This window comes from Butyricicoccus faecihominis (genome assembly GCF_024462775.1).
In the GTDB taxonomy this organism is placed as follows: Bacteria; Bacillota; Clostridia; order Oscillospirales; family Butyricicoccaceae; genus Agathobaculum; species Agathobaculum faecihominis_A.
Genome location: NZ_JANGCE010000002.1, coordinates 1 through 57,671, shown reverse-complemented (window position 1 = coordinate 57,671; position 57,671 = coordinate 1). Strand labels below are relative to the sequence as shown.

At 54.3% G+C, this 57,671-nt stretch carries 52 protein-coding genes, 2 tRNA genes and 1 pseudogene (1 of these 55 running past the window's edge); 36 read left to right on the top strand and 19 right to left on the bottom strand.

All coding sequences use genetic code 11. The features are described from left to right. From NE562_RS01925 to NE562_RS01890, 8 genes are all read right to left on the bottom strand, one after another. On the bottom strand, positions 1–861 hold the 5' portion of the coding sequence (locus tag NE562_RS01925) for an aldo/keto reductase (protein ID WP_280960703.1). The gene continues 672 nt to the left of window position 1, outside the view; the window shows 861 of its 1,533 coding nt (coding positions 1–861); its start codon is at positions 859–861; its stop codon lies beyond the left edge, outside the window. Further along, on the bottom strand, positions 858–1,544 hold the full coding sequence (locus NE562_RS01920; protein ID WP_280960702.1) for a DUF4405 domain-containing protein: 687 nt from the start codon (positions 1,542–1,544) through the stop codon (positions 858–860). Before NE562_RS01920 ends, NE562_RS01925 begins: the two co-directional genes overlap by 4 nt. Next, a complete protein-coding gene (locus NE562_RS01915) occupies positions 1,545–2,132 on the bottom strand; it encodes a flavodoxin (RefSeq protein WP_280960701.1) in 588 nt (195 codons plus the stop codon). Positions 2,133–2,305: 173 nt separating this feature from the next. Further along, positions 2,306–2,536, bottom strand: coding sequence for a flavodoxin (locus NE562_RS01910; protein ID WP_419195981.1), 231 nt, complete (start codon positions 2,534–2,536; stop codon positions 2,306–2,308). Between the two features lie 65 nt (positions 2,537–2,601). After that, on the bottom strand, positions 2,602–3,357 hold the full coding sequence (locus NE562_RS01905) for an NADPH-dependent oxidoreductase (RefSeq protein WP_280960700.1): 756 nt from the start codon (positions 3,355–3,357) through the stop codon (positions 2,602–2,604). Positions 3,358–3,370: 13 nt separating this feature from the next. Beyond that, complete coding sequence (locus NE562_RS01900; protein ID WP_280960699.1) at positions 3,371–3,847, bottom strand: flavodoxin; 477 nt, start codon at positions 3,845–3,847, stop codon at positions 3,371–3,373. A gap of 17 nt (positions 3,848–3,864) precedes the next feature. Then, positions 3,865–5,043 carry an iron-containing alcohol dehydrogenase gene (locus tag NE562_RS01895; protein ID WP_280960698.1) on the bottom strand — a complete coding sequence of 393 codons (1,179 nt, stop codon included), beginning with the start codon at positions 5,041–5,043 and terminating at the stop codon, positions 3,865–3,867. Further along, on the bottom strand, positions 5,044–5,286 hold the full coding sequence (locus tag NE562_RS01890; protein WP_280960697.1) for a hypothetical protein: 243 nt from the start codon (positions 5,284–5,286) through the stop codon (positions 5,044–5,046). A gap of 125 nt (positions 5,287–5,411) precedes the next feature. On the opposite strand from NE562_RS01890, the gene NE562_RS01885 reads away from it, so the two are divergent. Continuing rightward, on the top strand, positions 5,412–6,305 hold the full coding sequence (locus NE562_RS01885; RefSeq protein ID WP_280960696.1) for a LysR family transcriptional regulator: 894 nt from the start codon (positions 5,412–5,414) through the stop codon (positions 6,303–6,305). Between the two features lie 226 nt (positions 6,306–6,531). Here NE562_RS01885 and NE562_RS01880 read toward each other — a convergent pair. Further along, positions 6,532–6,607 (bottom strand) — tRNA-Pro (locus tag NE562_RS01880). A gap of 279 nt (positions 6,608–6,886) precedes the next feature. Between NE562_RS01880 and NE562_RS01875 the strand changes: the two genes are divergently transcribed. Next, positions 6,887–10,477: a response regulator gene (locus tag NE562_RS01875; RefSeq protein ID WP_280960695.1), complete on the top strand. Its 3,591-nt coding sequence runs from the start codon at positions 6,887–6,889 to the stop codon at positions 10,475–10,477. Positions 10,478–10,728: 251 nt separating this feature from the next. Here the strand turns inward: NE562_RS01875 and NE562_RS01870 are convergent, their stop codons facing one another. Then, positions 10,729–11,574 carry an AraC family transcriptional regulator gene (locus NE562_RS01870; protein ID WP_280960694.1) on the bottom strand — a complete coding sequence of 282 codons (846 nt, stop codon included), beginning with the start codon at positions 11,572–11,574 and terminating at the stop codon, positions 10,729–10,731. A gap of 417 nt (positions 11,575–11,991) precedes the next feature. Here NE562_RS01870 and NE562_RS01865 point away from each other — a divergent pair, with 417 nt between their 5' ends. From NE562_RS01865 to rpiB, 20 genes and pseudogenes are all read left to right on the top strand, one after another. Then, positions 11,992–13,008, top strand: a complete 1,017-nt coding sequence (locus NE562_RS01865) for a Gfo/Idh/MocA family oxidoreductase (protein ID WP_280960693.1) — start codon at positions 11,992–11,994, stop codon at positions 13,006–13,008. A gap of 3 nt (positions 13,009–13,011) precedes the next feature. Further along, positions 13,012–14,025 carry a 5-dehydro-2-deoxygluconokinase gene (gene iolC, locus NE562_RS01860; protein WP_280960692.1) on the top strand — a complete coding sequence of 338 codons (1,014 nt, stop codon included), beginning with the start codon at positions 13,012–13,014 and terminating at the stop codon, positions 14,023–14,025. Between the two features lie 16 nt (positions 14,026–14,041). After that, positions 14,042–14,917, top strand: coding sequence for a class II fructose-bisphosphate aldolase (locus NE562_RS01855; protein ID WP_280960691.1), 876 nt, complete (start codon positions 14,042–14,044; stop codon positions 14,915–14,917). A 19-nt stretch (positions 14,918–14,936) separates the two neighbouring features. Beyond that, positions 14,937–16,799 carry a 3D-(3,5/4)-trihydroxycyclohexane-1,2-dione acylhydrolase (decyclizing) gene (gene iolD, locus NE562_RS01850; RefSeq protein ID WP_280960690.1) on the top strand — a complete coding sequence of 621 codons (1,863 nt, stop codon included), beginning with the start codon at positions 14,937–14,939 and terminating at the stop codon, positions 16,797–16,799. 25 nt (positions 16,800–16,824) lie between these two features. Continuing rightward, positions 16,825–17,724, top strand: coding sequence for a myo-inosose-2 dehydratase (iolE, locus tag NE562_RS01845; RefSeq protein ID WP_280960689.1), 900 nt, complete (start codon positions 16,825–16,827; stop codon positions 17,722–17,724). 34 nt (positions 17,725–17,758) lie between these two features. After that, the gene (locus NE562_RS01840) at positions 17,759–18,562 is read left to right on the top strand and encodes a 5-deoxy-glucuronate isomerase (protein ID WP_280960688.1); all 804 of its coding nucleotides are present in this window, start codon (positions 17,759–17,761) and stop codon (positions 18,560–18,562) included. A gap of 83 nt (positions 18,563–18,645) precedes the next feature. Further along, positions 18,646–19,416: a 5-deoxy-glucuronate isomerase gene (locus NE562_RS01835; protein ID WP_280960687.1), complete on the top strand. Its 771-nt coding sequence runs from the start codon at positions 18,646–18,648 to the stop codon at positions 19,414–19,416. 58 nt (positions 19,417–19,474) lie between these two features. Next, the gene (locus NE562_RS01830; protein ID WP_280960686.1) at positions 19,475–20,578 is read left to right on the top strand and encodes a glycerol dehydrogenase; all 1,104 of its coding nucleotides are present in this window, start codon (positions 19,475–19,477) and stop codon (positions 20,576–20,578) included. A gap of 345 nt (positions 20,579–20,923) precedes the next feature. Next, positions 20,924–21,961 carry a sugar ABC transporter substrate-binding protein gene (locus NE562_RS01825; protein ID WP_280960685.1) on the top strand — a complete coding sequence of 346 codons (1,038 nt, stop codon included), beginning with the start codon at positions 20,924–20,926 and terminating at the stop codon, positions 21,959–21,961. Positions 21,962–22,071: 110 nt separating this feature from the next. Further along, positions 22,072–23,577, top strand: coding sequence for a sugar ABC transporter ATP-binding protein (locus NE562_RS01820; protein ID WP_280960684.1), 1,506 nt, complete (start codon positions 22,072–22,074; stop codon positions 23,575–23,577). Further along, positions 23,570–24,562 carry an ABC transporter permease gene (locus tag NE562_RS01815; RefSeq protein WP_280960683.1) on the top strand — a complete coding sequence of 331 codons (993 nt, stop codon included), beginning with the start codon at positions 23,570–23,572 and terminating at the stop codon, positions 24,560–24,562. Before NE562_RS01820 ends, NE562_RS01815 begins: the two co-directional genes overlap by 8 nt. 87 nt (positions 24,563–24,649) lie before the next feature. After that, entirely contained in the window at positions 24,650–25,423 is a 774-nt protein-coding gene (locus tag NE562_RS01810; protein WP_280960682.1) for a DeoR/GlpR family DNA-binding transcription regulator, read from the top strand. 599 nt (positions 25,424–26,022) lie between these two features. Continuing rightward, positions 26,023–26,937 carry a glycyl-radical enzyme activating protein gene (locus NE562_RS01805; protein ID WP_280960681.1) on the top strand — a complete coding sequence of 305 codons (915 nt, stop codon included), beginning with the start codon at positions 26,023–26,025 and terminating at the stop codon, positions 26,935–26,937. A 99-nt stretch (positions 26,938–27,036) separates the two neighbouring features. Continuing rightward, on the top strand, positions 27,037–27,915 hold the full coding sequence (locus tag NE562_RS01800) for an AraC family transcriptional regulator (protein ID WP_280960680.1): 879 nt from the start codon (positions 27,037–27,039) through the stop codon (positions 27,913–27,915). Beyond that, positions 27,912–30,230 carry a pyruvate formate lyase family protein gene (locus NE562_RS01795; protein ID WP_280960679.1) on the top strand — a complete coding sequence of 773 codons (2,319 nt, stop codon included), beginning with the start codon at positions 27,912–27,914 and terminating at the stop codon, positions 30,228–30,230. Before NE562_RS01800 ends, NE562_RS01795 begins: the two co-directional genes overlap by 4 nt. Before the next feature lie 65 nt (positions 30,231–30,295). Further along, on the top strand, positions 30,296–31,303 hold the full coding sequence (locus tag NE562_RS01790) for a sugar ABC transporter substrate-binding protein (protein WP_280960678.1): 1,008 nt from the start codon (positions 30,296–30,298) through the stop codon (positions 31,301–31,303). Positions 31,304–31,344: 41 nt separating this feature from the next. Beyond that, positions 31,345–32,859 (top strand): sugar ABC transporter ATP-binding protein, encoded by a 1,515-nt coding sequence (locus NE562_RS01785; protein ID WP_280960677.1) that lies wholly within the window; start codon positions 31,345–31,347, stop codon positions 32,857–32,859. Then, positions 32,856–33,821: an ABC transporter permease gene (locus tag NE562_RS01780; protein WP_280960676.1), complete on the top strand. Its 966-nt coding sequence runs from the start codon at positions 32,856–32,858 to the stop codon at positions 33,819–33,821. Before NE562_RS01785 ends, NE562_RS01780 begins: the two co-directional genes overlap by 4 nt. A gap of 13 nt (positions 33,822–33,834) precedes the next feature. After that, complete coding sequence (locus NE562_RS01775) at positions 33,835–35,271, top strand: aldehyde dehydrogenase family protein (protein WP_280960675.1); 1,437 nt, start codon at positions 33,835–33,837, stop codon at positions 35,269–35,271. A gap of 88 nt (positions 35,272–35,359) precedes the next feature. Further along, positions 35,360–35,791 (top strand): annotated as a pseudogene (gene rpiB, locus NE562_RS01770) (ribose 5-phosphate isomerase B); the annotation flags it as partial. A gap of 183 nt (positions 35,792–35,974) precedes the next feature. Here rpiB and NE562_RS01765 read toward each other — a convergent pair. Beyond that, entirely contained in the window at positions 35,975–36,286 is a 312-nt protein-coding gene (locus tag NE562_RS01765; RefSeq protein ID WP_280960674.1) for a hypothetical protein, read from the bottom strand. Between the two features lie 157 nt (positions 36,287–36,443). Continuing rightward, a complete protein-coding gene (locus NE562_RS01760) occupies positions 36,444–36,767 on the bottom strand; it encodes a helix-turn-helix transcriptional regulator (protein WP_280960673.1) in 324 nt (107 codons plus the stop codon). A 404-nt stretch (positions 36,768–37,171) separates the two neighbouring features. On the opposite strand from NE562_RS01760, the gene NE562_RS01755 reads away from it, so the two are divergent. Then, on the top strand, positions 37,172–37,564 hold the full coding sequence (locus NE562_RS01755) for a sigma factor-like helix-turn-helix DNA-binding protein (RefSeq protein WP_280960672.1): 393 nt from the start codon (positions 37,172–37,174) through the stop codon (positions 37,562–37,564). Between the two features lie 20 nt (positions 37,565–37,584). After that, positions 37,585–38,430, top strand: coding sequence for a hypothetical protein (locus NE562_RS01750; protein WP_280960671.1), 846 nt, complete (start codon positions 37,585–37,587; stop codon positions 38,428–38,430). Between the two features lie 195 nt (positions 38,431–38,625). Here the strand turns inward: NE562_RS01750 and NE562_RS01745 are convergent. Beyond that, positions 38,626–38,701 (bottom strand) — tRNA-Ala (locus NE562_RS01745). Positions 38,702–38,854: 153 nt separating this feature from the next. Here NE562_RS01745 and NE562_RS01740 point away from each other — a divergent pair. Further along, positions 38,855–40,246, top strand: coding sequence for a glycine--tRNA ligase (locus NE562_RS01740; RefSeq protein WP_280960670.1), 1,392 nt, complete (start codon positions 38,855–38,857; stop codon positions 40,244–40,246). A gap of 75 nt (positions 40,247–40,321) precedes the next feature. On the opposite strand, the gene NE562_RS01735 is transcribed toward NE562_RS01740, so the two are convergent. Together NE562_RS01735 and NE562_RS01730 are read right to left on the bottom strand one after the other, a co-directional pair. Beyond that, positions 40,322–41,926 carry a response regulator gene (locus tag NE562_RS01735; protein WP_280960669.1) on the bottom strand — a complete coding sequence of 535 codons (1,605 nt, stop codon included), beginning with the start codon at positions 41,924–41,926 and terminating at the stop codon, positions 40,322–40,324. Further along, positions 41,904–43,676: a sensor histidine kinase gene (locus NE562_RS01730; RefSeq protein ID WP_280960668.1), complete on the bottom strand. Its 1,773-nt coding sequence runs from the start codon at positions 43,674–43,676 to the stop codon at positions 41,904–41,906. Before NE562_RS01730 ends, NE562_RS01735 begins: the two co-directional genes overlap by 23 nt. Before the next feature lie 500 nt (positions 43,677–44,176). Here NE562_RS01730 and NE562_RS01725 point away from each other — a divergent pair, with 500 nt between their 5' ends. From NE562_RS01725 to NE562_RS01680, 10 genes are all read left to right on the top strand, one after another. Beyond that, complete coding sequence (locus NE562_RS01725; protein ID WP_280960667.1) at positions 44,177–45,499, top strand: ABC transporter substrate-binding protein; 1,323 nt, start codon at positions 44,177–44,179, stop codon at positions 45,497–45,499. Positions 45,500–45,594: 95 nt separating this feature from the next. Beyond that, a complete protein-coding gene (locus tag NE562_RS01720) occupies positions 45,595–46,467 on the top strand; it encodes a carbohydrate ABC transporter permease (RefSeq protein WP_280960666.1) in 873 nt (290 codons plus the stop codon). A 56-nt stretch (positions 46,468–46,523) separates the two neighbouring features. Continuing rightward, on the top strand, positions 46,524–47,327 hold the full coding sequence (locus tag NE562_RS01715; RefSeq protein WP_280960665.1) for a carbohydrate ABC transporter permease: 804 nt from the start codon (positions 46,524–46,526) through the stop codon (positions 47,325–47,327). Between the two features lie 16 nt (positions 47,328–47,343). Continuing rightward, the gene (locus tag NE562_RS01710) at positions 47,344–48,456 is read left to right on the top strand and encodes an ABC transporter ATP-binding protein (protein ID WP_280960664.1); all 1,113 of its coding nucleotides are present in this window, start codon (positions 47,344–47,346) and stop codon (positions 48,454–48,456) included. 28 nt (positions 48,457–48,484) lie between these two features. After that, the gene (locus NE562_RS01705) at positions 48,485–49,174 is read left to right on the top strand and encodes a YesL family protein (RefSeq protein WP_280960663.1); all 690 of its coding nucleotides are present in this window, start codon (positions 48,485–48,487) and stop codon (positions 49,172–49,174) included. Beyond that, positions 49,171–50,259 carry a Gfo/Idh/MocA family protein gene (locus tag NE562_RS01700; protein ID WP_280960662.1) on the top strand — a complete coding sequence of 363 codons (1,089 nt, stop codon included), beginning with the start codon at positions 49,171–49,173 and terminating at the stop codon, positions 50,257–50,259. Before NE562_RS01705 ends, NE562_RS01700 begins: the two co-directional genes overlap by 4 nt. 12 nt (positions 50,260–50,271) lie before the next feature. Further along, a complete protein-coding gene (locus tag NE562_RS01695) occupies positions 50,272–51,171 on the top strand; it encodes a sugar phosphate isomerase/epimerase family protein (protein WP_280960661.1) in 900 nt (299 codons plus the stop codon). 13 nt (positions 51,172–51,184) lie between these two features. After that, positions 51,185–51,907, top strand: a complete 723-nt coding sequence (locus tag NE562_RS01690) for a glucosamine-6-phosphate deaminase (protein ID WP_280960660.1) — start codon at positions 51,185–51,187, stop codon at positions 51,905–51,907. Next, entirely contained in the window at positions 51,904–52,962 is a 1,059-nt protein-coding gene (locus NE562_RS01685; RefSeq protein ID WP_280960659.1) for a PfkB family carbohydrate kinase, read from the top strand. Before NE562_RS01690 ends, NE562_RS01685 begins: the two co-directional genes overlap by 4 nt. 439 nt (positions 52,963–53,401) lie before the next feature. Beyond that, positions 53,402–54,697 (top strand): O-acetylhomoserine aminocarboxypropyltransferase/cysteine synthase family protein, encoded by a 1,296-nt coding sequence (locus NE562_RS01680; protein ID WP_280960658.1) that lies wholly within the window; start codon positions 53,402–53,404, stop codon positions 54,695–54,697. Positions 54,698–54,761: 64 nt separating this feature from the next. Here NE562_RS01680 and NE562_RS01675 read toward each other — a convergent pair whose 3' ends face one another. From NE562_RS01675 to NE562_RS01660, 4 genes are all read right to left on the bottom strand, one after another. Beyond that, the gene (locus NE562_RS01675) at positions 54,762–54,977 is read right to left on the bottom strand and encodes a DUF378 domain-containing protein (RefSeq protein WP_280960657.1); all 216 of its coding nucleotides are present in this window, start codon (positions 54,975–54,977) and stop codon (positions 54,762–54,764) included. Positions 54,978–55,042: 65 nt separating this feature from the next. After that, positions 55,043–55,927: an SPL family radical SAM protein gene (locus tag NE562_RS01670; RefSeq protein WP_280960656.1), complete on the bottom strand. Its 885-nt coding sequence runs from the start codon at positions 55,925–55,927 to the stop codon at positions 55,043–55,045. Beyond that, positions 55,924–56,640: an NAD-dependent protein deacylase gene (locus NE562_RS01665; protein ID WP_280960655.1), complete on the bottom strand. Its 717-nt coding sequence runs from the start codon at positions 56,638–56,640 to the stop codon at positions 55,924–55,926. Before NE562_RS01665 ends, NE562_RS01670 begins: the two co-directional genes overlap by 4 nt. 16 nt (positions 56,641–56,656) lie before the next feature. Continuing rightward, complete coding sequence (locus tag NE562_RS01660) at positions 56,657–57,178, bottom strand: nitroreductase family protein (RefSeq protein ID WP_280960654.1); 522 nt, start codon at positions 57,176–57,178, stop codon at positions 56,657–56,659. Positions 57,179–57,388: 210 nt separating this feature from the next. Between NE562_RS01660 and NE562_RS01655 the strand changes: the two genes are divergently transcribed. Continuing rightward, positions 57,389–57,631 carry a helix-turn-helix domain-containing protein gene (locus tag NE562_RS01655; RefSeq protein ID WP_280960653.1) on the top strand — a complete coding sequence of 81 codons (243 nt, stop codon included), beginning with the start codon at positions 57,389–57,391 and terminating at the stop codon, positions 57,629–57,631. Positions 57,632–57,671 lie beyond the last annotated feature (40 nt).

Sequence of the window (57,671 nt, the reverse complement as noted above, 5' to 3'; positions counted from 1 at the left end):
GATGAGCCGCACGCCACGCTCCAGCGCCGCAGTGACGGAGGCGACACAGGTCTCGCCGGTCAGGGAGTAGGTCCCCAGTCCGTTGATGGGCATTTCATAGCCACTGTTCAGTGTGACGGTCTTGCTATCAAAGTCGAACGCAATTCCTCCGTCAGGTGGAAGCGTGATTTCGGGAGACGGTGTCGCTGTCGGCGCACCGCTGTTAGAAAGATTCAGCCAACGATGTAACATAACACATACCTCCGCGCGCGTAATGGTTTCTTTGGGTGCAAAGCGGTTTCCCTCCCGCCCGGCAGCGATCCTCTGGGCCCAGGCCCAGTTTGCCGCCGAACGCGCCCAGACTGAGAGGTCGCCGGTATCCGTAAAGGCCGCCGTCGCCCCAGACTCGGGGGAATTTGCATATCGCCACAGGGTGGTCACGGTCTGCTCCCGATTGACGGCGTCGTTGGTCCCAAACAGACCGTTCCCATAGCCGGAGACAACTCCTGCCTCCGCCGCCCAGGTAACGGCGTCCGCATACCAAGCCCCGGCCTGTGTATCCGAAAATCCAGGGGCGGTGGAAACGGCGGGGCTTCCGGCCAGCCGGTACAGTACGGCGGCCAGCATGGAGCGGGTCATGGAACGGTCGGGAGAAAACGAGTCGGCGGTCGTACCGCCAATCAGCCCTCGTTCCTGACAATACAGGACGGCCTGCGCGTACCAGGCGTCGGCGGGGACGTCCGTAAAGGCCGGTGCCACCGTTTCTACGGTTGTAGCACCGCCATCTGATTCCGCAGGAGGGGCGGACGCGGAGGCACAGGCGGCCGTTTGCAACAGCAGGACCGCCAGCAGACCAATAGACAGCAATTTTTTTAATTTCATGCGAGCGCCTTCCTTTCTTGGGATTGGGTCCTCACCGAAAGACGAATCGCCGTTTTTGCGGCAATGTGTCCAATAACGGTCAGCAAGGCCAAGATTGCCGCATAGTCCAGTAAGAACCATGGGAGGGGTTCTGAAAAGTCAAAGAATACATACTGGGTTTTCAAAAATAAATATTCGGTCAGATCGCGGCGCGCAAACGCATAAACGCCGTATGCAGACATCAGCCACACAGCCGCCCGGCAGGCCGGTGGGAGCGGCTTTGCCGCAGCGCCCCTCCACCTGTTGAAGATGACCGGCCAGTGCAGGCCCAAGTGAAACCCCATCAGGAGAAAGCCCCAGTAAGCGCACAGCATATGCGTTGTTCTCATGGCGGAGATCGCCCGCCCGGTCAGCACCATTGTAAAAATGTGTTTGGACTGGACGATCCCGCTCATCATTGAGCCAAGCATGGAAAGGAAAAGAAGCAATACCGCCGCCGTCTGTAAAATGCGGTACGGGCCGTACCGTCCCCGGAGAATTACTCCGCTCCATCTGACATTTAGGATGTGATGGAGGCCGAGCAGCAGGAACATTCCCAAGCCCAGCCATTCATGGGCCGCCTCTCCAATCAGGTTATAGGCCATCAGCAGCGGAAGAAGCACCGTCAGCAGCACGTCTATGACGGCCTTTCGAGACATTTTCATTTAGCCCGCATAGCCCATACCGTTCAGCCAGATAAGTATTTCCGGCTCCGCGTCCTGCACAACGGCCCGAGTGATGGAAAGCCCGTCCGTAATTACAGTCGCATCTGGCTGAAGCTCTTGGATGGTACCGATGGTGCCGGAGAACCCGCTGGCCCCGGAGGTGACAAAGGGGATAATGGTCTTTCCCGCAAGGTCATACTGCTCCAAAAAGCTGTAAAGGATCATCGGCAGATCGCCATACCAATTCGGGTAGCCCAGAAAAATGGTATCGTACTGTTCCATATCCTCCACCTGAGCGGAAGGTTCCGGGCGGGCGTTTTGGCGTTTTTCTTCAGTGGCAACCTTCTCCAGCTCGGCGTGATCCATGGGATAGGCCGTCACCGGCTCAATACGGAAGAGGTTTGCCTCGGTGTTCTCCTGAATGACATAGGCAACATATTGGGTGTTGCCCAGCACCTCGCCGTCAATGACTACGGTGCTGTTTTCCTCCTCGGCGTTCATATTCTCCGCACTGTCCGTCTCCGGCACGGAGAAATAAGCCACTAGAGCCTTGCCGTCGGGAGCCGATGTGACATTACCGGGCTCCATGCTCTCGGGAGTCGTGCTCGGGGTGGGTGCAGAGGATTGGGGAGGAGCGCTCTGGTTGGAGACACCGCCCTGTCCCCCGCCACACGCCGTCAGGCCGAGTATCAACGCAGCGCTCAGGAGCAGGGCTGATAATTGCTTTTTCATCGTGATCATCCTTTCTTGTCTGTGTGTGGTCAGTTTAGATAACCCAGCTCTTTCAGCCAAGCCGCAACGCCCGCCGGAGCCTCCTCCATCCGGTTTCTGGTGATGGAATACCCGTTTTCAACCACATTTGCACCCGGCTGAAGCTCCTGCATGGTGCCGATGGTGCCGGAGAACCCGCTGGCGCCGGAGGTGATAAAAGGTACAATGGTCTTGCCGGAGAGGTCATACTGCTCCAAAAAGCTGTATAAAATCATGGGCATATCCCCATACCAAATGGGATTGCCAATAAAAATGGTATCATAGCAATACTCCTTTGTTCTATTTCTTATAACTGTTCACTGTGGAAAAAGCCCTGCCGCCGCAACAGTTCCGGGACCTCCGGGTAATGGTCATAGGGCGGGCGGTAGAAGTCGGCGGCCAACTGTGTCCAAGTCCCCACGCGGCTGTTCTGAGGACGTTCCATCAAATAAGCGGCGTAGGCTTCATCGTACTGTGCCAAAAGAGGTGCAAGCGACTGATTGTAGCGTTCCTCAAAGCAGACCGCCTCTTTGGGTAGACGAAACTTCTGGCCGGGCCACTCCGCCGGATAGCCCACACAAAGCCCTAACAGGGGAAGCACATACTTGGGTAGTCCCAGCTCCGTGACCGCATCCAGAGCGTGCAGCCGGATGTCCCCGATAGGTACAGTGCCCAGTCCAAAGGATTCCGCAGCCGCCACGGCGGTGCCCAGAGCAATGCCCACCTCGTGGGCCCCAACGAGGACATTGTCGATCTGTCCCACCACCTCGTCAAAGGGCTGGCCTTTGGCTCGGCAGGCGAGCCAGGTGCGGTAGTAGTCCGCGCAGAATATCAAAAAGACCGGGGCCTGGGCGATGTGCTGCTGGTCTCCGCAGAGCGCGGCAAATTTCTTCCGGCGCGACTGGTCCTTCACTACAATCACGGAGACGTGTTGGAGATTGACCCAGTTAGGGGCGATCTGTACAGCCCCTATGATTTGGTCTAAAACCTCATCCTCTACCGCCTTCTCCGTATACGCCCGGACGGAACGGTGGGCAAGCAGGGATTTGATTACCTCATTCACGGAAAGTCCCCCTTTACATCAGGCCATTTTTCTTCAGCCAGTCAGCAATTTTTGCCTTGGCTCCAGCGCCGCCGTCCTCGTAGAGGTTCAGACCGTCCAGCAGCTTGGCGTCCTTGCACAGCGTCTTGATGTCGGTGGGGATATGCCCCAGACCGCCGCCCCCGTTGGTGCAGAACAGGGCGATGTGCTTGCCCGCAAAGTCGTTTTCCGCCAGAAACGAGGCCACCGGGGGCGCCACGGTGTTAAACCAGTTGGGGGTCCCCAGCAGGACGGCGTCATAGCCGGACAGGTCGGGCGCCTGCTCCGCCAGAGGCGGGCGGTAGCCGTCGCGGGTCTCCTTGCGGCCCTGCCGCTCGGCGGTATCGTAGTCCTGAGAATAGGGTGCGGCGGGACGAATCTCAAACAGGTCCCCGCCTGTCAGTCCCTGAATTTGCCGGGCGATCCCCTTGGTATTCCCGGTGTAGGAAAAGTATGCAATCAGTGTGTTCATAGAAAGTTCCTCCTTAATCAGCGGTAAGATTTTTCAAAAATGCCCGCGCAGTCCTTGTCGGTCAGCTCACAGGGGTTGGCGGCGAACAGCCCCCCCTGCATGGAGCGAGCACCCGCAGCCAGCGTCAGAAATTCGTCCGGGGTGAAGCCGTAGTCGCTCATTTTCAGGTCCGCCACGCCGCAGTCCTCCTGAAGCTGCATCAGGGCGGTGATAAAATTCTCCGGCTTGTCGGCATTTTCAAGACCCATGGCCCGCGCCATCTTGATGAACTGGCCGTCACAGACGTGGCGCTCGATGAAGAACCGGGCGAACTCTACGGAAATCATGATGAGGCCCGCGCCGTGGGGTAGATTGTGGTGGTACGCGCTCATGGAGTGCTCCATAGAGTGCTGGGCGGTGGTAGAGGTGAGCTGCATGGTCATACCTGCGATGGTGCTGCCGTAGGCGACCCGCTCCCGGGCTTCCAGATTGCCGCCGTCCCGGACGGCCCGGGGCAGGTATTTGGCAATGCTCTCAATGGCGGAGAGAGCCAAAGTTTCGCTAAGGAGATTGAGGCCGTTGGACATCATAACCTCGGTGTTGTGGAACAGGGCGTCAAAACCCTGGTAGGCGGTGTACTTTGGAGGCACGGTGCGCATCAGCTCCGGGTCCACGATGGCGAGGACAGGCACAAGAGAGGGGTGTCCTCCGAAGCCGATTTTCTCTTTGGTGTCCGGGTTGGAGATGACGCCGTAGTAGTTGATCTCCGAGCCGGTGCCGGCGGTCAGGGTCACGGTGACGATGGGCAGGCCGGGATTCTGGAGGGACTGGCCCTTGCCGGTTCCGCCCTGCACATAGTCCCACAGGTCGCCGGGGTTGGTCGCCATGGCGGAGACCGCCACGGAGGCGTCCAGCACCGCGCCGCCGCCCAGGGCCAGGATAAAGTCGCAGCCGTTCTCGCGGGCAAAGGCCGCACCCTCCATGACGGCGCTCTTGAGGGGGTTCTCCATGATTTTGGGGAACTCGGCCCATGTAACGCCCGCCGACTGGAGCTGGGCCGTCACCTTGTCGTAGGCGCCGCTCAACTTGGCGGATTTGCCGTTGGACATCAGCAGAAGCGCCTTTTTGCCGGGGAGCTCCTGCTTGCCGAGCCGGGAGATCGCGCCGCTGCCGAAAAGCAGGTGGGTGGGGTTGTTGAAGTCAAAGTGGATCATCATTCATTCCTCCATAGATTGTTCTTTTTTCAGTTTGTAAACGAGGTAGTCCAGACAGTCGATCTGCTTTTCCCTCTGGTGGACCGTGTCCAGCAGAGTTCGCCTGTGGCGTGAGAGGATGCGCAGCACCTCCGCTGTCCTTTCTTCCCCGGCCAATGCGGCGCACCGCTGGACCATCTCCTGGTCACAACCCGCGTCCATCAGGTTTTGACGCAGGATGCTCTGGGTATCCGACGCTTCTGGCACGGCTTCACCTCCCTTTGTCTCAATTATACGGTCCCTTTTCTGATATAGCAAATACCCATTTTCTATATTGTGTTATTCTTGAATCAAATAACATCTCCTGGTATACTGTCCTTGGAGGTGTTATCATGGAAATTCGGGTTTTGCGGTATTTTCTGGAGGTGGCCCGTGAGGGGAGCGTGACCCACGCGGCACAGCGGCTTCACATTTCCCAGCCCACGCTGTCCAAGCAGCTCAAGGACTTGGAGGGCGAGCTGGGGAAAAAGCTGTTTGTCCGCAGCAGTTTCAGCGTCCGCCTCACCGAGGAGGGGATGCTGCTGCGCAAGCGGGCGGAGGACATCTTGGACATGGTGGATAAGACCGAGGAGGAATTCAAGGCCCTGGGGGAGCTGACCGGCGGAGATATTCGGGTGGGCTGCGCCGAGTCCGACGACATCAAGCACCTGGCCCGCTGCGTCAAGGCCATGCAGGAGCAATACCCCCGCATCCGCCTGCATTTGTACAGCGGCAACACGGAGGACCTGTCGGAGCGGCTGGACCGGGGGCTGCTGGACTTCGCGGTGATCGCCCAGACGGTGGATTTGTCAAAATACAATTACCTGGAGATGCCGTCCTCTGATACCTGGGGAGTGGTCATGCGAAAGGACAGTCCCCTTGCCCAAAAGGAGGCTGTCCAAATCGAAGATCTATTACATTTACCGCTCATCTGTTCCCGTCAGGGGATCACGGAGGACTTCCCCAAGTGGTTCGGGGAAAGGGTGGACTCCCTGAACATCGTGGCCACCTTCAATTTGGCCTATAACGCGGGTATATTAGCGCGGGAGGGCTTGGGCTATGTCCTCACCTTCGGCAAGCTCATCAACGTTGGTGTTGACAGTGAATTGTGCTTCCGTCCGCTGACGCCCGCCCTTGAAACAAAAATGTATGTCGTCTGGAAAAAGTACCAAGTGTTTACCAGGGCAGCCGAGGTGTTTCTAGCTCAATTACAGCGGAGTTTGCTTTTGGCTACAAATAGCATATAGCTCCAGAAAAAGCACAAGGGCGGTTCCTGCCGGAGCCGCCCTTGTGCTTTATTCCGTTGTACATCCGCCTTATTCTCCCGATAGCCGGGGGTTCGACTCCTGCCGGAGTGACCTTTGGGTGGTCTGATATCTAAGAATAAAGGCCTTCAACTTTTCTTAGCTGAGGGCCCCACAAGGCTTGAAAACACTGGCTTTACGGGCCATAATCTTTTTTGCCTTGTACTTTTGGTCCGAGTGACAGGATTCGAACCTGCGGCATCCTGCTCCCAAAGCAGGCGCGCTACCAACTGCGCTACACCCGGATGTCCATGCTGTTTTGCACAAAATTTGCATTTCATGCGATAGAGCAATACTAATTTATTATAAAAGGCATTGGCTGGTTTGTCAATGCCTTTTATACAGCTTTTGCTAGGCATTCCCGCTAAAACCGTACAATAAAATCTCTAGGCCATATCTCTGCGAGATTGCATAGTAGACCGTTTTGAGATACCGTGCTATAATAAAAAGGACTATAATTTACCTGCGGCCTGCTTGATGCGGAATGGTCAGATATAGAACCGCCATGGGAAGGAAAAAAGAGAATGATGACACGAATCAGGGGAGTCAAGGATATTGTATGCGATTTTTGTAAAGCATGGTTTGAACAGCGCGATGCAGATGCGGCAATGGCACTTTTATCTGACGGGGTGACTTTCGTCGGCACGGGGAGGAATGAATTTGCCCGAGGCAAAGCGGCGATGGACGAGTACATTCGGCAGGACATTGCAGAAATGCCGGAACCGTTTGCATGCGAGCTGTCCGTGATAAATGAGCAGCGATTGACCGCAGACGTCGGCGGGATTTCCATGGAAATCGTGCTGCAAAATTCACAGTATACTTGGCATCTGCGCGGATTTTTCACCCTGCTCGGGGCGGAGGACGGAACGTGGAAAATCATCAGCTTTCATGTGGCCGAGCCGGGAAGCAGCCAGCGAGGGAGCGAGCACTACCCCCAAACGCTGGTGATCCAAAACATTGCCCAGCAAAGGCAGGAGCTGCTAAACGATTCGCTGCCCGGCGGTATGATGGGCGGATACATAGAAACGGGTTTTCCCTTTTATTTTATCAACCGGCAAATGCTCAGCTACCTCGGCTATGAAAGCGAACAAGAATTTGTGACCGATATCGGCGGATTGGTTTCAAACTGCATGCATCCGGACGACCGTGTCTTGGTCGACGAACAGGTGGCCGCCCAGCTTGCAGAATCGGAGAGCTATGTCGTTGAATATCGAATGAAGAAAAAGGACGGCTCGTATATTTGGGTGCACGATCTGGGGCGCAGGATGACGGCTGAGGACGGCAGACCGGCGATCTCCTCGGTCTGCATCGATATCACGGCGCAGCGGCAGGCGCAGGACGAGGTCCTGCGGCTTTACAACAACATCCCCGGCGCTGTTTTCCGCTGCCGGTTCGACGCGGACTTTTCTGTGATCGACGCGAACGACGGCTTATTTGAGTTTATGGGCTATACCCGGGAAGAATTTGCGGCTATGGGCAACCGGATGGCCGCCGTGATCTATCCGGAGGATCTGGCGGTCATGACGGACAAGCTGCTCGCGCAGCTCGAACATAGTAATACCATACGCAATGAAAACCGCCTGATCTGCAAGGACGGCGTGATAAAATGGATCGCGATAAAGGCGCAGCTCGTTTCCGAGCAGGCGGATGCAAAATATTTTTACTGCGTATTCGTCGATATCACAGAGGAAAAACAGATGCAGGAGCGAGTGCGGGAGCTCTATGAAAAGGAACTGGCTTATTTCGTAGAAGCTTCCTCCGCGGAGGGCAGCAATCAAGGGCGCGTCAATGTCACCAAGAACCGGGTAGAGAACTATGTTTCCATTTCCGATGTATCGATCGCGCAGATTGGGGATACCTATGACCAAACGATAGAAAATTTGGCGGCTTCCGCCCTCGAAGCGCAGGTGGGGCAGGAGATATTGCAGAATTTATGCCGCGACAAGATTTTGGCCGATTATGCCGTCGGAAAAATAGAGTATCATTTTGATTTTCTGCAAAAGCAAAATGACGGCAGCGTGTTTTGGAGCAACACAAGCTTTCGCTCTTGCCGGAACCCCGAAACCGGCGATATCATCATTTTCTTTTATACGTTGGACGTTACCGAGCAGAAGCTGCAAGAGCAGCTGCTCAATAAAATCGCACAGTTCGATTATGACATCATCACCGAGATCGATTTGCTGAAAGGCGAATACCGTCTGGTCGCCCATGATGATAACTGGAGCAAGAGCATCCCGTTTCAGGGCGGCTTTCAAAAAGAAGCCCGCCTGATCGCGGAACGCAGCATGGGAGCTGCCGCCCATGAAGAGTTTTTACGCAAAGTAGACTTTACCTACATGCGTAAGCAACTTGCCGAGACCGATTCCTATACCTTTGTGTTGGAGGTGCAGGAAGAGCGCGGTCCACGGGTCAAGAAGTTTCAGGTGTTTTACGTCAATCAGGAGCTGCACCGTGTTTGTATGACGCGGGCCGATGTGACCGATATCGTCTTGCAGGAACAGCGGCAGAAGGAGGAGCTGGCCTCGGCTTTGGTGGCGGCAGAGCAGGCAAACGCCGCTAAAAGCGACTTTTTATCCCGCATGAGCCACGAGATCCGTACCCCCATGAACGCGATCATCGGCATGAGCACCATTGCTGCGCAGTCCATCGGGGATGATGAACAGGTGGCGGATTGCATCTCGAAAATCGGGATCTCTTCGCGGTTCCTTTTGTCTCTGATCAATGATATTTTGGATATGAGCCGGATCGAAAGCGGCAAAATGCTGCTGAAAAACGAGAAAATCCCCACAGAGGATTTTTTAAACGGCATCAATTCCATCTGCTATTCACAGGCGGATACAAAGGGCGTGGATTATGAATGCATCGTAGACGCGGTGCTTGACGACTACTATATCGGCGACGCCATGAAGCTGCAGCAGGTGCTCATCAATATCCTGTCCAATGCGATCAAGTTCACCGGTGAAGGCGGCAAAGTGACGTTCTCCGCCGCCCTGCGCAGAAAGAATAAAAACGACGCCACCATTCGCTTTATTGTAAACGATACGGGCGTCGGCATGAGCGAAGAGTTTCTCCCGCATATTTTTGAACCGTTTTCGCAGGAATCCACGGGTACGACCGCGCTTTATGGCGGCACAGGTCTGGGGCTTGCGATCTCCAAGAACATCGTGGATATGATGGACGGCAAAATCACCGTGCGCTCGATCCGGGGCATCGGCACGGAATTTACGGTGGATGTAAAGCTTGGTATCACGGAGGAAGAAAAGCTGCGCCATCACCAGAAACTTCAGGATTGCAATTTCGCGCACCTGAAAACGTTGGTTGTGGACGATGATGTTGCGGTATGCGAAAGCGCCATCGTCACCCTGCGTGAAATGGGCGTTAAGGCGGAATGGGTGGACAGCGGCCGCAAGGCTGTCGACCGGGTCACGGAGCTCAGAAGCGCGGAACAGTATTACGATATGATCCTGATCGACTGGAAGATGCCGGAGATGGACGGTATCGAGACCGCCCGCCGGATTCGCGCCATTGTCGGGCCCGAGGTCACCATCATCATCATGACCGCCTATGACTGGATCTCGATTGAGCACGAGGCTAAGCTGGCGGGCGTCAACCTGCTGATGAGCAAGCCAATGTTCAAATCCTCCTTGGTTTCGGCATTTACCAAGGCGCTGGGTCACAAGGAAGCGCTGTCGCAGCCGGAACAAAACGTGGATTTTGATTTTACGGGAAAGCGCTTGCTTTTGGCCGAGGACAACGCCATTAATACCGAGGTAGCCGTGATGCTGCTGGAGGATAAGGGCTTTCAGGTCGACACGGCGGAAAACGGTCTGCGGGCGCTGGAAATGTTCAGTAAATCTCCGGAGGGCTATTACAGCGCGATCCTAATGGATATCCGCATGCCCTTAATGGATGGACTGACGGCTACCACCAACATCCGCCACCTCAGCAACGCGGATGCGGAAAGCATCCCGATCATTGCCATGACCGCGAATGCGTTCGACGATGATATCGAAAAAAGCAAGGCGGCGGGAATGAACGCGCATCTGGCAAAGCCGATCGATCCGAAACGCCTCTATCAAACCCTATACGACTTCATGAACCCGGAACAAGATTAAATATATACAATCGCCTAAACAGCGCCATCCGCATATGCGGATGGCGCTGTTTGAACTGTCGAAAAATATTTTGACAGTCTGTCGCAAGAGAAGCCGGTTTGTTAAAAAAGTGAGATACATGATCAATGTCATTTAGTGAAGGGAAACGCATAGGAAAAAACAAGGGATTCACCGAGATCGTAGGGCGCGATTCCTTTTTATATGCGCCGCGGCGCGAAGAGGACTTTTTGATATGTAGGAAGAGGAAGCGGCTAATTATTCGCAGCAGGGGCCTTTTCGTGGCGGTACTTGCGGTATTCGCTAGGGCTCATGCCGACATATTTGACAAAAAGCTTACTGAAGTGGCTGGTATCGGCAAAACCTGTCCGCCCGGCGATATCGGTAATGCTGATACGGGTGCTCATCAGCAACGACTGCGCCTCGCCGATACGCCGTCGGATGACGTATTGAATCAGCGAATAGTTCAGATATTTTTTAAATAAATGCGACAGATGATAGGGGCTGATATAAAACAACGCGCTGAGCTGGGCCAAGGAAAGCTCCTCGGCGTAATGCTCATCGATATAGGCCTTAATCTGCCGCATGAGCGGCTCGTCTTTCTGTGGGTTTTGGCGCGGCCAGAAGGAGATCATTTGCAGCACGTTTTCCAGTAGACAAGTCAACAGGTGACGGCAAAGCAGGCGGTCGGTCTCGGAAAAGCCGTGAATATGCGCGCAGATCAGCTGTGTCAGCTTGACGATTTCACCGAACTGCGCGGGATGATGGAACAGCGAGGGCGAATCGGGCGCGATCAGGCAATTTTGAGGCAGCTCGGGAAGGTGCAGATCGGTCAGGCCGATACAGGCGGTAACGTAGGGTTCGCGGTCGCACGGGATTTGATCGTGGATCGAACCGGCGTTGCAAATGATAATATCGCCGCTTTCGATCAGATAGCGTTCATCCTCCACACAGTAGATGCCGTGTCCGGATACGATCAGCAAGATCTCGAGGATACGGCCGTGCTTATGCATACAGTGGATGTGATTCGCGGCCGTGGTGTTATCGACATACAACAACTGTGGTAGCGTAAGATCTTTGCGCCAAACCATTGTCTCCATAAAACGACCTCCTTGAATCGCACAGAAACCGATATTTTTATGACACTTTGATGATATCAAATTTCAAAGCGCTAAAACAAGATATAAAACGCAATAAAATGATAATTAAAAATTGTTGAGTATGCTATATTTGTTGATGATTTGAGCGAGGACGCAAAACAGTAAAACCACAGCAGATTGCAGACAAATGGAACGGGGCGTCAGTCGACGAACCGTTTTTTTCTATCTGCAAGGGAAAATGCGCGGGGAAATGCGCAATAAAATACAAAGGCGGCCAAAATTAAATTAAAATTCCGTGAAAACAGAGCAGGATTTTCCTTTCGCTAAGCTGGCGGTTTCGCTATAATCATACCTAAGAAAAGTAAAGAAACGATAGAGAAACGCAGAACTTAGCAAATAGAGAAAAGGTGATGACAAATGAAAAAGGTAAAAGTTGGCATCGTCGGCCTTGGGCGGCTGGGCATGCGCCACGCAAACAACCTGATGTTCCAGATTCCGAACGCGGCGCTTGTCGCCGCGTGCAGCGTACGGCCCGAAGAGGCGGCGTTTGTAAAAGATAACTGGGGCGTCCCGTCCGTGTACACCGATTTTGATCAGTTCCTGACCAATATGGAAATGGAAGCGGTTGTGATCGTGTCCCCCTCGGGGCAGCATTGCGAGCAGATCGGTAAGGCGATGGCGCGCGGTCTGCACGTATTTTCGGAAAAACCGCTGGGCGTGGATGTGCCGCAGTGCAAGCAAGCGGAGCAAGCGGTCGAGGCACACCCGGAGCTAGTGTTCCAGTTGGGGTTCATGCGCCGGTTCGACCCCTCTTACGCGGCGGCCAAGCAAATGATCCGCGAAGGCAAGATCGGCAAGCCGTTTTTAGTCAAGTGTACCAGTCTGGACCCGGATTCGCGCATCGACAGCTTTTTGCCATTCGCGCCAACGAGCGGCGGTATCTTCCGCGACCTGACCGTGCACGACATTGACTTGGCGCGCTGGCTGCTGGAAAGCGATGTAAAAAAGATCACGGCGGCAGGCGGCTGCTATAAATATCAGGAGCTTGCCGACTGCGGCGATGTAGACAACGCCGTGGCGCTGATGGAGTTTAAAAACGGCACGGTCGCCCTGTTTGATTCGGGCCGTATCGCGCCGCACGGTTCGCATGTGGAGACCGAGATACAGGGCACCGAGGGCATCCTGCGCATTGCGGTGGTGCCGGAGAAAAACCGCGTGCTCATCTACGACCATACCGGCGCGGTGCAGCAATGCACCGAGGATTTTCTGGAACGCTGGCGCGAGGCGTTCCTCAATGAAATGATCGAGTTTATCAACTGTGTCAGCGAAGGACGAAAGCCTGAAGTAACGGTTTACGACGGCACCAAATGCACCGAAGCGACCTATGCCGCGACCGAGGCGCTGCGCGCAGGAAAAACGGTGGAGCTGAAATAAGGAGTGGAACTGCAAATGGATTTGCATTTTGAAAAGAACCGGCCCTTTGATGTGATCGCGCTTGGCCGTGTCGGTATCGACATGTATGCGAACGACGTGAACTGCCCGATGGAGGAAATCCGTAGCTTTTCGCCGCATATCGGCGGCTCGCCCGCCAATATCGCGATCGGCACGGCGCGGCTGGGGCTGAAAACCGGATTTATCGGCAAGATCGCGCCCGACGGCTTCGGGCGGTTCATCATCTCGCGTTTTCAGCAGGCCGGTATCGACACGCGCGGCATCGTGTACGACAAAACGGGTGCGAACACCCAGATCGCGGTGTCCGAAATCCTGAGTCCGGAAAAGGCGAACATCATCTTCTACCGCGACCGCGTGGCCGATCTGAATTTAGAGCCAAACGATGTCAGCGAAAGCTACATCGCACAGGCGAAAATCTTGATGATATCAGGTACGGCGCTTGCGGGCAGCCCGTCGCGGGAGGCGGTGTTTGTCGCCATCGAATATGCGATCAAGCACAATGTGCGGATCATGATGGATATCGACTACCGCCCCTTTACATGGAAAAGCCGTGAGGAGACGGCTGTTTACTACAATCTTGCTTGCGAAAAATGCGAGATTCTGCTCGGCACGCGCGAGGAGTTCAACATGATCGAGGGCATCGTCTGTCCCGGTAACCGGGACGATCAGCGTACGGCCGATCGCCTGTTCCGGGAAAAAGCCAAGGTGATCGTCGTCAAGCACGGAAAGGCCGGCTCGGTAGGCTTTCAGGCGGACGGCGCGCGGTACCCGGGCTGTATTTATCCGGCGCGGGTGATCAATACCTTCGGCGCGGGCGATTCCTACGCCGCTTCCTTCATCAGCGGGCTGCTGGACGGCTGCCGCGTGGACGAGTGCATGAAACGCGGCGCGGCGGCATCCTCTATCGTTATTTCGCGCAACGACTGCTCGGATTCCATGCCCACCCGCGCCGAGCGGGAGGAATATATGGCGGCCCATGAGGCCGTGCAAGGAGAATAAAGGAGGCTATGAAACCATGCTTACTCTGCCGAAAAATAAATTTCAACCGTTTTTCACCGATCTGATGACAAAGGCTGTACAGCAAAATCATATTTTTGCCGGGTTTAATGTGTTTTCGCTGGACGACGCATACGAGATCGTGAAGGCGGCGGAAAAAATAGGCGCGCCCGTCATGCTGATGGTGAACAAACTGGCCGTCGACCTGTTTCCGATCGACATGTGGGCCGATGCGCTCAATATGCTGACCCGGCATGCTTCGGTACCCGTTTGCGGACATCTGGACCATACGACCGATCTTACCGTGTTGGAACGCGCCTGCAAAGCGGGTTTTGATTCGGTCATGTTCGACGGCTCCCAGCTGCCGCTTGAGGAAAATATCCGTCAGACCCGGCAGGTGGTCGAGCTGGCGCACGGACTGGGCGTCGCGGTCGAAGCCGAGATCGGCGCGGTCGGCTACTCGGACGGCGCGGGCGGCGCGGCGTATCACGCCGCAAAGACCGATCCCGCGGAAGCGGGCCGCTTTGCGCGCGAGACCGGCGTGGATTGGCTGGCGGTATCCATCGGCAATGTGCACCGTATGGAAACGCAGGACGCGGTGATCAATTTTGACCTGCTGCATGAGATCGAGCGCGAGACCGAGGTTCCGCTCGTGCTGCACGGTTCGACCGGCATCAAGGACGGGGACATGCAAAAGCTGCTGCCAACGCACGTGGCCAAAGTCAATATCGGCACCGCGCTGCGTATGGCGTTCGGCAACACGCTGCGGCAGGAGTTTGAAAAGGACGCGGCCGCGTTCGACCGTTCCAAACTGTTCCGGCTGCCTTTGCAGCGTATCCGGGAAGAGGCGGAAAAGAAAATGACCATGCTCGGCTGCGCGGGTATCATCAAGTAACGGAAAGGACGGCAATCCTATGAAGACGATTCGTATGACGGTTGGGCAAGCGCTGGTGCGCTTTCTCGATCAGCAATATATCGAACGCGACGGCAAGGAAAACAAGTTTGTTACCGGCGTGATCGGCATTTTTGGCCACGGCAATGTGTTAGGCTTTGGCGAGGCGCTGGCGCATTATGACAATCCGGATTTTGCCTTTATCGGCGGTAAAAACGAACAGGATATGGCGCACATCGCGACCGGTTACGCCAAGCAAATGGGCCGCATGAGGATCTACGCCTGTACCTCGTCGATCGGCCCCGGCGCGGCCAACATGGTGACCGCCGCCGCGACCGCCACGGTAAACCGCATTCCCGCGCTGTATTTCCCTTCGGATGTGTACGCCACCCGTCAGCCCGATCCGGTTTTACAGCAGGTGGAGAACGCTTCCAATTATACGGTGACCACGAACGACGCCTTTCGGGCGGTGTGCAAATACTGGGACCGCGTCGACCGGCCCGAACAGCTGATGACCGCGTGCCTCAACGCGTTCCGTGTGCTGACCGATCCGGCCGAGACGGGCGCGTGCTGCATTTCGCTGCCGCAGGATGTGCAGGGAGAGGCCTATGATTTTCCGGACTACTTCTTTGGCAAGCGGGTTTGGACGGTGGACCGCCGGCCGGTCACCGAGGAACAGCTGCAAAAGCTGGCGGCGCGCCTTGCTTCCAGCAGGCGGCCGGTCGTCATCTGCGGCGGCGGTGTTGGATACGCAGGCGCGGCTGCCGAACTGATGGACTTCTGCGAGACCTTCCGCGTGCCCATGGTTGAAACGGCGGCGGGCAAGGGACTGATCCCGTGGGAGAAACCCTATAACATGGGCGGCGGCGGTACGACGGGCAACGCCGCGGCAAACCGTATGCTGCAAGGGGCCGATCTGGTGCTGTCGATCGGCGCGCGCCTGAACGATTTTATCACTTGCTCCAAGGGCGGCTTCCGGGAAGACGCGACGCTGATTTCGATCAATTTGAACCGCTTTGATTCCTTTAAGATGGACGGCGTTTCCGTGCAGGCGGATGCGAAAAAAGCGCTTTCGCAGCTTACAGAAGCGCTGCGAAACGGTAACTGGCGCTCCGCCTATACGGATGAGTATGAAAAGGAAAAGGCGGCGTGGCTCGATGAGGTCGCGGCGCAAGAACGGCGAAAGGACCCGAACGGCCTGCGCATGACCGAGGTATTGCAGCAGCTCAACCGTGGGGTGGAGGAAGACGCGATCATCGTCGCCGCGTCGGGCAGTCTGCCGGGCGAGCTGCAAAAAGCTTGGCGCGTTCATAAGCCGGGCACTTATCATCTGGAATACGGCTATTCGTGCATGGGCTATGAGATCTCGGGCGCGCTGGGCGCGAAGATCGCCGCGCCGGACCAGTCAGTCTACGCGCTTCTGGGCGACGGTGTGTTCTTCATGGCGCATTCGGATATTCATACCAGCTTGCAGGAGCACAAAAAGCTGATTATCATCGTTTTCGATAACATGGGCCATCAATGCATCCACGAGCTGCAAACCTCAAACGGCGTTTGCTCGTTTGGAACGGATTTCCGGTATCGCAACGACCGGCCCAAGGGCTGGATCGAGGACAAGGTGCCGGTCGATTTTGCGATGATCGCACGGGGCTACGGCGCAAAGGGCTATACCGCCCGCACGCTGGAGGAATTTCAAACAGCGCTGCAAAACGCGCAGCGGGAAGAGATCACGACCCTGATCGACGTTAAAACCGAGCCGTTCTCATGGTTGCCGCGGTATGAAAGCTGGTGGCGCGTCGGTCTGGCCGAGGTATCGGAGCACGAGAGCGTGCGCGAGGCGCGCCAAGAGATCGACGAGCACTTGAAGCTGGTTCGCCAGTATTAAAGCATTTAGAAAAGGAGAAAAGACTATGCTGGATCCGAAAAAAGTACATATCGGCTGCTCGCCGATCTCCTGGATGAGCGACGACGAACCGGAGCTGGCGGGAGACATCACATGGCAGCAGACCGCTTCGGAGATCGCGCTGGGCGGTTACGAGGGGCTGGAGCTGGGCAGCGCGTACCCGACCGATCCCGCCTTGCTCAAATACGAACTCGACCTGCGCGGGCTCAAGCTTGCGAACGCGTGGTTCTCCATGCGCTTCACCCAGCGGCCGATGCAGGAAACGATCGAGCGATTCCAAAAGCACCTCGATTTTATGTCCGCCCTGGGCGCGCCGGTCATCGGCGCGGGCGAATGCGGCGTGACCATTCATTTATCGGGCGACGTGCCGCTCTATCCCGCGCCGCCGCGGCTGACGGACGCGCAGTTTGACGCGCTGGCAAAGGGGCTGAACGAATGCGGCAGGCTGGCGGCGGAAAAGGGAATCCTGTTCGGTATTCATCCGCACATGGGCACCGGCGTGCAAACGGCCGGGGACATTGCACGCGTGATGGACAGCACGGACCCGGCGCTCGTCCATTTGATCCTAGACGCGGGACATACCGCCGCGGCGGGCGAGGATCCGTGCGCGCTGCTGGAAACCTATATCGGCCGTATCCCGCTCGTGCACATCAAGGACGGACGCCGGGCGGTCATGCAGCGCGTGCGGGACGAGAATATGAGCTTTCTCAAGGGTGTGACCGCCGGTATGTTCACCACCCCGGGTGACGGCGACGCGGTCGATTGGGATACGTTCTTCGGCATTCTCGACCGGCATAATTGGGGCGGCTGGGTCGTTGTGGAGGCGGAGCAGGACCCGAGCAAGGCCCACCCGCTGACCTATACGATGAACGCGCGCAAATTCCTGCGCGAAAAGCTGGGATTTTAAACGGCATACGATTGAGAAAGAAGGCTTGCGCTTTATGAAAGTACCCGGTACCAAGCCCTATCATAAGGGCTATAACAGCATAGTAGAAATGGGAAATCCGGACAGATATCCGGAGATGCTGATGGATTTCGGCATTCTGATGATGAACCAAGGCCTTATTTATGAAAACCGTGAGGACAAGGAACGCGCCTACCTGCTAATCGGCGGGGTGGTGGATTTTGAGTGGGAGGGACATTGCGTGCGCGCGGGCCGCGGCATGTGGCGCGACGAGCAGCCGTGGTGCCTGTCCGTGCCAGCGGGCGTGGCCGTTAAGATCACGGGCCGCTCCGACACGGTGCAGATCGCCTGCCACGCAACGGATAACGACTGCATTTTTCCGTCCAAGCTCTATACCCCACAGGATGTGGTGACCAAGGTGCGCGGTAAAAACGTAAACGACGACACGGCTATGCGCGTGTGGCGCACGATCATCGACCGTTCGATCAACCCGGATTCCAACCTTGTTTTAGGCGAGGATGTGCACGCGCCGGGGCGCTGGTCGGGCTATCCGAACCACTACCATCCGCAGCCGGAGATCTATTATTTCAAGTTCTATCCGTCGAATGGTTTCGGCTTGCAGCGTCTGGGAGACGACGCGGTCTATTTGGAGGACGACGAGACCGTTACCATTTATCCAAACGAGGTGCATCCCTGTGTGGGCGCGCCCGGCTATAACCTTTACTACATCTGGTGTATCCGGGACGACAAAGCAAATCCGTACATTCCGCTGTTTGAGATGCAGCACACATGGCTGCCCGGCATCTGGGTGCCGGAGAACGAAAAATATTTGCTTCCTTGAACGCTCTCTTCTTCCTCTTCTTAATTTTCTGCTGGGCCGCCCGCGGCGATGGGACCGCGGGCGGCAAAGGAAGGAGCTGAAAAATGAAAAAAGATGGCGTTACACCGTTCCGGCCGGGCTATAATCCGGTGGCCGGTCCGTCGGTTGGCGACGGTGAGCTGCAAATGGAGTTCGGTTACCTGCTGCTTGCCGGAAAAACATGCTATGAGGACGCGTCGCACGAAGAGCGCGCGTTCCTGCTCGTGCGCGGCGACGTGACGTTCTGCTGGGATGGAAGGCGCGTGCGCGTCAAGCGCGGCTTGTGGCGGGATGACGGCCCCTTTTGCCTGCACGTGCCCGCCGGGGCGGCGGTGCGCATAGAGGGACATGCCGACCATAGCGAGCTGACCGTGCACCAAACAGAAAACGAACGCGCTTTTTCCTCCCGGCTGTTGACGCCCGCGGATGCGAAAAACGTGCGCCGCGGCGCGGACACGCTGGAGGGCAGCACCGAGCGCGTGGTGCGGGATATCATATCGCAGGATAATTGCCCGGCATCCAATCTTGTGCTGGGCGAGGTAATCCTCAAGCCGGGCCGCTGGGGCGGTTATCCGAATCACTACCACCCCCAGCCTGAGGTGTTTTTCTTTCAGTATTATCCGGCAAACGGCTTCGGCATTGCGAATGTGGGAGACAAGGCGTTTGTTACGACTAACAACACGGCGGTCAAGATCACGCCGAACGCGGATCATCCCTGCGTCACAGCGCCGGGCTACTGGCAATACAGCGTATGGTGCATCCGCAACCTGCCGGGCAATCCATATGTGCGGCCAATCTTTAATGAGCGCTTTGCCGCGCTGCAAGCAGGGTGGTAAAAGGCGCCGTGTTACAGAGCGGCTGATCGGACTTTTTGATTGATAAAGGGGAGCGGTTATGGCGAATATAAGCATTTTTCCCGGGAAATATGTGCAGGGCAGAGGCGTGCTCAGCGAGCTGAAGGAGCATTTGGCGGCTTTCGGCAGCCGGTTTCTCGCGGTCGTCAACCCGACGATCGGCGAAGAAACAATAGAGCGGGTCACGGCGGCCCTGCGGCGGAGCCTGTCAGAGGATGAGCTTTTACTGATCGAGGGCGGCGCCGAATGCAGTACGGCGGAAATAGAGCGCGTGGCCGCATTGATCTGCGAAAAGGAATGCGACGCGGTGCTCGGAATCGGCGGCGGCAAAACATTGGACACGGCCAAGGCGGCGGCGCACTTTGCACGGGTGCCGGTAGGTATCGTGCCGACGGCGGCTTCATCAGATGCGCCGTGCTCGGCGCTCGCGGTCATCTACAATGAAAAGGGGCAGCTGGAAAGCCGCCTTCGTCTGCGGCGCAATCCCGATCTGGTCGTGATGGATACGGAGATCATCAGCCGCGCGCCCGCGCGCCTGCTTGCCGCCGGTATCGGCGATGCGTTTGCGACCTATATCGAATCACGGCGGTGCGTGCTGGCAAATGGAGACACGGTCGCGGGCGGCAAGGTATCGCTCACCGCGGGGGGCATGGCGCGGCTCTGCTGGGAAACGCTGCGGCGCGACGCACGGCGGGCCATGCAGGCGGTGCGCGCCGGCGTGTGCACGCAGGCTTTGGAAAACATAGTGGAAGCAAACACGTTGCTTTCCGGCGTGGGGTTTGAAAGCGGCGGCAAAAGCGCCGCGCATGCCATCCACGACGGCCTGACCTGGCACCCGACCTGCCACTGCATGCATGGTGAAAAAGTAGCCTTCGGCACGCTGGCCGAGTTGGTACTGGAAAACGTAGACGAGACCGAACTGTGGGAAGCGTTCGCGTTTTTAGACGACATCGGCCTGCCGATCACGCTGGAGGATATGGGGATCGCACAGGCCGTGTCTGCTGAAATGCGCATGGTGGCCGAAAAGGCGACCGCGCCGGGCGAAAGTATTTTTAACACAAACTTGACCGTCACCGCGGACGCGGTGTATGATGCGATCCTGTTGGCCGACGCACTGGGGCACGCCTACCGGAAACGCGTTTAACAAGTGGACGGTTTCACAACACACGAAGAAGGGCATGTTGCAAATTTTCCGCAACGCGCCCTTCTTTTTTGAGAGATTGACCGCGCCAATAGGATAAGGGCGGGCGGCATTCTCTTAAAATCAACAAGAAAATACAAATAGATAAAGTTTATCGTTAAAAACATGATGGAACTGCGCAAGATTTTCCTTTCGGAATCGTCAATATACGCCTATAATCGTATCAAGAAAGAAATATAACGCAGAGAAACGATAAAGAACAGCAACAAACGGCAAAGAATACGTGGCAAAAGAAAGGAAAGTCTTTCTTTTAAATAACTTCGTCACTATGGAAAGGAGAAAATGAGGATGAAACGGAAACTGGCAATGTTTATGGCGCTTATGATGATGGGGCTTTCGGTGGGCTGCTCGAACGGAGATACGGGCACAGACAAGACGGCGCAGCCCGACGCCGCCGCGAACACCGGCACAGCGGCGCCGGATACCGCGCAGAAAGCCGATGGCGATTATAAGCTATGCGTGATCCTAAAAACGCTGGCGACCGAGTACTGGGGCTACATAGGCGCCGGCGCAAAGCAGGCGGGCATCGATCTGGGGATCGATGTGGAGGTGATCGGCGCAGTGTCCGAAATCGCGTATGACGAGCAGATGAACATGATCGAGACCAAAATCAGCTCGGGCGAGTTTGACGGGTTTGTGATCGCGCCGTTACAGGCGGATACCGTCGCTACCCGTATCGCGGATATCACGGTGCCGGTCGTGGCGGTCGATACCAACATTGATTCCGATAAGTGCCTGTCCTTCGTCGGTACGGGCAACGAGGCGGCGGGCGAGGTAGGCGGCAAGGCGGCGGCTGAGGCCTGCGACGAGCTCGGTATCGAGAAGACCGCGGTCTGCATCATGGGCGTGCAGGGCGATACCACAACGGAGACACGGCTGGCCGGTTATAAAAAGGGCTTTGAGGGCGCGGGCGGCAAGGTGATCGAGGTACAGTACTGCGATTCCGCGCCGGACAAGGCCGCGACCATCATGGAATCCATTTCCCAGAATTACCCGGACGGCGTGGGCGCGGTCCTCGTCAGCGGCGATGATTACGCGATTGCTGCGGCGCGCGCGGTCAAGGGAAATCCGGCTTATGAAAAGACTGTTTTTGTCGGCTTTGACGGCATCACCTCCGCGTGCGAGGCGATCTTGGACGGCCGCGAAACGCTGTCCGTCGCACAGGACGGCTTCGGCATGGGCTACAAATCCGTGGAAGCCTGCCTGAAGGCGGCAAAAGGCGAGACCATTCCCACATTCATCGACACCGGCGCTTCGATCGTCAATAAAGAAAACGCGCAGGAGCGCTACGACCTGCTTGAAAGCTACACCGCAATGCTGAAATAAGAACGGACAAGAGCGTTTCTTGCCCGTGCGCAAGGCGGCCCCGCATAAATATTTTTATGCGGGGCGCCGCTTTTCAACCGGCCCGATCGGAGCATGGAGGAGACCGCAAAATGAGTGAATATGTATTGGAACTGGAACACATGACAAAGAGCTTCCCCGGTGTGGTCGCGCTGCGCGATATGTCGCTCCGGATCAGGCCCGGCGAGGTGCACGGCCTGATTGGGGAGAACGGCGCGGGAAAGTCCACGCTTATCAAAGCGCTGACCGGCGTGCACCGCGCGGATGAGGGAAGGATTTTGATTGACGGAAAAGCGTGCAAATTTGCCGATCCCAACCAATCCAAAGCGGCGGGCATCGCCTGCGTATATCAGGAGCTGAATATCGTTAAGCTGCTGAGCGTGACCGACAACATTTTCATCAACAATCAAATAAAAAACAAGCTGGGTCTGCTCGATTACGGTGCGATGCGTAAAAAGGCTGGCGAGATCATGCACTTTTTAGGGCAGGATCTGGATGTGACCAAGCCTGCCGGATCGTTCGGCATGGGCGTGCAGCAGATGATCGAGATCGCTAAGGCGGTACTGATAGACGCCAAGCTTATCATTATGGATGAACCGACCTCGTCTCTCGGTGAAAAAGAGGTCGCTCAGCTCATGCAGACCGTGAACGACCTGAAAAAACGCGGCATCGCCATTCTATTCGTATCACATAAGCTGGAGGAGCTGTTTGAAATTTGCGACCGCGTGACCGTTATGCGCGACGGCGAGCACATCGCGACCAAGGACATCGGCGAATGGGATAACGATTCGCTGATCACCGCGATGGTCGGCCGCACGCTGGATAATATGTATCCCAAGGCGACGGCGGAACGGGGCGGCGTTGCGCTGAAGGCCGAGCACTTAACCGCGTACGGCGTTTTGCATGACGTTTCGTTTGAAGCGCATTATGGAGAAATACTCGGCTTCGCGGGTCTGGTGGGCGCGGGACGGACCGAGACCATGCGCGCTGTTTTCGGCGCGGATCCGCTGGATGAGGGCAAGGTATTCATTGGCGGAGCGCCCGTGCATATCAGGAGCCCGCAGCAGGCAATCCGTCACCGCATCGGCTTCTTGACGGAGGACCGGAAAGGGCAGGGGCTTGTTTTGGCCCAGCCGGTCCGCACCAATCTAATTTTGGCGAATTTAAAGGGCTTTTGCAAGGGCCTGTTTCTCAATCATACACAGATCGAACAGCGCACAAAAGACAATGTGAGCGCGCTGCGCATCAAAACGCCGGGAACGGATACGATCGTGGGCCAGCTTTCCGGCGGCAACCAGCAAAAGGTGGTCATTGGCAAATGGATCAATTCGGACGCTGATATATACATTTTTGATGAACCGACGCGCGGCATTGACGTTGGCGCAAAGGTAGAGGTCTACCACGTGATGAACGATTTGGTCAAGGCGGGCAAGTGCGTCATCATGGTATCATCCGAGATGCCTGAGATATTGGGCATGAGCGACCGTGTGATCGTTATGCGGGAGGGGCGCATCATGGCCACGGTACCGCGGGGCAGCGCACATTTTAATCAGGAATCTCTGATGAAAGCCGCTTGGGGAGGGAACTTAGATGAGTAACGAACAGACCAAAAAGAATCTGAAAAAGATATTGTCCAAACTCAGCACCTTGATCGCGCTCGTCCTTTTGTGCGTCATTTTGGCGATCGCCACGCCGAACTTTTTAAAGCTTACCAACCTGATGGCGGTTTTGAAGCAGGCGACGAGTAACGCGCTTTTATGCGTCGGCATGCTGCTGTGCCTGATCACGGCCGGTATCGATCTGTCGGTTGGCGCGAATGCGATCACAGTCGGCTGTTTGATGGGGATGATGAAAAATCATGGCGTGACCAGTCCGCTTGTCCTGATCGCCGTGGCCATTCTCACCGGCACGCTGATCGGTTGGATCAACGGCACTATGCTCACCCGGCTGCACCTGCCCCATCCCTTCGTTTCCACCATGGGCATGAAGAGCGTATTATGTGGCGTCGCGCTTATGCTGGTCGATTCCAAAATGGTGTCCGACTTTCCTGACGGCGTCACTTGGCTGGGTTCGGCCACGATAGGCGGCGTATTTCCGGTCGGCTTTCTTGTGGTCATTGTCATTTACGCCGCCATGCATGTTTTCTTGACGCGCACGGCGCTCGGCCGTTCGATCTACTGCGTGGGCGGCAATCCGGAGGCGGCGCGCATGTCGGGTATCAACTCGGCAAACGTGCTCACCTTTTGTTATACGCTGTCGGGATTCATGTGCGCGCTGGCCGGTATCGTGCTGGTCGGACGAACCGGTATCGCCAACGGTACCAACGCACAGCAGCCGTACGACACCGATGCGATCGCCTCCTGCATCATCGGCGGCGCGTCGTTCCTCGGCGGCAAGGGCACCATGGTGGGCACCATGATCGGCGCGCTGATCATTGCGATCATCCGAAACGGCCTGACGCTGCTTGGCGCGCAGTCGGACGCACAGTTTATCGTGATCGGCCTTGTCATTATCATTGCGGTGCTGATCGATGTGATCCGCGGATCAATGGAGGCGCGCGCCCGGCGGTTGGCGGCCAGATAGATTGTCAGTAAGATACAGATAACCATAACAGCGCCGTATCCTGCCGGTCAGGCTGGCGCTGATCAGATCGTAAAGGCGGGGATTCGTATGATATTACCGGCAGAGCGCAGGCAAAAAATAGTGGGTCTGGTCAGAGAACGGCACGGCGTCACCTGCGTGGAGCTGTGCCAGCACTTCGGCGTGTCCCCCGGAACGGTCCGCAAGGATCTTGAAACTTTAGAGGGGCAGGGGTGGCTCAAGCGCACCTATGGCGGCGCGGTCCTGTCTGATACCGCCGGTGAAAAAACGGTGCGCGTCGGTGAGCGCGAGGTCATCAACGGCAAGGTCAAGGAACGCATCGGCGCCGCTGCCGCCGGTCTGGTCGCCGACGGGGAAACGATTTTCATAGACGGTTCCTCTACTTCGCTTTTTGTGGCCAAGTATTTAAAGGGGCGGCAGGATCTGACCGTTATCACGAACGCCGAGCGGGTGGTGATGGAGCTATGCGACGAAGAGGGCGTTCGCGTCATTTGCACAGGGGGCGCGCTGCGTAAAAATAACCTCTCCTACGTGGGTGAAACAGCGGAAACACTGATCCGCACCGGCTTCTATGCGGATAAGACCTTTTTTTCCTGCTGCGGCATCTCCCAAAAATTCGGCGTATTCGACGCGATCGAATCCGAAGCCAATATTAAAAAGGCAATGTTTGCCTCGTCTAAGCAGACGGTGTTGCTCTGCGACAGCTCAAAATTTGAAAAGCTTGGCTTCCCGAAGCTGGCTGATTTCGATGCGGTGCAGACGATCGTCACCGACCACCAGCCGGACGAGAAATGGATGCGGCTGTTGGAAAAGTATAAGATCAAGGTATTCATAGCAGAGTGACAAAAGCAGCCGACCGTTTGGCTGCAATAACATTCTTGTAGTACTTGTCATGGCCACCCGTTTTACGGGTGGCCATGACTTTGCTTTTTTAGGGCTTGTTCCCACGGTTGGGGGCATGACAAATGCCGTAATTTTATGTAGAAACACGACCGGTATGGGCTATGTCTAAAGCCCCTCGTTAATTAAAATTACAGGTTTACCGAGCACATTAAATAAGCATAGGCGGACACAAAGGGGCACCTAGAATTGGTGATTAAGACTTCATCGAAATAGCGCCCGTAAGACGATACAAAAAGCTAATATTGTATAACAACTTGTTAATATGAAGATATAAGCATTGGACTTTTAATAGTAATATGGAATAAAGAGAAGGTAGTTAAATAATAAAATTTATAATTTTGATCACTTGTATATAAAGATATCGGAGCATAAATATGCGGCATTTTGTAACGTTCTGAGAGAAACGTGCAGAACATTTCCGATTATTTGCGGTAAATGTATCTGAATCATATAGCCCCGAACTGGTACGATATTATGATTTGAGAAATGCGTTTAAGCGTTTATAGGAGTAGTTTGTCTTGCGAGGAGAGTGTGTAAGTATGAGAGAGCAGGTGCTGATTACAGATATTCAGCGGTTTTCTGTTCATGACGGGCCGGGAATCAGAACCGTAATATTCTTTAAAGGCTGTCCACTTCAGTGTATTTGGTGTCAAAATCCCGAAACACAGTCTTTTGAACCGGACCTCTCCGTCAATACCGCACAGTGTATTGGCTGCGGATATTGTGTGAAAATTTGCAAAGCCGGTGCGATAAAGCTGGAAAAAGGTAATCTCAGCCTCGATCGAACAAAATGTACCAAGTGTTTTCAATGTGTGAAAGTATGTTGTACAGGCGCAAGAAAGCAAATTGGCCAATGGATGACAGCGAAAGATATCCTATCCGCAGTAATGAGAGACAAAGTTTACTATAAGAATTCTAATGGAGGAGTCACGTTGAGCGGGGGAGAGCCTACTGCGCAAGGTCGATTTATATTAGATCTGTTACTTTATTTACGCAGACAGGGAATTCATACAGCAATGGAAACCTGTGGATATTGTGAGGAAAATCAGTTTGTTAAAATTTTGGAAGCGACAGATTTGTTGCTGTTCGATCTCAAGCTGATTGATCGGCAGTCGCATCGTTACTATACGGGCAAAGATAACAGCTTAATTAAAAAAAACCTACTCACCGCAGCTGAGATGGGTAAGCATATTATCATACGAGTACCTCTCATCCAAGGTGTGAACGATGGAAATGAGAATTTACAGGATATGGCGAGGTTGGCTAGATATGCAGAAATTCATGAGATTCAGTTACTGCCTTTTCACCAGATGGGCAAAGAAAAATGGAACCATATGGATATGGACTACCAATGCCAGAACTGGTATCCGCCTGATGAAAAAACGATTGAGCACGCAAAAAGGTATTTAGAGGAGTTGGGGTTTCAGATAAGTATAGGAGGATCTGGAAAATAGAATACAAATTACCGTTTCTTATAGCTGCTGCTTCTTAGTATAATAGTATTAACTTGGTTTGTAAAACGACAAACTGATGAAGGCAAGGAGGAGACGGTCGTGAAGATTCTGGAGGAAGTTTGCTCACTGGGGACAAAAAAGCTGCCTGTAAAAATCCACATTCAGATTTATGATGAACACCGTGTCACCTTACCGCATTGGCATAAATTTTTAGAAATTCTTTGTATTGACGAGGGACAAGCAACGCTTACGGTAAACCAAACATCTCTGCAGGCGAAACAGGGTGACATACTGGTTTTCAATGCATATGACGTTCATGAACTTGTGGGAATTGCCAAGGTTTTGGTTGCACAATTTCATGTTTCTTTGGTGACAGAATATGGCGTAGATTTGTTAAAGGTCTGCTCTGTGCCAGATAAAATGAAGCTGCTGCCGAGAAGCTGTGATCATACGAAAAGAATCCACAATAATATGAAGCGGATGTTTGAAAACTCAACACAGCAAGCGCCGGGATATGAGTTGGACAGTTTAGGGACGATCTTTCAAATTATCTCTTCCATTATATTTGAATTTTCTGGTATTATCGCAGATGATCAAATGGTTGACAATCATCAGGAAGACCTTCAGCGAATCGAAATCTTACTGCGCTATGTTGAAATGAATTATCCCAATAAGATATCCTTGCAGGACGCTGCCGAGATTTTAAATCTATCGCCTAATTACTTTTGCCGATTTTTTAAAAGGGTCATGGGAAAATCGTTTTTTGAATATTTAAATATATATCGCTGTATGAAGGCGAATGAATTGATTTATACGACGAATAAATCGATTACGGAGATTGCGCTATCGGTAGGCTTTAGTACGATTAATTACTTTAATAAAGTATACAAAAAATTTCAAAACAGCTCTCCCTCCAAGAATAGAAAGCGACTTCCGGTGACAGATAACAATACAAGAGAAAGGAACGGAGACAGATGAAACGCATTGAGAAAATCAAGCAACGAATGTTCGATGTGGAATTTCAAAAAAAGAAAACTTGGTGGGGAGAAGACGAATCCATACTTACAGATGACACTGTGTTGTCGGAACCGCTGGTGGTACGAAAAGCTTTGGCTATCGAATACACGATGCGGAACATGCCAATCGAAATCAAGCAGGATGAATTGGTGGTTGGGATATGCACCATGTCGTCAGTGGGTATGGGACAAACCTTTGTGGACTACGCCACACCTGAGGAAAAGGCGGAAGCTGCTCAATCCTGCTATACCATTAAATCCGTCTGGGGGCATCACCCGCCGAATTTTGATAAGCTGCTTAGGCTTGGCCTGCGGGGTATTCGGGAGGAGGTAACGAACAGAGAGCGAAAAGAGTTGAACCTAGACCGACCGGATACAGACAAACTAAACCTGTTTCGTGCTATGCTGATCAGCTTAAATGCCGTTTCTTGTCTGGCGCAGCGGTATGCGCAGTTGGCCCTGAAGGAGGCACAACAAGCTGATGACCGGATCAGGCGTGAGGAATTGATTGAGATCGCAGATATCTGTGGCCGCGTTCCGGAAAACCCGGCTCAGACCTTCCATGAAGCACTACAAAGCATGTGGCTTACATACATGGCGTTTCAAAGTACGCTGGAGTGGTTGCCGGTTGCCCGCGCTGATCAATATCTGTATCCTTTTTTTAAACACGATAGGGAGCAAGGCAGATTGTCTGCCGAGCGAGCCGAGGAGCTTGTTACGAGCTGGCTGGCAAAGTTCAGCGAAAAAGTACAGGTCAATTCAGATGATTGGGAAGATCATTTAAAACCTGAGGATTTACGCGAAGGCTGTGATCCCGAAGACGTGACAGCCATTTTTCTGAGAGACAATTTTGAAGACTATAACTACGGCAGTTCATCCAACCATTTCCTGATGAATATGATCATCGGCGGTCAAACGCCTGATGGGGAGGATGCGAGCAACGAACTGACCGAGCTGATTCTCGAATGTTGGGCCTATTTAGAGGTGATTTCACCGGTTCTGTCGGTTCGATTGCACAAAAATACGCCACAGACACTGCTCGACCGATGTGCTGCTATCCTCCGCTGCGGCTCGGGTGAGCCCGCGCTGTATAATGATGATTTTTTCATCCCGGCGCTGGTAGAGGCCGGAGTACCTCTTCGGGAGGCGCGCGACTATTCCAACGATGGCTGCTGGGAGGTACTGATACCGGGCAAATCAAATTTTTCCTATGTGTTTATTGAGGTTCTGCAGATGCTTGAATATGCGCTGTTTCGTGGCAGGAGCTTGGTACGGGGACATCAGGAAGGAATAGATACTGGTGATTTGAAATGCTTTGCATCCTTTGAGGAATTTTATAGTGCCTTTTTACAACAGCTTGCCAATCAAGTGGAACGCACGATCCGGAATAAGATGAAACATCACCGCAGGCGATGGAAGATAGCACCGTCTCCGCTGCTCGCTACAATGATGGATGATTGCATTGAAAAGGGATTGGATGTATCCAATGGCGGCGCACGCTATGATATTTTCGCTGTATGCATGACCGGCCTTTCAAATTGCGCGGATTCGCTCGCGGCTATTAAGATGGCGGTATTCGACCAACACTGGCTTACGCTAGAACAACTTGCCGGTGCTCTGGAGCATAATTTTAAGGGACAAGAGTCGCTGCGGCAAGCGCTGCTTATGAAAATACCTAAATTCGGTAACGACGAAGCGTTTTGCGATGATATTGCCGCACGGTTGCTTGGGGATTTTACAGCTGTTACTCGTCAAAAAGCGAATGAGATTGGAAACGACGGACTGATGATTACATTTGGAATCGCCACTTACGAAAACTACGCGCGCTTTGGAAGAAATATCGGCGCTTCAGCTGATGGGCGACTGTATCGGGAGCCCATCGGGAGCAATTATTCTCCTTCTTTGGGGATGGATATGCGAGGTCCCACAGCAGCGATCAATTCGGTGACCCATGCAAATCTGCTCCCTTATAGCACGGGAGCACCGCTGGATCTTTATCTAAACGCTAATGAAGTGCAGGGAGAGGAAGGAATCCATAGAGTTACGGGACTGATTCGCTCTTTTATGGAGCTGGGCGGAACAATTCTGACAATTACTGGAGTCAGCGAGGATCTGCTGCGTGATGCGCAGGAACACCCTGAAAAGCATAGGAGTATGCGCGTTAGAATGGGAGGTTTTTCTGCGTATTTCGTAGAGCTGTCTCCCAATATTCAAAATACGATTATCAAGCGTGCCAAAATGGATGGATTAGGAAATGAGGTGATAAACCAGCAGTAAAACGACACAGTACGGTATTGCGCAAGTTTAAGAAGAATGCAAAGTGTGAATGAGGAGGTAAGGTTATGAAAAAGAATCGACTGTTGGGACTGCTCGCGCTGATGACGGCGACTTCTATGCTACTGGGAGGATGCGCTGTGAAGGTTCCGGGTCAGGAGACAAATGATTCCCCCTCGGCTGCGGAATCAGATACGCCGGATAAAAGCAATGAAAAAATTAGAGTAGGTGTTTCTGTGGCGGATCAGGCCAATGTGTACTGGGCCGCATGGCTGGGCGCTATTGAAGATTATGCCGAGGAGCATGATCTTGAACTTCTGGTACATGATGCTACCGGCAGTGCGGAAAAACAGGTCGCAGCCATTGAGAACTGGGTACATATGGGCGTTGATGCCATGATTATCTCCCCACTTGATCCAACGGCCTGCAGCGTGGTCTGCAATCAGGCCATAGAGAAGGGGATCAAGGTGCTATGCAACAACTATGAGCTGGAAAATTACGATTTCTGGATGTACATTCCTCAGTATGATATCGGTTACCTGCAAGGAAAAACAACAGCGGAGTGGATAAAGGCCCATTATGGTGATGAAAAAATTCAAGTGGTCGGCACGAACTATGATGTACTACCCTCTGTTGTAGACCGAACCAAAGGCTATATGGAGGCACTTGCCGAATTCGCACCCAATGCCGAATTTGTAAGAACTGCAACCTCCACAGACGCTACGACCGGTCTGGAAGCTGCTGAAAATTTTCTGCAGGCATATCCTGATTTAAAGGTATTTATCGGCCATAATGACGGTTCCTGTTTGGGTGCGTTGGAGGCGTTTATTGCAGCAGGTAAGACGGACCCGGACAAATATCTGCTAGCTGGTGTTGATGGCATGCAGGAGGCGCTAGAACTGATCGACAGTGGAGATAGCATCTTCCAAATTACGGTTGATCAAGCACCGATTCCAATGGGCAGAACCTTGATTGAGACGGCGGAAAAATTGGTCAATGGTGAAACGGTAGAAAAAGTTCTAGCCTATGAAACTACAGCGATTACGAAAGAGAATGTAAAGGATTTCTTATCCTAAATACGCACCGCGCCGCGGACACTGACATGGAGGGAAAAGCGATGAACGGAAACCGCACCATTCTGGAGTTAAAGCATATCCGCAAGGAATTTCCTGGCGTCATCGCCTTGGACGATATCTCTCTGCAATTCGAGCAGGGAGAAGTCCACGCGCTGGTCGGTGAAAACGGCGCGGGGAAATCCACGCTTATCAAAGTGTTATCGGGTGCACATGCGCCGACTTCAGGTGAGGTATGCCTCGAGGGAAAAACGTATCACAAACTAACCCCTCAATTATCACAAAGTTTAGGCTTTGGCGTTATCTATCAGGAGTTTACGTTGGTTCCCTATCTTGCAGTCTATGAGAATATCTTTTTGGGAAGTGAGCTGCATCATGGCATTGTGATCGATAAACGTGCGATGATTCAAAAGGCAAGGGAACTGCTTGATATGCTGGGGGTATCCATTGATCCGGAGATGTCAGTGAAGGAACTGTCGGTCGCCAGTATGCAGCTGGTCGAAATAGCGAAGGCGGTGCGCCAGAATGTACGCTTTTTGATTATGGATGAGCCCACTGCGCCACTGGTACAGGATGAGGTGGAAGTGCTTCTCGCATTAGTAAAGCGCCTGAAAGAACGGGGTGTGACAATTATCTATATCTCGCACCGTCTGGAGGAGGTGTTCCGCATTTCCGACCGTGTCACGGTGCTACGAGATGGCACGCACGTGGCAACACGACAAACTTCAGAGATTGACCGTCGCCAACTAATTTCACTGATGGTGGGGCGTGATCTGTCGGATCAGTTTCCTGCACATAGCGCCAATCCGGCCGCTGCGGTACTACAAATTAGAAAATTACGAACCGCATATTTGCAGGATATTGACTTGGAGGTTCGCAGCGGAGAGATTCTGGGTATAGCGGGGTTGATTGGTGCCGGCAGAACCGAATTAGCACGCGCTGTATTTGGCGCAGATCCCATCATATCCGGGCAGTTGCTTTTGAATGGCAAGGAAATATATATCCGCTCGCCCAAAGATGCCATACAAAACGGTATTGCATTGGTAACGGAGGATCGCAAACAGCAAGGGTTGGTGTTGGGGCAGAGTATTCGTGAAAATGTCACGTTGGCGTGTCTTAAAATGATTTGCAGCTGCAAAAACGTGGTAATACGTGATAAAGCGGAGCGAAAAGTTGTAGACGAATATATCGAAAAATTATCCATTAAGACGCCCGGACCGGAACAGTTGGTGCGTAACCTGTCGGGCGGGAACCAGCAAAAGGTGGTATTAGCCAAATGGCTGGCCACAGAGCCGAAGGTACTGATTCTGGATGAGCCCACTCGTGGAATCGACGTAGGAGCCAAGCAGGAAATCTATAAACTGATGAACCGATTGTTGGAGAGTGGTATCGCACTGGTCATGATTTCATCAGAGATGCCCGAGCTTTTGGGAATGTCGGACCGCATTGTGGTAATGCATGAAGGCAGCCTTACCGGAGAGTTCCTAAGGGGCGAGGCGACGCAGGACAAAATACTGGAATGCGCATCACGTGACGCAAAACAGGAGGGAAGCATATGAAAAAGAAACAATTTGCATCCGCTCACGATTTTTTGATTTGGGTGGTGCTTCTGGGGCTGATGTTGATGTTCAGTCTGTTGTCGCCTGCGTTTTTTAAGGTAGAAAACCTATTGAACATTGGTAAGCAGGTAGCAGTCTATGGAATAATGGCGGTAGGCATGACTTTTGTCATTTTGACAGGTGGAATAGACATATCGGTCGGTTCGTTACTGGGGCTAGTCAGTGTATTGGCCGCAAACTTCATTGTCAAAGTGGGCATGCCGCCATTATTTGCAGTGCTTATAGCAGTGCTGATCGGCACAATTTCAGGTGTATTCGCCGGTATTTTTGTTGTCAAACTGCAAATGCCGCCTATGGTGGGCACTCTGGCGCTTATGACGATTGACCGAGGCATTGCTTATATCATTTCGAACGGATTGCCAATCTATGGTTTGCCAGACAGTTTTCGTGTTTGGGGACAGGGATATATCGGAATTGTTCCAGTACCGCTTATCATTATGTCCGTCATCTTTGTGATCGGCGGATTCGTTCTCAATAAGACCAGATACGGCCGCTATATCTACGCTGCAGGCGGTAATGAGGAAGCAACACGTTTAGCCGGCGTCAATACGGACTGGATTAAAATGTCGACTTACATCGTCAGCGGTTTTCTTGCGTCGATAGCAGCCGTGGTCATGCTCTCCCGTATGAACTCTGGACAGCCGACTACAGGCATGCAGGGAGAAATGGATGTCATCACTGCAGTATTTCTGGGCGGCGTTAGTGTGACCGGCGGGGAGGGCAAGTTGTCCGGTGTACTTGCTGGTGCGTTCATTATGGGCGTTCTATCAAACGGTATGATCATTCTAGGTATCAGTGAATTTTATCAAATGGTCATTAAGGGTGTGGTTTTGGTCGTTGCCGTCGCTATTGATAAACTGGGCAAGAGACGTAGAACCGGTGTACGCGCGGTTAAATCTTGAGGAGGTCAATGCTATGAAAATGCTGATTGGAGAACGGGAAACAGAAGCGCGAGGCGGAGAGAAGCTGTCGGTTTATAGTCCCTCCTCAATGCAAGTATTGGATACTGTCCCGGCAGCGTCGAGGGAAGATGTGGACGAAGCGATTACCTGTGCGCAAAAAGGATTTGGTCAATGGTCGGCAACTCCACTTGCGAAACGAATAGACATTATGCGAAGGTTTCAAAAGCGCCTGATGGAGGAACAAAAGAGTATCAGTGAACTGGAATCGGCGGAGCAAGGTAAAACGCTGGAGCAATCGGAAACCGAGGTGCGAAATGCTGCCAAAATCACTGGCCAATATTGTGATATTGTGCGTAACCTTGGCGGCGAGACATTCCCTTCCGGTAATTGGGATAATTTTGTTGGTGATCTGACGTTTACTGTACGGGAACCTTTAGGTGTCGTTGCCTGTATCCTGCCATATAATTTTCCGGTGGATCTTTTTGCAATGAAGGTTGTCCCGGCCCTGCTGATGGGTAACGCAGCGATCGTGAAACCTTCATCGGAGACGCCGTTATGCGACATTCGGTTGACGCAACTAATGCGAGAATGCGGTGTGCCGGCCAATGCAATTCAGATCATAACGGGGAGCGGTGCAAAAATTGGAAATTGGCTGACGGGAGACGACCGACTAAGCGCCGTGAGTATGACTGGAAGCACCGAGGTCGGCGCACAGATCGCCAAAAATAGTGCAGAGTATCTGCATCCGGTTATGTTGGAACTGGGCGGAAATGACGCCCTGATAATTTTAGAAGACGCAGATCTGGAATGGGCTGTCGAACAAACCATGTTTGGCCGTATGTTAAACAGTGGACAAGTGTGCAGCGCAAGCAAGCGGTTTTTGATTCAAAATTCCATACGAGAAGCATTTACAGAACGGCTGGCTGCGGCAGTGGGTCAGCTACGGTATGGAGATCCATTTGACCGCTCAGTCGACTTAGGGCCGTTGGTATCGGTTAAGGCGGCTGAAGAGGTGGAGAAGCAGATATACAGGACGATGAAACAGGGAGCCAAGCTGCTATGCGGAGGCAAACGGGAGAATGCGTATATACAACCTACGATTCTTACGGAGGTCACGCCAGAGATGGATATCGCTGGTGATATGGAAGTGTTTGGACCTGTGTGGCCGGTTATTGGATTCGATACAGTAGAGCAAGCCATTTTAATTGCTAACCACACAAAATACGGCCTATCTTCCGGAGTAATCGGTGCAGACCTGCAAAAGCTGTTTCAAGTAGCGCGGGGTATGGAAGCTGGCGCCTGCATTATTGGCGGCACTGGTAACTACCGAACTTTTGACCAGCCTTTTGGCGGCTACAAGATGAGCGGACTGGGCCGTGAAGGGGGAAAACATACGTTGGAGGAAATGAGCCAGCTCAAGACGATTGTTCTCCGCAGAACTTTTCAGTGAGCTGCGATAAACAGCCGTTTGAGCCTCAAAGGTGGGCGGTGTATCGCGAATTGATGACATGACCCGTACGCGAAACAAGAGGTGAAAAATGATGATTGCACTCGCGAGCGACCACGTGGGATTGGAACTCAAAAATGTGGTTAAAGAGCATCTGAATGCCAGAGGAGAGCCATGGAAGGACTATGGGACTGATAGCAGTGACTGCTGTAACTACCCGGAATATGCATGGAAAGCGGCAAGGGCAGTGGCGGGGCGTGAATGCAGCTTAGGAATCCTGTTCTGCGGTACGGGGATCGGCATGGGGATTGCAGCCAATAAGGTGAAAGGCATTCGCTGCGGTACCTGCAGCGATGCTTACTCCGCCGCTAGCTCGCGCAAGCACAACAATGCCAACATGCTGGCACTTGGGGAACGCGTGGTAGGAAAGGAATTGGCTCTTTTGATTGTAGACAGCTTTCTGGACAGCACGTATGAATATGGAAGACACGAGGTGCGGCTGAAGCAAATACAGAAGATAGAAGATAACATTGAGCCGCTTTCGGAAAGCAGCCAAGCCGCGAGCAAAGCGCCCTCAGATGCCCCCTCCAAAGAATGCATGAGATAAGCGAATGCAAAGCGTATGGATAGGACTTTCATGTTTCGGGTGAAAAAATTTGCTACCATATAAATAAAAGCCCATTCCGTGTCGGAATGGGCTTTTACATTATGCTCTTTTCAGTTCTGTAATGTCATCCTGAACAGTCTTTACAACCTGATTGATTCGCTTAATTTCATCCGCATGCATCCGGATATCTGACTTTACATCCAGCATATCTTCTTCGCTTGCATGATCTTGAAGCTGACGAATTAAGGTAACATGCCCCTCATATAGCAACTCAAGCCGCGGCATAATCACACCTTCTTGGTTGACCGATAGTTTATCAACCGTCCGTTCAACCGATTGCATTCTTGTAGATACATCCTGTACCATTTCAGTGAGTGTGGTCAACGCCTGTAAAATTTGATCTTCCTTCATCTAAATCACCCAATAATCCTTATTAATAACCAAAATATCCTGTTTTCAATCCGTCCTTACTTCATTGCACAGATGATTTCATTAATACATGCTGGCATTAAAATATATAACCGACAGGTTTACTATGATTCCTTGAAACGTATCACCAATGTGAAAATCAATTTTCTTCCATCTTTGACAGCTCATCAAGCAGTTCTCGGTATTGATCGACTAAGGTGCTAATAGCTTTCACCTGCTTCGGCTCTAACCCTGATACATCCAAAACATCTTCACGAAATCGATCTACACCAAGCAGAAAGTCTGTCGAAACACCAAACACTCTTGCAATGTCAATTAGCGAGGATAGCGATGGCAGCCGATCTCCAGTTTCATATAAAGCTATCATGGAATCGGAAACACCCACGCGCTTTGCTAATTGCGCCTGTGTCAGTTGCCGTTCATTACGTAGCTTGCGCAGGTTCTCACCAAAAGGAATAATCATAAACTCACCACTCTCTTATTTAGTCTAGCATCATTTCTACTTGCTATTGGTGCTCGGATTTCATTACAAAATTTACTCAGTCTCCGCGAAACTCTCCAAATTAGCTATAATATCGCAGTACGGTTCCGCTATATTGCCTAACGAACACAGATGCTCGGTCCCAAAAGCAAGTATATTAAGATAATCTCCCGCTTTTTAACAGAGAATCAGCTAAAATCCCAAATGATTTTGTAATTTATATTTCCCTTGGATTTCGCTGCTCTTTGCAATAGTTTATCATCAAAGTCACTTGCTATAGGTTTGTAATTGTATTGACTAATGGTAAGTATGATGATACACTAATTAGAAAAGGGATAAATATCTATAATTATTTTTAGATAGGGGATTTTACAATGCACATAAATATGGAATTAACACCACAAGAGCAAAAGGTTTTGAGCCTGTATTCCATGGATGGGCTTACCTTTGCTAAGATTGCTGAAACGCTTGGCATTTCGCGCTCGCGCGCGTCGCAAATTTATCATAATGCGCTAGGCAAGCAGGACTTGATGCGTAGACAGGAATTCTATTTAGAGCAAAACCAGAAAAACGTTTCTGTCACACTCAAATTGGGTGAAGTGGTTGTCTTGCAGCGCATCCTGAACGAATACTTAAAATTGAAGATGAATGCAATCCGCAACACGAAAAATAACAGCGACTGGGAAGCCCTGCAAAAAGATGTGGATTTCAATACCGCCAAGACTCTCCAGAAGCAAATGAAAGCTGAAGAAAAAATTTGGCGCAGGCAAATGAAGTAAGATAGGTGGCGGAGGTCAACATGAGTAAAGCTATTCTAAAACAGCCAGTTCCGTTCCCGTTTGACGAAGCCGAATGGGGCAAAATTCTATGGTGGGAAGAAGTCGTCGAGGGTATCGGCATTTATGAGTTGGAGACAGATCGGGATGCCGGTATCTATATTGCTGACAAAGCAAAATGCGCAAATATTGTTTCGGACACCGCGCTTCAATACGGTACCCCTTACGCTGGCGGGCAATTCTTTTACTTTGATTATGAGAATGGGCGGTTTGTTCTGTTGTATGAGCTATATCAATATCGGCTCAACATCTGCACCGAAGAGGATAAAAAAGACTTAGAGCAGGAAATTATGCAGACCCGCGCATATGGTGCGGAACACTTTAGTTCGTACTTTGGAGCGTGGAAACCGCAGCAGTTAACACCATGGGGGCCGAGGAAGACAGACTATATAGAAGTCGATCCAGGCGTATGGTTTGTGCAGGTTGGTGAGAAATGGTATTTTTCTATATGTACCGTACACTTTGATGCTCTGGAAGATTATGCAAAGGCCTCGGCAAAAGGCAACTGCGGATCGTATCCCTACTTTACCTGTGAGGATATGTATTGGGAGTTAGAAGACTGCGCTCCGGCTATTCACGCATTACTGGAGCAGGTGCCTCGCCTAAATAGGTTTATTACTTCAGTGGACGATCTTATGTACTTTCTATGCGAACGTTTTCCCGCCTATGCGCTGATTGTCAATGCAGGCATTCAATCTCTCATCCAAGATAAAAAGCAACGCAATCCAAACGCTGACGTTTCTAAGCTGGAAGCTGAACGAATTACAAACAAGCGCGGCGCAACCAGCAATTTTTTGATCATGCAGTAACATGACCGAAGGAATACCGCCTTGTATGTTTCACGGAAACAAAAAGCAAATTGGCGTGTGGAGAGGCAAACTTACGCAAAAATGCTGTATTCGAGAGCTCGGCAAGTGCATGGATAGAAAAAAGGTGCAAATCAAAGCAGATTTGCACCTTTTAAAGGTAATAAAAAAACAGACTTGCCGAAGCAAGTCTGTTTTTGGTGGACCTGAAGAGATTCGAACTCTCGACCTCTCGGATGCGAACCGAACGCTCTCCCAACTGAGCTACAGGCCCATATTCAAGTGAATCAAAGGAGTTTTTGGGGAAGTCTGCCGTAGTCCCTTGACAAGTAATAATTATATCGGTAGAATAGGTCTATGTCAAGCATTTTTTTCAGTTTGACGAAAAAAGCGCGTATCAGCCAGATGCGCCAAAAGGAGAATGATAATGAATAACAGCGAAAAGACCATGGAAAAGATCGTCGCACTTTGCAAGGGTCGCGGTTTTGTGTACGCGGGCAGCGAGATTTACGGCGGCCTCGCAAACACTTGGGACTACGGCCCCCTTGGCGTGGAATTTAAAAACAACGTCAAGGCCGCATGGCGAAAGAAGTTCGTGCAGGAATCGCCGTATAACGTCGGTTTGGACGCGGCTATCCTGATGAACCCGACTGCTTGGGTCGCTTCGGGTCACGTGGGCGGCTTTTCCGATCCGCTGATGGATTGCAAGGACTGCAAGACCCGCCACCGCGCCGATCAACTGATTGAAGATACGACCGGCGAAAACCCGGCCGGCTGGTCCAACCAAAAGATGCTCGACTACATCAACGAGCACCAGATCGCGTGCCCGAACTGCGGCGGCCATAACTTTACCGATATCCGTCAGTTCAACCTGATGTTTAAAACCTTTCAGGGCGTTACCGAAAACGCCAAGAACGAAATCTACCTGCGCCCGGAGACCGCGCAGGGCATTTTCGTCAACTTCCAGAACATTCAGCGCACCACGCGCAGAAAGATTCCGTTCGGCGTAGGTCAGGTGGGCAAGTCTTTCCGCAACGAGATCACCCCCGGCAACTTCACGTTCCGTACCCGCGAGTTCGAGCAGATGGAGCTGGAGTTTTTCTGCAAGCCCGGTACCGACCTTGAATGGTTTAAGTACTGGAAGGATTACTGCCACAACTGGCTGCTCTCGCTGGGCATGAAGGATGAGAACCTGCGCCTGCGCGATCACGACCCGGAGGAGCTTTCCCACTACTCCAACGCCACCACCGATATCGAGTTTATGTTCCCGTTCGGCTGGGGCGAGCTGTGGGGTATTGCGGACCGTACCGACTTTGACCTGACCCAGCACCAGAACACCTCGGGCGTATCCATGGAATACTTCGATCAGGAAGCGAACGAGAAGTATATCCCGTACGTGATCGAGCCTTCGCTCGGCGCCGACCGCGTCGCTCTCGCGTTCCTGTGCGAAGCGTACGACGAGGAGGTCGTCGGTCAGGATAAGAACGGCAAGGACGATATCCGCACCGTGCTGCGCCTGCATCCGGCGCTCGCACCGTTTAAGGCCGCCGTACTGCCGCTTTCCAAGAAGCTGTCCGAGCAGGCCCAGCCTGTCTGGGAAAAGCTGGCCCAGAAGTGGAACGTCGACTTTGACGACGCCGGATCGATCGGCAAGCGTTACCGCCGCGAGGACGAGATCGGCACGCCGTACTGCGTCACGGTCGATTTTGAGACCGCTGAGGATAACTGCGTGACCGTGCGCGACCGCGACAGCATGGAGCAGGAGCGCGTTAAAATCGACGACCTGACCCATTACCTCGCCAAGAAACTGGCATATTAAGAAGCAAAAAAAGCGCCTTTCCCGTTTATGAGGGAAAGGCGCTTTTTTTGCGGTTGCCGCGGCTCCGGTCAGCATTCACGGGGCGTGATCCGTGGAGGACGACTTTTCGCTTTCCGCTTGCCGAAAATCCTTCGGCTTGACGCCGGTCAGCTTTTTGAAAATACGTGAAAAATACACCGGATCGGGAATGCCAACGCGCTCCGCGACTTCATAGGTTTTCAGTCCGGTCGTGAGCAGCAGCGTTTTCGCTTCTTCAATGCGTACATTCTGCACATAGGTGCTCAAATTTTCGCCGACCTCGCGCTTAAAAAGCTTGCTTAAGTAGCTGGGGCTGAGATACACTTGACCCGCCAGACTTTCGAGGGAAAGCTCCTCGGCGTAGTGCTGCGCGATATAAGCCTTGACCGAACGGATCAGTCCGTCCGCGTCCGCGGTGTCGCCGCCGGTCAGATCGAGCATTTGCTGAACGAAGGACAGCATATTTTGTTCAAGCGCTTCAGGGGAGCCGCCATCGATCAGCTTTTTCAGCGCGGGCAGGCTGCTTTCCGAAAGGTAGCCCTCGGTATCTGGCAAAAAAAGCAGACTGATACAGAACTGATGGATGTAAACACAAATGTTGCGCACCGTTTCCACGGGCAGTTTGTTTTCGCGCATGTAGGCGAACAGGCGGCGCAGGATATCGAGCGCGACCGTGCGCTGCCTGTTCTCAATCGCCGACTTGAGCAGCCGCAAATCGGAAAAGGTGCGTTCCGTCACCTGCTGCGGGATGGCGGGCATATCCTCAAAACACATGACAGGCCGTTCCGGCGAGTACTGCGCGAACTGGACGGCTTGCTCGGCCTGTTCGGCGGCGTCCGCCATCATCAGGGGATCGCAGCAGTGCAGGCTGACGCCGATGGACAGGGAAAAGCGGGGCAGACTGCCGATGATATCGACGGTTTCGACGCAGAGCGCTTCCAGCGTGGCGGATTCCGGCGCGCATACGACCGCGTAGCACATTTGATCGCCGCGCGGCACAAAGTGGACGGGGTATTCTTCCAAACACTCGGTCAGCACCTCCTGCGATTGCCGCAGGTAGGAGAGAAAATCGGATTCATCCTTCTCCGGGGCGAGGGGGGCGATATCCAGCCGCAGAACATAGTAGCTGGTCAGATCGAGACCGAGCTGCGCCATGCGGTTCAGCGCGAACAGATGGGACAGATCGACCCGATGGATCAGATCGTGCAGCAGCATGCCGCGCTCCAAACGCAGCGTCTGTTCGGATTGGTTCGCGAGCGCCCTCTCAAGCTCTTGACTGGATCGCTCCTGAAGAATGCGGGCCTTGGCCTTTTCGATCGCCTGTGTCAGGCTTTCGACCGAGGTCGGCTTTAAGACAAAATCCACCACGCGGTATTCGATCGCCCGCTGCGCGTATTCAAAATCGGGAAAACCGGTCAGGATGATGACCTGAATGCGTGGGTATTCTTCGCTGAGCCGCCGCGCCAGCTCTAAACCGTCCATGCCGGGCATGCGGATATCGCTGATGACGATATCGGGCTCGATATGGGCGATCTGTTCGATCGCGTCGATGCCGTCCTCCGCCTGCGCGGCGATCGTGCAATCGAGCGATTCCCAGCGGATGCAGTGGATCAGTCCTTTGCGGATCGCGGCTTCATTGTCAACAATCATCACTTTCAGCATCAGGGGCGCTCCTTTCTTCGGGTGAGGGGCCGCGGTCTACCGGCAGCGTGAGCAGGATATCGGTTCCGCGGCCGGGGGAAGAGGTCACCTGCATGCCGTATTGCCGCCCGTAAAGCAGTTGGATACGGCGGTTGATGTTGCCGAGCGCCACGTGGTTGTGGCGTGTGCTTTCATCGGCGCTTTCGGATATATCGAGGTTGACGAGCGACGGGTCGAAACCGATGCCGTCGTCCGACACGCGGATGCACATCGCTTCGGTCTCCTCCCAGATGCTGACGCGCACGGTGCCGCCGCCCCGCTTGTTTTCCAGCCCGTGCACAATGCTGTTTTCGACCAGCGGCTGAATGGTCAGCTTGGGCAGGTAATAGCCGAGCATGTCGGGATCCTCCAGATCGATCGAGTAGTTCAGCTTGTCCTCAAAACGCTCCTTTTGCAATTCCAGATAATAGCGCACGTAGCGCAGTTCCTCTTGCAGCGAGATGGTCTGTTTGTTTTTGTGCGTGATGTTGGCGCGCATCAGCTGGGCGAGGTTGGATACCGTGTGGCAGATACCGGGTTCGCCCGCGGCCAGACACCGCATGTTGATCAGTTCCAGTACATTAAAGATGAAGTGGGGACGGATTTGGGATTCCAATAGGTTGAATTCCGCGTCCCGCAGCAAAAGACCCTTTTCGTATACCTCGTCGAACAGCTCTTCCAGACGGTCGGCCATGTCGTTAAAGGTCTCCGCCATGCGTTCGGTTTCGCGGTAGGGCGTGTCCTCCATGCGGGCGGTCAGGTCGCCGGTCGCAAGGCGGTCGATCTTTTGCAGCATCTGCCGCACGGGCTTATAGACCAGATACAGCACGCCCGCGCCGAGCAGCAGTGTGATGACCAGCACAACGGCGGTAAAGAAAACGTATACCTTGACCGTCTCATTGGTCGTTTCAAAAATTTCGCTCTTGGGCACAAAAATATCGACTTGCACGCGGCTGGGGGAGAGCACGCGGCTGGCGTGGTAGTAGGATTTGCCCTCGACGTCGAGATAACCTTCGCCCGCGTCCGTCGCGGCGGTAGAGAACGCCTCGCTGTCCGGCGCGGCAAGCACGCGGCCGTCCGTCGAGCGGAGCAGCACCGCGGCCTGCTGATAGATCGAATCGATATAAGAGGTATCGACCAAGTGCGCCGCGTTCAGTTCGATAATCACCTTGCCAAGCGGGACCATGGTTTCCAGATCGAGAAAGTCGACGATAAAATAGCAATAGTCCGGCTGGTCGGGCAGGGTGTACAGGTCGCGCGCGGAGTTTTCCGTGCCGCATTGCTCATACACGTTCAAAATACGGTTGGCCGTGCCCAGAAAAATGCCGCTGCGCAGCAGCGACAGGTACTGACGCCCGTTTTTGACTAAATAGATGCCGGTGACCACGCTGGGATCGAGCTGATTGCCGAGAAAAAACGCGCGGCTGAGCCCCTCTTCCACGGCGAGCCGTTCCAGCTGATCGGGCATATCCTCGCGGCGCATGATGCTTTGCGTGCGGTCGTCGCTCATCAGATAATAAATGCTGTTGCGCAGCGTGTCAAGAATAGAGCTGCTGTGGTCGGCAAACTGATCGAGGTAGAAGGTAACGGTTTCCCGCGCGGTATTTTCCAGACGCGTGGAGACCGATGTGGTAAAATAAATGATAGAGCATAAAACCGGAACCACGACGAGCGCGCAGCACAGTACGACGGCGATCAGCGTAAGCGGCAGTTTCTTTCTCTTCGCTTTCATGCGGCGGTCTCCCTTCGGTAGTGGCGGCTCCTACTGTACCTCAGCGGCGGGCGAAAACATAGCGGTCAGCTCTTACTAATGTGCCGCTGGTGGTATAGTCATTTAATAAGTGGTATAATGGCCGTTCGCGGCCATTATACCACAGCGGCAAGCATTTTCGAAGTGTTAAAATACACTTATGCGCCGCTGGTGGTATAATTAATTTAATCAAAGTATAATAGCCGTTTTGCGGCTATTATACCATAGTTGCGTGCCCAAGGGAATAGCCAAGGGCGCGCGTCCGGTCAGATGGGACAAGATTTTACTAGGAACAGTGCAAGAAAAGTCTGTTTTTAAAAATACCGGCGCGGCCGGTGCGCAGGCGGGCAGGGAACAGAGCGGAATAATCCCAGTTTTGCGCCGCAGCATGAATTGTATGGTGCGCGGCTAAACGATATAATAAATCCATCAAAGGGGGAGCGGATGAAAAGACGCTCCAGAGAAAAAGGAGGAACCCATTCATGAAGAAGAGAATGCTAGCGCTCATTTCGGCAGCGGCAATCATGGCGACCCTGCTCACCGGCTGCGGTGGGGACGGCAAACAGGGCGAGGCGGAACCGAACGCCGCCGGTGGCGACGGCGTGGTCACCATCAATTACCCGACGTTCCAGTGCGGCGTGAACACGGCGGCGACCGTGGTGGCCAAGCTGGTAGAGGAATTCAACGCGGAATATGCCGGCAAGTACCAGATCAAGCTGGAAGAAGTGCCGGGCGATGCAAACTATGTCGATAAGATCAAGGTACAGCTCGGCACGGGCGACCTGCCGCCGGTGGTTTACGGCGCGGGCTACAACCTGCTCGATCTGGCGCTGGCCAAGGATCTGGTCGTCGACCTGACCGATGCGGTCAACGCCGACCCCGAGTGGAAGGCGCTTTATTCGGAGGCGGCGCTCAACACCAACAGCCGCGACGGTAAAATCTACGCTTCGTCTGTCGAAGGCTCGGTCGTAGGCTACTTCTATAACAAGGAACTGTTCGAGCAGGCCGGCATCAAGGAGCCCGCCAAGACTTGGGACGAGTTCTTCCAGCAGTGCGACACGCTCAAGGCCGCAGGCATTACGCCGCTCGCGCTCGACACCGCGGATTCCGCTTGGGTCACGCAGCTTTGGTGGGGCGCCATGGTCGCTACCTCGGGCGACGAAGGCCTGAAGTTCATGCAGACCATGAACCCGACCGATTACAATTTCCCCGCCATGGAAGACGCTGTGGGCAAGGTGCAGAAGATGCTCAAGGACTATACCACGCTTGACGCGATCGGCGGCAAGTATGAGCATGCGGCCAACAACTTCCTCTCCGGTCAGGCCGCGATGATCGCGAACGGCCCTTGGATGATCGGCGATTTCTCCGATACCACCAAGACCACCGCGGACTTTGCCGAAAAGGTCGGCTCCGCCATCTATCCGGACAGCTTCGTATACGACGCGCCGATCCAAGGCTACTTTGTCACCAAGCAGGACGATCCCAAGGTGGAGGAAGCCGCGATCGCGATGGTCAAGTTCTTCACCTCCGCCCATGCACAGCAGCTCGGTCTTGAAATGCAGGGCATGGTACCCGCTTCCTCTACCGTAGAGGTATCCGCGGAAGCCGAAAGCAAATACCCGCTGCTGGTTGAATTCCTGGGTCAGGCCGCTGACGCGATCGTACGTACCGACAACATGCAGGCGACGATGTTCTCCAACCTGCTGGACGTAGTCAGCCAAGAGCTGCCGCGCCTGTATTCGACCGACCTCGATCCCGCCGGCTTCTGTCAGGCGCTGACCGACGCAGCCGCGAAGAATCAGTAAGACAAACCTTCACCCCCGAAAAAGGTACGGCAAAGGGGCCCCGCGGAAATGCTCCGCCGGGTCCCTTTTGCTGACAGGAAAGGAATGAAACGCACGTGAAAATTAAAAAAGGGTGGATTCCCGTCTTCCTGCTGCCCGCCGTCGTGCTGTTCCTGCTGATCTATGCGGTGCCGCTCATCATGGTGTTCGCCACCTCGATGTTCGACTACCGGCTGACCGGTCAGGGTATGACGTTTATTGGCTTTGATAACTACATCCGCCTGTTCCACGACCCGGATTTCTTCCAAGCGCTGACCAATACGGTCGTGTGGATCGGCATACAGTGCATCGTGCACGTGGCGCTGGGCACGTTTATCGCGCTGATCCTTTATAAAAAGCCGCGCGGCTGGAAATTTGTCCGTACCGCGTACATGGTGCCGAATATTATCTCGAACGCCGCGATCGGCATGATCTTCCTGAACATTTTCAACCCGCAGTTCGGCGTGATCAATTCGGTGCTCAAGGCGGTCGGGCTGGAAAGCCTGACGCACAACTGGTTGATGGATTCCTCCACGGCGTTCCCCTCGGTCACGCTGATCTGGGTGCTGTTCGCGGGCTACACGACCACGCTGGTACTCGCGCAGGCGCTTTCCATTGACGAATCTGTTTTAGAGGCCGCCCGCGTGGACGGCGCGACGCCCTTCCAGACCGATGTGTTCGTCGTGCTGCCGCTGCTGAAAAAGATCATCGGCACCACCATGGTCATGGCGGCGACCTATATGCTGCAAATGTTCGATCTGATCTACATTACGACCAACGGCGGCCCGGGCAAGGCGACGACCAACCTGCCGCTTTTGCTCTACGGCGTGTATAAGGGCGAAAACAACTATGGCTACGCCAACACGATCGGCGTGTTCATCGTTGTGATCGGCATCGTCGCGATGACGGTCATCAATAAGGCGCTCAAAGTCAACGAAGAGGATTATTAAGGAGGCGGCAAAACGTGAAATTTGCTCAAATGAATACAAAAGAGCGCGTTTTGTGCGTGCTTAAATACATTTTCCTCACCCTGTGCGTGTTCGTCGCACTGTTCCCGATCGTGTGGGTCATCATGTCCTCATTCAAGACAAACGCCGAAATATTGTCAAACGGCGTGGCGCTGCCCAAAAGCTTCAGCTTTGTCGGCTATAAGGACGCGCTGACGATCTCGCCGATTCTCAGCTACTTTGGACACAGCGTGATCATCACGGTCGCGGCGACCGCTTTGAACGTGCTGTTCCTCGCAATGGCGGCTTACGTGTTCGCGCGCTGCCGTTTCAAGGGCAGGGACGTGCTGTATTTCGTCCTGTCGCTCGCGATGGTCATCCCGATGACGGCGCTGCTGCATCCGGTGTACAGCGTCGTGCAGACGCTGGGCCTGTACGATACCAAGGCGGGGCTGATACTGGTGTACACCGCGCTCAATCTGCCGATGAGTCTGCTCATTCTGCGCGGCACGTTCCTATCGATCCCCAAGGCGCTGGAGGAAGCCGCCTATGTGGACGGCGCGGGCTTTGTGCGCACCTTCTTCCAGATCATGATGCCGTGCGCAAAGGGCGGCCTTACCTCGGCGGCCGTTCTGGCTTTCCTCAATTCATGGAACGAATTTACGTTCGCCTTGGTGCTGACCAGCGGCCAGTCCGCGCGCACGCTGCCCCTGTCGCTGAGCTACTTCACCGCGCAGTTCAGCTTTAACTACACGGCGATGTTCGCCGCGGTCACGATCGCGGTCATCCCGTCCATAATCGTGTTCGCGGTGTTCCAGGAGCAGGTCGTATCCAGCCTGACCGCCGGCTCCGTGAAGGAATGAGAAAGGGAGAAGCAAGATGGCAAGTATAACGCTCAAAAATATCGATAAGACCTACCCCGGTGACGTAAAGGTCATTGAAAATCTGAATCTCGAGATCAAGGATAAGGAATTTATCATTCTCGTCGGCCCGTCGGGCTGCGGCAAATCGACGACGCTGCGCATGATCGCGGGGCTGGAGGAAATCACGGGCGGCGAGCTTTCGATCGGCGACCGCGTGGTGAACGACGTAGCGCCCAAGGATCGCGATATCGCGATGGTATTCCAAAACTACGCGCTGTATCCGCATATGACGGTGTATAAAAACATGGCGTTCGCGCTTTCGCTCCGCAAAGAGAGCAAGGAAGTGATCGACAAAAAAGTGCACGAGGCCGCCAAAATCCTCGACATCGAGCATTTGCTCAACCGCAAGCCCAAGGCGCTTTCGGGCGGCCAGCGGCAGCGCGTCGCATTGGGCCGCGCCATGGTGCGCGATCCCGCGGTTTTCCTGCTCGACGAGCCGCTTTCCAATCTGGACGCGAAGCTGCGCACCCAGATGCGCACCGAGATAACCAAGCTGCACAAGCGGCTTGAGACCACGTTTGTCTACGTGACCCATGATCAGACCGAAGCCATGACCATGGGCGACCGCATCGTCGTGATGAAGGACGGCGTGATCCAGCAGGTCGATACGCCGCAGAACCTGTACGACAGTCCCTGCAATCTTTTTGTCGCGGGCTTCATCGGTTCGCCGCAGATGAACTTTATCGATGCGACGCTGACGAAGAAAGACGGGGCCTATTATGTCGATTTCGGTCCCTATTCCATCCCGCTGCACGAGGGCATGGCCGACCGCGCCGATCTGACCGCCTACGAAGGCAAGCCGGTCGTGCTAGGCGTACGGCCCGAGGACCTGCACACCGAGCCCGCCTTCCTTGACGCTTCGAGGGAGAGCGTGATCGAGCTGCACGTTGATCTGGCCGAGCTGATGGGCGCGGAGATCTATCTGTACGGCGATACCGCCGGCGTGCCGCTCACCGTGCGCGCGCCCAGCCGCGTGCAGGCCCGTGCGGGCGACACCGTGCGCCTTGCGGTGGACCGCAACAAAATGCACCTGTTTGATAAAGAAACCGAGCGGGTGATCAGCAACTGATCACGCGCAGCGAAAGAGGGGAGACGCCATGACGCTGTTCCGACCAAGCTACTTAAAGGAAGGACCCGGCATTGAAAAGGACGCGAAGCCCAAGGAGGGTCTCGCCCTGTTCTTTGAAATCCTCGGGCGCGAGTTTTGGCAGGTGCTGAAGCTAAACCTGCTGTTTCTGGCATGCGCGCTGCCGCTCTTTACCTTGGGCGCCGCGCGGTGCGCGCTCAGCCGCTGCACGATGAACATGGTGCGCGATAAGCCGAACGACGTATGGGCTGATTTCCGACAGCAGTTTAAACAGGATTTTGGGAGAAATCTCGGATTCGGCCTTGCGGAGCTGTTTTGCATCGGCGTGCTGCTGCTGGTATGCGGCGCGCCCGCTGTGCGGCAGAGTCCGCTGCTGCTCGGCGCTGTGCTGATGGGCGCGGTGTTCGGCGGATTGTTCTTCGGCTACCTTTGGCCAATGGCTTCTTCCATGGAGCTTCCCACGCGGGCAATGGTAAAAAACGCGCTGATCCTGCCGCTCGCCTGCTTGCAGCACAGCCTGCCCGCGCTCGCGGTGGGCGCGGTGCTGCTCGGCCTGAGCCTGTGGCTGTTTCCGCTTTCGCTGCCGCTCGTGCTGTTCATCCCGTTTGGCCTTTCGAGCTTTGTCATGAGCTTTGCCGCGTGGTCGGATATCAAGCGGCTGATCGTTCGTAAAAACAACAATGGAGGAAATGAAACATGATTAAAATTGGCGTTATCGGTCTGGGCGAGGTTTCCCAGTGCATGCACCTGCCGATCCTACAGGATATGTGCGAGCAATATGAGGTGACGGCGGTTTCCGACGTCGCGCCCTCGCTGGTTAATTTTATCGCGAAGAAATACCACATCAAGGATACTTATCTGGACGCGATCGAGCTGATCGAAAAAGCGGATATCGACGCGGTGCTCATTCTGTCGCCCGACCAGTACCACGGCGAATACGCCGCGCGCGCGTTAAAGGCGGGCAAGCACGTGTTTGTGGAAAAGCCGGTCACGCTGTGTCTGGACGAGCTGAACGAGCTGATCGAACTGAAGAAGCAGTACCCGGATCAGATCGTCATGGTGGGATACATGCGCCGCTATGCGGGGCCGTACCTAAAGGCCAAGGAGATCTTGACCGAAAAGCCCATGAAGACCGAATATTTGCGCTTCCGCGACATCATCCTTGAAGCGCCGTTCTTTATCGGTCAGACGAGACCGATCTTCTATCCGAGCGATGTGCCCGCTGAGGTCATAAAAGAGGGCGGCGCGCGCCGCCGCCAGCATCTGGACCGCGCGATCGGCGCGGACGCGACCGACGAGATGCGCACCACCTATCAGATGATGACCGGCCTTGGCTGCCACTCCTTCGCCGCCGTGCGCGAGCTGTTCGGCGTGCCGAAGAAGATCCATTCGGTCACGACCGCCGCGAACGGAGAGCAGGTCGTTATCGTGATGGAGTTCGAGGACGGTTTCCTCGGTACATACGAGCTGGTCAACAACCAGAACATCGTACAGTTTGACGCCGCGATTGAGGTGTTCCAGAAGACGCGCAAGGTGCTGGTCAAGTACGAAACGCCCTATCTGCGCTATCAGCCGGCGGCGGTGCAGGTGACCGAATCGAACGACGCCGATACCAAGACTACCACCTACGGCCCCGACTTCCACGATGCGTTCCACACCGAACTCAAGCTTTTGGCCGAATGCATCGAGACCGGCAAGCAGCCCAAGACCAATCTGGAGGACGCCGTGGCGGATCTCGTGCTGTTCCGCGAGATCATCCGCGTGATGAAAGAGCAGAAGGGATAAGGAGAAACGGATATGAGTCATGTAAAGATCGCGACCGCGCCCTGCTCTTGGGGCGTTTGGTACGCCGACGGCACGCCCTCGGGCACGCCGTATGAGGTGTTTCTCGATCAGGCGGCCGAGGCGGGCTATAAGGCTTTGGAGCTGGGCCCGGACGGCTATCTGCCGACCGATGAAGCAAAGCTGCGGGAAGAGCTGCAAAAGCGCGGCCTTGCGGTATGCGCGGGCACGGCCTGTTATCAATTTGATCAGGGCGCGTCCTTTGCCGATTTCCGCCCGCGCGTCGAAGCGCTGTGCAAGCGCCTGAACGCGCTGGGCGCCAAGTATCTGGTGACGATGGACGAATCCGACGTGGGCCTGTACAGCGAGAAGAAGAAGGATATGGACGCCGCCGTGTGGAACGCGTTTTTGGGCAAGATCCGCGACATGGGCGAGTATACCAAAAACGAGTTCGGCATCGAGGTGGTCTATCATCCGCATATCAAGACCATGATCGAGTACGAGGAGGAGATCGTCCGCCTGATGGACTATACCGGCCTGAACCTCTGCTTTGATACGGGCCACCACGCCTATGACAACGGTAACGGCCAGCCCGGCGATCCGTCGGCGCCCAATTTTATGCGCCGCTTTGTCAGCCGTATCGCCTACCTGCACTTCAAACAGGTGGACGGCGCGGTGTACAAAAAGGTTATGGAGGAGCATATCGATTCGGATACCGCGTTCGATATTAACGTGATGTGCGACCTGCCGGACGGCATCATCGATTTTAAAGAAGTGAAGAAGGCGATGGACGATATCGGTTTTTCAGGCATCGCGGTGGTCGAATCCGACATGCCGCGCGCCACGACGGCGCAGGCTTTCGCTTCGGCCAAACGCAATCTGAATTACCTGCGCGATATCCATATCATCGACTGAGGAGGAATATTCGGTGAAAATTATTGTTTGCAAGGATTACGAGGAAATGAGCGCGCGCGCCGCCGCGCTCGCCGCGGACAGCGTGCGCGAGAACCCGCAGGCGCTTATCAGCTTTCCGGGCGGCGATACGCCGCGCGGCATGGTGCACGCCTTCGCCGATCTGGTCAACGCGGGCGAGGTCGATATCGCGCGGGCGCGCTATGTTTCGCTGGACGAGTGGGTGGGGCTGTCGAATGAGGACGAGGGCTCCTGCGGCCTGTTCAACCGCGCGGAGTTTTTGAGCCGTCTCCAAAAGCCGTTTCTCGATCTGCATATCATCAACGGCAAGGCGGAAGATATCGAAGCCGAGCGCCGGGCTCTCGACGCTTATATCGTCTCCTATGGTCCGCTGGACGTATCGGTGCTCGGCATCGGTATGAACGGGCATCTGGGCTTTAACGAGGATGGCGTTGATTTTGGACTGAACGCCCATATCATTCCGCTGTCCGATACGACCAAGCGGGTCATGACCAAGTATTTCGGCGAGAAGTTCCACCCGGAATACGGCATCTCGCAGGGCATCGCCCAGATCATGGCGGCAAAAAAGGTTATTCTAATCGCGAACGGCGCGCACAAGGCGGAGATCATCGAAAAAGCGGTGCGCGGCGAGGTGACCAACCGTGTGCCCGCCAGCGTGCTGCAAAACCACCCGAACTGCTACGTTGTGGTGGATGAAGCGGCCGCTGCCCGGCTGTGAGCCGCTTTGACGGCCTGCTGGAACGGCGGGCCGAGATCGCGCGGAAAAAGCTTACCGTTGGGTTTGACGGGTTTACGGATCTGATCGTGCGCCCGCTTCGGCAGGCCGCTACGGCGGATACGCCCGCGCAGCCGTTCGATACCATCCGACAGTTCGGCGAGTTTTTGGTCGGCAAGGCGGAAAAGAGCTGCTCGGTCGAATTGAAAGTGGAGGCGCGCCAGCTCGGCGGCAACCTGCCGTTTTTGTCGCGCGGCGCGGGCGGTCTGGGGCTGGATGTGAGCTGCATCGGCATGCTGGGCGACGGGGCGGTGGAAGAGCCGTTCCGCCGCATGCCGTGCACGCTTTACCCGTTCGCCCCCTCGGGGCAATCCACCTGCATGGAGTTTCAGGACGGCAAGGTCATGCTCGCGGCAGATTGCACGCTGCCGGGCGACCCTTGGCAAACCGTGCTGGACGCGACGGACGGCCGCGCGCCCGCGCTTTTCGAAGGGGCCGATCTGATCGCGCTGGTCAACTGGAGCGAACTATCCTTTTCGCACAATCTATGGCGGCACGCGCTAAAAGCGCTTGATTCTACGGATAAGACGCGGTTTGCGTTTTTCGACTTGTGCGACGTGTCCCGCAAAACGGCGGAGCAGATCGACGCGGTGCTGCGCCTGATCGGCGGCTTTGCCGAAAAACGCACCGCCGTTTTAAGCCTGAACGAAAACGAAGCGCTTACCGTATCCGCCGCTGTGCTGAACAGCGCGGGGGAGATCGAGGATATCGCAAACGCGCTGCGCGGCAAGTATGGGATTGACGAGGTGCTCGTTCACACCCTGCGCGACAGCCTGCTGCTGACCGCGCGCGGTGTGACCCGGCTTGCGACGGATTTTGTGGAAGAACCGAAGATATCGACCGGCGCGGGCGATAATTTTAACGCCGCCTCGTGCTTTGCCGCGGTCATGGGCATGGAGGACGGCGACCGTGTGGCGTTTGCCAACGCCTTTGCCCATTTTTACATCCAAAACGGCTATAACCCAAGCCTGACCGAGCTGTTGGACAGCCTGAATTGAGTGCGAAAAAAGGGTCTGTAGAATAAATTTTCACAAATGAATAGAAAACTGTTGCAAAGCGAAGAATGCTACCAATTTTGTCATTCTGAGGAGCGAAGCGACGAAGAATCTCGTGCCAACGCGCGGAAGTTACGCTGGGAACGCGCGTTCGCGCGAGATTCTTCACTTCGTTCAGAATGACATTTGGGTACTCTTCTATTTTGCAACAGTTTTTTTACAGCCCCCTTTTTTCTTTTCTTTTCTTTTGAAAAGAACTTGACAGGGAAGGCAAGGTACGGTATAATTCCCATAAATCCTATTTAAATAATATGAATTGAGGCGCGGCCATGAATTATCTATTTGAAGAGCTGCTGCGCGCCAATTTTCGGTTTGGGCGAATGTGAAGCTGCTTTTTACAAGGGAAACGAAAGCAAAACGAGTAAAAAGGAGATTTATCATCATGGAAAAGATACAGAACACCGAGAACTGGGCGTTTGAGACCAAGCAGCTGCATATCGGGCAGGAGAGCCCCGACCCCGCGAGCGATGCGCGCGCGGTGCCGATCTATCAAACCACTTCCTATGTATTCCGCGACTGCGCGCACGCGGCGGCGCGGTTCGACCTTTCGGACGCGGGCAATATTTACGGCCGCCTGAATAATTCAACACAGGACGTGTTTGAAAAGCGCATGGCTGCGCTGGAAGGCGGCGCGGCGGCGCTCGCGGTCGCTTCCGGTGCGGCGGCCGTCGCGTATGCCTTGCAGGGTCTGGCCGCGGGCGGCGGGCATATCGTCGCCGCGAAGACGATTTACGGCGGCACCTACAACCTACTGGCGCAAACGCTGCCCGCTTACGGCATCGAGACTACTTTTGTCGACCCGGACGAACCAAAGAATTTTGCCGCCGCGATCCGGCCGAATACCAAGCTTTTATTCTGCGAAACACTGGGCAACCCAAATTCCAATCTGGTTGATCTGGATTCTGTCGCGGCGGTCGCACACGCGCATGGCGTGCCGTTTGTGGTCGATTCGACCTTTGCAACGCCTTATCTGCTTCGCCCGATCGAGCACGGCGCGGATATCGTCATCCACTCGGCGACGAAATTCATCGGCGGGCACGGCACTTCGCTTGGCGGCGTGATCGTAGAGGGCGGCGCGTTCGATTGGAAGGCCTCCGGCAAATTCCCCGCACTCAGCGAGCCCAATCCGAGCTACCACGGCATGGTGTTTGCGGACGCGGCCGGTCCGGCGGCGTTTGTCACTTATCTGCGCGCCATCCTGTTGCGCGATACGGGCGCGGTAATCTCGCCGTTCAACGCCTTTCTGCTTCTGCAAGGGCTGGAAACGCTTTCGCTCCGCGTAGAGCGCCATGTGGAGAACGCGATCTCGGTGGTCGAATTTTTAAAGGATCATCCGAAGGTTGCGCGCGTCAATCATCCTTCGTTGCCGGACAGCCCGTACCGCGCGCTGTATGAGCGGTATTTCCCCCATGGCGCGGGATCGATATTTACCTTTGATATCAAGGGCGGCGCAAAGGAAGCGCAGGCGTTCATCGACCGGCTGCAGCTGTTTTCGCTGCTCGCCAATGTGGCGGACGCGAAAAGCCTTGTCATTCACCCGGCGACCACGACCCACGGCCAGTTGACCGAAGCCGAGCTGGCCGAGCAGGGAATCCGCCCCGGCACGGTCCGTCTGTCCATTGGCATTGAAAATATCCGCGATATTCTAGCCGATCTCAAGCAGGCGCTGGCGGATTAAAGCCATATCCCAATAAAAAAGAGCGTATCCGAAAAAAGGACGGATACGCTCTTTTCTTTGCCTTTTAGGAGGCGTGGCGGTGCTCCGCTCGGTCTTCTCGGAAGAGCAGGGAAATGCACCAAACGGCGGCCAGACCGACCAAGCCGTAGATGATGCGGCTCATGATGGTGGCGGGGCCGCCGAACAGGGCGGCTACCAAGTCAAAGCCGAACAGGCCGATGCTCCCCCAGTTCAGCCCGCCGATAATGGCGAGGATCAGCGCGATCTTATCTGCGATCATTTTTCTTCCTCCTTCTACGTTTCTGTGCCCTTAGTATGGCCGGGAGGAAGAAAAATCATACCGCGCTAAAAAAGCGAAAGCTGCTCGCTTTCACGCGGCAGCCGGTCGCGCATGATCGCGGCATAGTCGTCCGTCAGTCCATGTTTTTTCTTGACGGCGGAAAACATTTGATACAGACTATCCTTGTACGCTTTTCGGTCGGCGCCGGGGGCGTACAGCAGGCGCAGCTTTTCGGCAAGCGCGGGCCGTTCGCGGCGGATAAAATCGAAAAACACCTGTCGCGTGCCGCCGCGCAGGTACAGGATGGCCGCCTGCACATACTGCACGCCGGCTGCTTTGCCGGCGGCGGCCAGCCCTTCGAGGTTATCGCGTCCATCGGTAAGGTAGGGGATGATGGGCATGATATGCAGGCCGGTGCAGGCCTTTGTTCGCGAAAACGCGCGGAGCATTTCAAAACGGCGCGCCGAGGACGCGCCGCCCGGCTCCAGCACGCGGCGCAGGTCCTCGTCCACCGTGGTGATGGTTGAAGCGATGATGACGAAGGATTTTCGCGAAAGCTCGTCGATCAGATCAAAATCGCGCAGGATGAGATCGGACTTGGTGGAGATGATGCAGGGCGTGCGGTAGCGGATCAGTAAGCGAAGGATATCCGGCATCAGCCGGTATTTTGCTTCGGCGGGCTGGTAACTGTCCGTGATGCCGCCGATGTTGACCACCTCGCGCGGCCAGTCGGGCCGGGAAAGCTGGTATTCCAGCCTTTGTACGATGTTGGTCTTGACGAAGATCTCATCGTAAAACGAGGCGGATTCCAAATATTTGTGCGAATACACCGCGAAGCAGTACTGGCAGCGGTGCGCGCAGCCGCGATAAGGGTTCAGATCCCACCGGTAGGGAAAGTCTCGCTTTAAACGGCGGCACGCGGCGGCGCACTGCACTTCCCTGATGGTCACAGCTGCGAGAAGATTTCGCCGATCGGCCCGTGGATCACCAGATCGGCGCGTCGGTCGGCGGGCGTCGGCGTTTTATTGATGAGCACCAGCTTGGTCCCGCCGTAGTAATTGATCAGTCCGGCGGCGGGGTATACCGCGAGCGAGGTGCCGCCAATGATCAGTATGTCCGCGCGGCGGATATATTCCACGCTTTTGTTCATCGTATAGGAATCCAAGCTTTCCTCATACAGAACGACATCGGGCTTGATCATGCCGCCGCATGCACATTTCGGCACGCCCTTGCCGGCGGCGATGTCGCGCGCATCGTACGGCCTGCGGCAGCGCATGCAATAGTTGCGCAGGACCGAGCCGTGCAGCTCCAGCACTTCCTTGGATCCGGCCTTCTGGTGCAGGCCGTCTATGTTTTGGGTGACGATGGCGCGAAGCTTGCCCGCCTTTTCCCATTCGGCCAGCTTTAAATGCGCGGCGTTTGGCGCCGCGTCCAGCGCCAGCATTTTATTTCGGTAAAAGCGGTAGAACTCCTCCGGATTCGCGTCAAAAAACGTGCGGGACAAAATGGTTTCGGGCGGGTATTTGTACTGCTGATTATAAAGACCGTCTACGGAGCGGAAATCCGGGATGCCGCTCTCCGTTGAAACGCCGGCGCCGCCGAAAAAAACGATATTGTCGCTCTGATCGATCCATTCCTTGAGCTGCTTTATCTGTGCCTCCATGAGGGACGCCTCCTTTTTACTCGGTGAACGTAACGGTACCTTCCTTGCGGGGCTTTGCCGGGGTCTCCTTTGCGATGTAGCCGATCGCGGCGGAACAGATGACGATATGATCCGCCGGCACGCCGTATTCGGTGAGCAGCGCACGCACGGCGGGGGTATCGCAGGTGACGCGAAGCTGGTTGATCCAGCACGAGCCAAGGCCGAGCGCGGTCGCCATCAGCAGCAAGTTTTCCATGGCGGCGGCGCCGTCGACAAAGGCGTGGTTTTCATCCCGCTTGTACGAAATGATGATGTTGACCGGCGCGCCGTAAAAATTATAATCCGGCCCGCGGTTATCCGCTTCGGCTACCGCGCGCGCCAAACGAAGCGATTTTTCCGCACTGTAGACCACGGTGAAATGCCAAAGATATTTGCCCATGCCGGAAGGCGCCCATTCCGCCGCCTCCACCAGCTGCATCACCTGTTCCTTGGGGGGCAGTTCGGGCTGGAAAGCGCGCGTGGAACGGCGCGATTGGATAAGCTGCATCAATTCGTTCATGACAGTGACCTCCTCGGTTTTGTTTAAAAATATCGTGATAACTACAGTATAGCCGCTCTGTTCGGGCAATGCAAGGAGAGGAACAGGAAATTTCATTTTACGACACGTCCAATGCAAGTCATGCCAACATAATACGCTAGATTATATATAGCCTACTTTTGATCTCCCTTTTCAGTAAAATTATAAAAGGAAGAGCAGGAGGATAAAGACATGAATACCAGAGACACCGTAGCTGCCAGAATCGTAGAATTGTGCAAGGAGCGGCACATCTCGATCAACCGGCTGGCGGAATTGTCCGCTGTGCCGCCTTCCACGGTCAAAAACGTACTGTATGGCAGAAGCGACAACCCGGGCGTCGTGACGATCAAAAAGATCTGCGATGGGCTCGACATCACGCTGGGCGAGTTTTTTGACACGCCGGCCATGAACTCCCTTGAGCAGGAAATCAGATAACGACCGACCGCGGCAGGCGGCGGGCCATGATAGGCCCGCC

Bases quoted from the DNA above. Each gene is read 5' to 3' on its own strand.
- NE562_RS01915 (WP_280960701.1), bottom strand. From the start codon at position 2,132: ATGGAGCCCGGTAATGTCACATCGGCTCCCGACGGCAAGGCTCTAGTG.
- NE562_RS01775 (WP_280960675.1), top strand. From the start codon at position 33,835: ATGAAAATGCTGATTGGAGAACGGGAAACAGAAGCGCGAGGCGGAGAG.
- NE562_RS01705 (WP_280960663.1), top strand. From the start codon at position 48,485: ATGACGCTGTTCCGACCAAGCTACTTAAAGGAAGGACCCGGCATTGAA.
- NE562_RS01840 (WP_280960688.1), top strand. From the start codon at position 17,759: ATGAAAGTACCCGGTACCAAGCCCTATCATAAGGGCTATAACAGCATA.
- NE562_RS01795 (WP_280960679.1), top strand. From the start codon at position 27,912: ATGAAACGCATTGAGAAAATCAAGCAACGAATGTTCGATGTGGAATTT.
- NE562_RS01855 (WP_280960691.1), top strand. From the start codon at position 14,042: ATGCTTACTCTGCCGAAAAATAAATTTCAACCGTTTTTCACCGATCTG.
- iolD (WP_280960690.1), top strand. From the start codon at position 14,937: ATGAAGACGATTCGTATGACGGTTGGGCAAGCGCTGGTGCGCTTTCTC.
- iolE (WP_280960689.1), top strand. From the start codon at position 16,825: ATGCTGGATCCGAAAAAAGTACATATCGGCTGCTCGCCGATCTCCTGG.
- NE562_RS01780 (WP_280960676.1), top strand. From the start codon at position 32,856: ATGAAAAAGAAACAATTTGCATCCGCTCACGATTTTTTGATTTGGGTG.
- NE562_RS01750 (WP_280960671.1), top strand. From the start codon at position 37,585: ATGAGTAAAGCTATTCTAAAACAGCCAGTTCCGTTCCCGTTTGACGAA.
- NE562_RS01725 (WP_280960667.1), top strand. From the start codon at position 44,177: ATGAAGAAGAGAATGCTAGCGCTCATTTCGGCAGCGGCAATCATGGCG.
- NE562_RS01805 (WP_280960681.1), top strand. From the start codon at position 26,023: ATGAGAGAGCAGGTGCTGATTACAGATATTCAGCGGTTTTCTGTTCAT.
- NE562_RS01695 (WP_280960661.1), top strand. From the start codon at position 50,272: ATGAGTCATGTAAAGATCGCGACCGCGCCCTGCTCTTGGGGCGTTTGG.
- NE562_RS01820 (WP_280960684.1), top strand. From the start codon at position 22,072: ATGAGTGAATATGTATTGGAACTGGAACACATGACAAAGAGCTTCCCC.
- NE562_RS01655 (WP_280960653.1), top strand. From the start codon at position 57,389: ATGAATACCAGAGACACCGTAGCTGCCAGAATCGTAGAATTGTGCAAG.
- NE562_RS01895 (WP_280960698.1), bottom strand. From the start codon at position 5,043: ATGATGATCCACTTTGACTTCAACAACCCCACCCACCTGCTTTTCGGC.
- NE562_RS01710 (WP_280960664.1), top strand. From the start codon at position 47,344: ATGGCAAGTATAACGCTCAAAAATATCGATAAGACCTACCCCGGTGAC.
- NE562_RS01875 (WP_280960695.1), top strand. From the start codon at position 6,887: ATGATGACACGAATCAGGGGAGTCAAGGATATTGTATGCGATTTTTGT.
- NE562_RS01790 (WP_280960678.1), top strand. From the start codon at position 30,296: ATGAAAAAGAATCGACTGTTGGGACTGCTCGCGCTGATGACGGCGACT.
- NE562_RS01830 (WP_280960686.1), top strand. From the start codon at position 19,475: ATGGCGAATATAAGCATTTTTCCCGGGAAATATGTGCAGGGCAGAGGC.
- NE562_RS01810 (WP_280960682.1), top strand. From the start codon at position 24,650: ATGATATTACCGGCAGAGCGCAGGCAAAAAATAGTGGGTCTGGTCAGA.
- NE562_RS01785 (WP_280960677.1), top strand. From the start codon at position 31,345: ATGAACGGAAACCGCACCATTCTGGAGTTAAAGCATATCCGCAAGGAA.
- NE562_RS01825 (WP_280960685.1), top strand. From the start codon at position 20,924: ATGAAACGGAAACTGGCAATGTTTATGGCGCTTATGATGATGGGGCTT.
- NE562_RS01700 (WP_280960662.1), top strand. From the start codon at position 49,171: ATGATTAAAATTGGCGTTATCGGTCTGGGCGAGGTTTCCCAGTGCATG.
- NE562_RS01730 (WP_280960668.1), bottom strand. From the start codon at position 43,676: ATGAAAGCGAAGAGAAAGAAACTGCCGCTTACGCTGATCGCCGTCGTA.
- NE562_RS01900 (WP_280960699.1), bottom strand. From the start codon at position 3,847: ATGAACACACTGATTGCATACTTTTCCTACACCGGGAATACCAAGGGG.
- NE562_RS01760 (WP_280960673.1), bottom strand. From the start codon at position 36,767: ATGATTATTCCTTTTGGTGAGAACCTGCGCAAGCTACGTAATGAACGG.
- NE562_RS01920 (WP_280960702.1), bottom strand. From the start codon at position 1,544: ATGAAAATGTCTCGAAAGGCCGTCATAGACGTGCTGCTGACGGTGCTT.
- NE562_RS01765 (WP_280960674.1), bottom strand. From the start codon at position 36,286: ATGAAGGAAGATCAAATTTTACAGGCGTTGACCACACTCACTGAAATG.
- NE562_RS01755 (WP_280960672.1), top strand. From the start codon at position 37,172: ATGGAATTAACACCACAAGAGCAAAAGGTTTTGAGCCTGTATTCCATG.
- NE562_RS01885 (WP_280960696.1), top strand. From the start codon at position 5,412: ATGGAAATTCGGGTTTTGCGGTATTTTCTGGAGGTGGCCCGTGAGGGG.
- NE562_RS01870 (WP_280960694.1), bottom strand. From the start codon at position 11,574: ATGGAGACAATGGTTTGGCGCAAAGATCTTACGCTACCACAGTTGTTG.
- NE562_RS01660 (WP_280960654.1), bottom strand. From the start codon at position 57,178: ATGAACGAATTGATGCAGCTTATCCAATCGCGCCGTTCCACGCGCGCT.
- NE562_RS01910 (WP_419195981.1), bottom strand. From the start codon at position 2,536: ATGCCCATGATTTTATACAGCTTTTTGGAGCAGTATGACCTCTCCGGC.
- NE562_RS01865 (WP_280960693.1), top strand. From the start codon at position 11,992: ATGAAAAAGGTAAAAGTTGGCATCGTCGGCCTTGGGCGGCTGGGCATG.
- NE562_RS01740 (WP_280960670.1), top strand. From the start codon at position 38,855: ATGAATAACAGCGAAAAGACCATGGAAAAGATCGTCGCACTTTGCAAG.
- NE562_RS01680 (WP_280960658.1), top strand. From the start codon at position 53,402: ATGGAAAAGATACAGAACACCGAGAACTGGGCGTTTGAGACCAAGCAG.
- NE562_RS01835 (WP_280960687.1), top strand. From the start codon at position 18,646: ATGAAAAAAGATGGCGTTACACCGTTCCGGCCGGGCTATAATCCGGTG.
- NE562_RS01665 (WP_280960655.1), bottom strand. From the start codon at position 56,640: ATGGAGGCACAGATAAAGCAGCTCAAGGAATGGATCGATCAGAGCGAC.
- NE562_RS01675 (WP_280960657.1), bottom strand. From the start codon at position 54,977: ATGATCGCAGATAAGATCGCGCTGATCCTCGCCATTATCGGCGGGCTG.
- NE562_RS01735 (WP_280960669.1), bottom strand. From the start codon at position 41,926: ATGCTGAAAGTGATGATTGTTGACAATGAAGCCGCGATCCGCAAAGGA.
- NE562_RS01815 (WP_280960683.1), top strand. From the start codon at position 23,570: ATGAGTAACGAACAGACCAAAAAGAATCTGAAAAAGATATTGTCCAAA.